Annotated in this window: 53 protein-coding genes and 2 riboswitches (1 of these 55 cut by a window edge); of the genes, 14 read left to right on the forward strand and 39 right to left on the reverse strand. The window is 49.0% G+C overall.

Annotated features, from left to right (window positions below; all coding sequences use genetic code 11):
* The first annotated feature begins 14 nt into the window (after window positions 1–14).
* Complete coding sequence (locus E8L90_RS21080; RefSeq protein ID WP_137031217.1) at window positions 15–770, forward strand: SDR family NAD(P)-dependent oxidoreductase; 756 nt, start codon at window positions 15–17, stop codon at window positions 768–770.
* A gap of 223 nt (window positions 771–993) precedes the next feature.
* On the opposite strand, the gene E8L90_RS21085 is transcribed toward E8L90_RS21080, so the two are convergent.
* From E8L90_RS21085 to ytaF, 9 genes are all read right to left on the reverse strand, one after another.
* The gene (locus E8L90_RS21085; protein ID WP_137031218.1) at window positions 994–2,667 is read right to left on the reverse strand and encodes a b(o/a)3-type cytochrome-c oxidase subunit 1; all 1,674 of its coding nucleotides are present in this window, start codon (window positions 2,665–2,667) and stop codon (window positions 994–996) included.
* Between the two features lie 15 nt (window positions 2,668–2,682).
* Window positions 2,683–3,150 carry a cytochrome c oxidase subunit II gene (locus E8L90_RS21090; RefSeq protein WP_137031220.1) on the reverse strand — a complete coding sequence of 156 codons (468 nt, stop codon included), beginning with the start codon at window positions 3,148–3,150 and terminating at the stop codon, window positions 2,683–2,685.
* A 23-nt stretch (window positions 3,151–3,173) separates the two neighbouring features.
* Window positions 3,174–3,341 (reverse strand): cytochrome c oxidase subunit 2A, encoded by a 168-nt coding sequence (locus E8L90_RS21095; RefSeq protein WP_087345710.1) that lies wholly within the window; start codon window positions 3,339–3,341, stop codon window positions 3,174–3,176.
* Window positions 3,342–3,549: 208 nt separating this feature from the next.
* Window positions 3,550–4,206: a response regulator transcription factor gene (locus E8L90_RS21100; protein WP_137031221.1), complete on the reverse strand. Its 657-nt coding sequence runs from the start codon at window positions 4,204–4,206 to the stop codon at window positions 3,550–3,552.
* Window positions 4,181–5,251, reverse strand: coding sequence for a PAS domain-containing sensor histidine kinase (locus E8L90_RS21105; protein ID WP_137031223.1), 1,071 nt, complete (start codon window positions 5,249–5,251; stop codon window positions 4,181–4,183). The genes E8L90_RS21100 and E8L90_RS21105 overlap by 26 nt, the downstream gene beginning before the upstream one ends.
* A 292-nt stretch (window positions 5,252–5,543) precedes the next feature.
* Complete coding sequence (locus E8L90_RS21115) at window positions 5,544–6,518, reverse strand: copper amine oxidase N-terminal domain-containing protein (RefSeq protein WP_137031225.1); 975 nt, start codon at window positions 6,516–6,518, stop codon at window positions 5,544–5,546.
* Between the two features lie 126 nt (window positions 6,519–6,644).
* Window positions 6,645–7,346, reverse strand: coding sequence for a sporulation protein YunB (gene yunB, locus E8L90_RS21120; protein WP_137031227.1), 702 nt, complete (start codon window positions 7,344–7,346; stop codon window positions 6,645–6,647).
* Window positions 7,347–7,376: 30 nt separating this feature from the next.
* Window positions 7,377–10,181 carry a calcium-translocating P-type ATPase, SERCA-type gene (locus tag E8L90_RS21125; RefSeq protein WP_137031229.1) on the reverse strand — a complete coding sequence of 935 codons (2,805 nt, stop codon included), beginning with the start codon at window positions 10,179–10,181 and terminating at the stop codon, window positions 7,377–7,379.
* A gap of 108 nt (window positions 10,182–10,289) precedes the next feature.
* Entirely contained in the window at window positions 10,290–10,982 is a 693-nt protein-coding gene (ytaF, locus tag E8L90_RS21130) for a sporulation membrane protein YtaF (RefSeq protein ID WP_137031230.1), read from the reverse strand.
* A gap of 166 nt (window positions 10,983–11,148) precedes the next feature.
* Here ytaF and E8L90_RS21135 point away from each other — a divergent pair, with 166 nt between their 5' ends.
* Together E8L90_RS21135 and E8L90_RS21140 are read left to right on the forward strand one after the other, a co-directional pair.
* Entirely contained in the window at window positions 11,149–11,739 is a 591-nt protein-coding gene (locus tag E8L90_RS21135) for a TetR/AcrR family transcriptional regulator (protein WP_137031232.1), read from the forward strand.
* Between the two features lie 19 nt (window positions 11,740–11,758).
* Window positions 11,759–12,388, forward strand: a complete 630-nt coding sequence (locus tag E8L90_RS21140) for an HXXEE domain-containing protein (protein WP_137031234.1) — start codon at window positions 11,759–11,761, stop codon at window positions 12,386–12,388.
* Between the two features lie 59 nt (window positions 12,389–12,447).
* On the opposite strand, the gene E8L90_RS21145 is transcribed toward E8L90_RS21140, so the two are convergent.
* The 10 genes from E8L90_RS21145 to kdpA form a co-directional block, all read right to left on the reverse strand.
* Window positions 12,448–13,323 (reverse strand): hypothetical protein, encoded by an 876-nt coding sequence (locus E8L90_RS21145; protein ID WP_244297337.1) that lies wholly within the window; start codon window positions 13,321–13,323, stop codon window positions 12,448–12,450.
* A complete protein-coding gene (locus E8L90_RS30915; protein ID WP_244297534.1) occupies window positions 13,320–13,478 on the reverse strand; it encodes a sigma factor in 159 nt (52 codons plus the stop codon). The genes E8L90_RS21145 and E8L90_RS30915 overlap by 4 nt, the downstream gene beginning before the upstream one ends.
* 296 nt (window positions 13,479–13,774) lie before the next feature.
* Complete coding sequence (locus tag E8L90_RS21155) at window positions 13,775–15,427, reverse strand: DUF4179 domain-containing protein (RefSeq protein WP_137031235.1); 1,653 nt, start codon at window positions 15,425–15,427, stop codon at window positions 13,775–13,777.
* Complete coding sequence (locus E8L90_RS21160; protein WP_137031237.1) at window positions 15,408–15,974, reverse strand: RNA polymerase sigma factor; 567 nt, start codon at window positions 15,972–15,974, stop codon at window positions 15,408–15,410. The genes E8L90_RS21155 and E8L90_RS21160 overlap by 20 nt, the downstream gene beginning before the upstream one ends.
* A gap of 517 nt (window positions 15,975–16,491) precedes the next feature.
* Window positions 16,492–17,334: an arginase family protein gene (locus tag E8L90_RS21170; RefSeq protein WP_137031239.1), complete on the reverse strand. Its 843-nt coding sequence runs from the start codon at window positions 17,332–17,334 to the stop codon at window positions 16,492–16,494.
* A gap of 63 nt (window positions 17,335–17,397) precedes the next feature.
* A complete protein-coding gene (locus tag E8L90_RS21175) occupies window positions 17,398–18,123 on the reverse strand; it encodes a hypothetical protein (RefSeq protein ID WP_137031241.1) in 726 nt (241 codons plus the stop codon).
* Between the two features lie 12 nt (window positions 18,124–18,135).
* Window positions 18,136–20,466, reverse strand: coding sequence for a universal stress protein (locus E8L90_RS21180; protein WP_137031243.1), 2,331 nt, complete (start codon window positions 20,464–20,466; stop codon window positions 18,136–18,138).
* A gap of 21 nt (window positions 20,467–20,487) precedes the next feature.
* Window positions 20,488–21,051 carry a potassium-transporting ATPase subunit KdpC gene (kdpC, locus tag E8L90_RS21185; RefSeq protein ID WP_137031245.1) on the reverse strand — a complete coding sequence of 188 codons (564 nt, stop codon included), beginning with the start codon at window positions 21,049–21,051 and terminating at the stop codon, window positions 20,488–20,490.
* A 35-nt stretch (window positions 21,052–21,086) separates the two neighbouring features.
* Window positions 21,087–23,126 (reverse strand): potassium-transporting ATPase subunit KdpB, encoded by a 2,040-nt coding sequence (gene kdpB, locus E8L90_RS21190; RefSeq protein WP_137031247.1) that lies wholly within the window; start codon window positions 23,124–23,126, stop codon window positions 21,087–21,089.
* Window positions 23,127–23,199: 73 nt separating this feature from the next.
* Window positions 23,200–24,873, reverse strand: a complete 1,674-nt coding sequence (gene kdpA / locus E8L90_RS21195) for a potassium-transporting ATPase subunit KdpA (protein WP_137031249.1) — start codon at window positions 24,871–24,873, stop codon at window positions 23,200–23,202.
* Between the two features lie 697 nt (window positions 24,874–25,570).
* Window positions 25,571–25,717: riboswitch (cyclic di-AMP (ydaO/yuaA leader) on the reverse strand.
* Between the two features lie 241 nt (window positions 25,718–25,958).
* Between kdpA and E8L90_RS21200 the strand changes: the two genes are divergently transcribed.
* Window positions 25,959–26,327, forward strand: coding sequence for a Na-translocating system protein MpsC family protein (locus tag E8L90_RS21200; RefSeq protein WP_007728893.1), 369 nt, complete (start codon window positions 25,959–25,961; stop codon window positions 26,325–26,327).
* 56 nt (window positions 26,328–26,383) lie between these two features.
* Here the strand turns inward: E8L90_RS21200 and E8L90_RS21205 are convergent, their stop codons facing one another.
* The 15 genes from E8L90_RS21205 to E8L90_RS21280 form a co-directional block, all read right to left on the reverse strand.
* Complete coding sequence (locus E8L90_RS21205) at window positions 26,384–26,794, reverse strand: hypothetical protein (RefSeq protein WP_137031251.1); 411 nt, start codon at window positions 26,792–26,794, stop codon at window positions 26,384–26,386.
* Between the two features lie 19 nt (window positions 26,795–26,813).
* Window positions 26,814–27,746, reverse strand: coding sequence for a glycine betaine ABC transporter substrate-binding protein (locus E8L90_RS21210; protein ID WP_425267118.1), 933 nt, complete (start codon window positions 27,744–27,746; stop codon window positions 26,814–26,816).
* Window positions 27,746–28,585, reverse strand: a complete 840-nt coding sequence (locus E8L90_RS21215) for an ABC transporter permease (protein ID WP_137031252.1) — start codon at window positions 28,583–28,585, stop codon at window positions 27,746–27,748. Before E8L90_RS21215 ends, E8L90_RS21210 begins: the two co-directional genes overlap by 1 nt.
* On the reverse strand, window positions 28,569–29,795 hold the full coding sequence (locus E8L90_RS21220; RefSeq protein WP_137031253.1) for a quaternary amine ABC transporter ATP-binding protein: 1,227 nt from the start codon (window positions 29,793–29,795) through the stop codon (window positions 28,569–28,571). The genes E8L90_RS21215 and E8L90_RS21220 overlap by 17 nt, the downstream gene beginning before the upstream one ends.
* 394 nt (window positions 29,796–30,189) lie before the next feature.
* A riboswitch (cyclic di-AMP (ydaO/yuaA leader) is annotated at window positions 30,190–30,336 on the reverse strand.
* A gap of 170 nt (window positions 30,337–30,506) precedes the next feature.
* The gene (locus E8L90_RS21230; protein ID WP_137033549.1) at window positions 30,507–31,562 is read right to left on the reverse strand and encodes an ABC transporter ATP-binding protein; all 1,056 of its coding nucleotides are present in this window, start codon (window positions 31,560–31,562) and stop codon (window positions 30,507–30,509) included.
* Window positions 31,559–33,301 (reverse strand): ABC transporter permease, encoded by a 1,743-nt coding sequence (locus E8L90_RS21235; protein ID WP_244297340.1) that lies wholly within the window; start codon window positions 33,299–33,301, stop codon window positions 31,559–31,561. Before E8L90_RS21235 ends, E8L90_RS21230 begins: the two co-directional genes overlap by 4 nt.
* On the reverse strand, window positions 33,291–34,367 hold the full coding sequence (locus tag E8L90_RS21240; RefSeq protein WP_137031255.1) for an ABC transporter substrate-binding protein: 1,077 nt from the start codon (window positions 34,365–34,367) through the stop codon (window positions 33,291–33,293). The genes E8L90_RS21235 and E8L90_RS21240 overlap by 11 nt, the downstream gene beginning before the upstream one ends.
* 37 nt (window positions 34,368–34,404) lie before the next feature.
* Window positions 34,405–35,184, reverse strand: a complete 780-nt coding sequence (gene surE, locus E8L90_RS21245) for a 5'/3'-nucleotidase SurE (RefSeq protein WP_137031257.1) — start codon at window positions 35,182–35,184, stop codon at window positions 34,405–34,407.
* 15 nt (window positions 35,185–35,199) lie between these two features.
* Complete coding sequence (locus E8L90_RS21250) at window positions 35,200–35,982, reverse strand: sugar phosphate isomerase/epimerase family protein (RefSeq protein ID WP_137031259.1); 783 nt, start codon at window positions 35,980–35,982, stop codon at window positions 35,200–35,202.
* Window positions 35,958–36,779: a PHP domain-containing protein gene (locus E8L90_RS21255; protein ID WP_137031260.1), complete on the reverse strand. Its 822-nt coding sequence runs from the start codon at window positions 36,777–36,779 to the stop codon at window positions 35,958–35,960. The genes E8L90_RS21250 and E8L90_RS21255 overlap by 25 nt, the downstream gene beginning before the upstream one ends.
* 247 nt (window positions 36,780–37,026) lie before the next feature.
* Window positions 37,027–37,227, reverse strand: a complete 201-nt coding sequence (locus tag E8L90_RS21260) for a cation transporter (RefSeq protein ID WP_012684125.1) — start codon at window positions 37,225–37,227, stop codon at window positions 37,027–37,029.
* A gap of 64 nt (window positions 37,228–37,291) precedes the next feature.
* Window positions 37,292–39,712, reverse strand: coding sequence for a heavy metal translocating P-type ATPase (locus E8L90_RS21265; RefSeq protein WP_137031261.1), 2,421 nt, complete (start codon window positions 39,710–39,712; stop codon window positions 37,292–37,294).
* 832 nt (window positions 39,713–40,544) lie between these two features.
* The gene (locus E8L90_RS21270) at window positions 40,545–40,787 is read right to left on the reverse strand and encodes a hypothetical protein (RefSeq protein WP_137031262.1); all 243 of its coding nucleotides are present in this window, start codon (window positions 40,785–40,787) and stop codon (window positions 40,545–40,547) included.
* 69 nt (window positions 40,788–40,856) lie between these two features.
* Window positions 40,857–41,228, reverse strand: a complete 372-nt coding sequence (locus E8L90_RS21275; protein WP_137031264.1) for a hypothetical protein — start codon at window positions 41,226–41,228, stop codon at window positions 40,857–40,859.
* 257 nt (window positions 41,229–41,485) lie between these two features.
* Window positions 41,486–41,794: a DUF3139 domain-containing protein gene (locus tag E8L90_RS21280; RefSeq protein WP_137031265.1), complete on the reverse strand. Its 309-nt coding sequence runs from the start codon at window positions 41,792–41,794 to the stop codon at window positions 41,486–41,488.
* A 215-nt stretch (window positions 41,795–42,009) separates the two neighbouring features.
* Here E8L90_RS21280 and E8L90_RS21285 point away from each other — a divergent pair, with 215 nt between their 5' ends.
* Window positions 42,010–42,918 carry a VanZ family protein gene (locus tag E8L90_RS21285; RefSeq protein WP_137031267.1) on the forward strand — a complete coding sequence of 303 codons (909 nt, stop codon included), beginning with the start codon at window positions 42,010–42,012 and terminating at the stop codon, window positions 42,916–42,918.
* Between the two features lie 78 nt (window positions 42,919–42,996).
* Here E8L90_RS21285 and E8L90_RS21290 read toward each other — a convergent pair whose 3' ends face one another.
* Together E8L90_RS21290 and E8L90_RS21295 are read right to left on the reverse strand one after the other, a co-directional pair.
* Window positions 42,997–43,923 carry a pseudouridine-5'-phosphate glycosidase gene (locus E8L90_RS21290; protein ID WP_137031269.1) on the reverse strand — a complete coding sequence of 309 codons (927 nt, stop codon included), beginning with the start codon at window positions 43,921–43,923 and terminating at the stop codon, window positions 42,997–42,999.
* A gap of 3 nt (window positions 43,924–43,926) precedes the next feature.
* On the reverse strand, window positions 43,927–45,027 hold the full coding sequence (locus E8L90_RS21295) for a carbohydrate kinase (RefSeq protein ID WP_137031271.1): 1,101 nt from the start codon (window positions 45,025–45,027) through the stop codon (window positions 43,927–43,929).
* A 184-nt stretch (window positions 45,028–45,211) separates the two neighbouring features.
* On the opposite strand from E8L90_RS21295, the gene E8L90_RS21300 reads away from it, so the two are divergent.
* From E8L90_RS21300 to E8L90_RS21325, 6 genes are all read left to right on the forward strand, one after another.
* A complete protein-coding gene (locus E8L90_RS21300) occupies window positions 45,212–45,658 on the forward strand; it encodes a MarR family winged helix-turn-helix transcriptional regulator (RefSeq protein ID WP_017247165.1) in 447 nt (148 codons plus the stop codon).
* A gap of 135 nt (window positions 45,659–45,793) precedes the next feature.
* The gene (locus tag E8L90_RS21305) at window positions 45,794–46,420 is read left to right on the forward strand and encodes an FMN-dependent NADH-azoreductase (protein WP_137031273.1); all 627 of its coding nucleotides are present in this window, start codon (window positions 45,794–45,796) and stop codon (window positions 46,418–46,420) included.
* A 75-nt stretch (window positions 46,421–46,495) separates the two neighbouring features.
* Window positions 46,496–46,882 (forward strand): DoxX family protein, encoded by a 387-nt coding sequence (locus E8L90_RS21310; RefSeq protein WP_137031275.1) that lies wholly within the window; start codon window positions 46,496–46,498, stop codon window positions 46,880–46,882.
* A 54-nt stretch (window positions 46,883–46,936) separates the two neighbouring features.
* Window positions 46,937–47,710, forward strand: coding sequence for a pirin family protein (locus E8L90_RS21315; RefSeq protein ID WP_137031277.1), 774 nt, complete (start codon window positions 46,937–46,939; stop codon window positions 47,708–47,710).
* A gap of 163 nt (window positions 47,711–47,873) precedes the next feature.
* On the forward strand, window positions 47,874–49,208 hold the full coding sequence (locus E8L90_RS21320) for a cytochrome ubiquinol oxidase subunit I (protein WP_137033553.1): 1,335 nt from the start codon (window positions 47,874–47,876) through the stop codon (window positions 49,206–49,208).
* Complete coding sequence (locus E8L90_RS21325; RefSeq protein ID WP_137031279.1) at window positions 49,205–50,236, forward strand: cytochrome d ubiquinol oxidase subunit II; 1,032 nt, start codon at window positions 49,205–49,207, stop codon at window positions 50,234–50,236. The genes E8L90_RS21320 and E8L90_RS21325 overlap by 4 nt, the downstream gene beginning before the upstream one ends.
* A gap of 75 nt (window positions 50,237–50,311) precedes the next feature.
* On the opposite strand, the gene E8L90_RS21330 is transcribed toward E8L90_RS21325, so the two are convergent.
* On the reverse strand, window positions 50,312–50,752 hold the full coding sequence (locus tag E8L90_RS21330; RefSeq protein WP_012684114.1) for an Lrp/AsnC family transcriptional regulator: 441 nt from the start codon (window positions 50,750–50,752) through the stop codon (window positions 50,312–50,314).
* Between the two features lie 157 nt (window positions 50,753–50,909).
* Between E8L90_RS21330 and E8L90_RS21335 the strand changes: the two genes are divergently transcribed.
* Window positions 50,910–52,076, forward strand: a complete 1,167-nt coding sequence (locus E8L90_RS21335) for an MFS transporter (protein ID WP_137031281.1) — start codon at window positions 50,910–50,912, stop codon at window positions 52,074–52,076.
* 85 nt (window positions 52,077–52,161) lie between these two features.
* Here the strand turns inward: E8L90_RS21335 and E8L90_RS21340 are convergent, their stop codons facing one another.
* Window positions 52,162–53,673 (reverse strand): acetyl-CoA hydrolase/transferase family protein, encoded by a 1,512-nt coding sequence (locus tag E8L90_RS21340; RefSeq protein ID WP_137031282.1) that lies wholly within the window; start codon window positions 53,671–53,673, stop codon window positions 52,162–52,164.
* A gap of 142 nt (window positions 53,674–53,815) precedes the next feature.
* A complete protein-coding gene (locus tag E8L90_RS21345; protein ID WP_137031283.1) occupies window positions 53,816–54,487 on the reverse strand; it encodes a LytTR family DNA-binding domain-containing protein in 672 nt (223 codons plus the stop codon).
* Between the two features lie 187 nt (window positions 54,488–54,674).
* Here E8L90_RS21345 and E8L90_RS21350 point away from each other — a divergent pair, with 187 nt between their 5' ends.
* A complete protein-coding gene (locus E8L90_RS21350; protein ID WP_167497614.1) occupies window positions 54,675–56,699 on the forward strand; it encodes a sigma-54 interaction domain-containing protein in 2,025 nt (674 codons plus the stop codon).
* A gap of 179 nt (window positions 56,700–56,878) precedes the next feature.
* Window positions 56,879–57,671, forward strand: partial view of a YfcC family protein gene (locus E8L90_RS21355; protein WP_137031285.1) — the 5' portion only. It continues 617 nt past the right edge of the window; 793 of the gene's 1,410 nt are visible here — the first part of the coding sequence; the start codon lies at window positions 56,879–56,881; its stop codon lies off the right edge, out of view.

A 57,671-nucleotide genomic window follows, 5' to 3' on the forward strand; every position in this document is an offset into this window, starting at 1 on the left:
TGGAGGCACTCTCAATGAAATACACGGATAACATTGTCATCGTCACTGGCGGTGGCCAAGGCATTGGACGAGCTGTCGCCACCATGTATGCTGCCGAAGGTGCACACGTCGTCATCGCTGAATACAATCGCGCAGCAGGAGAAGAAACGGCCTTGCTAATCAACAAGACAGAAGCAGTGAAAGGCACCGCCCACTTCGAGCACATCGACGTTAGTGTGCCAGCGCAGATCGAACAATTGATGCGAAGCGTCGATGAACGCTGGGGGCGGCTCGATGTTTTGATCAACAACGCGGGCTTGTCCGTCTGGGAATCCCCCTATGAACTGACCGTTGAAGCGTGGGACCACATCTTGAACACGAATTTGCGCAGTGTTTTTCTCGCATCGAGAGAAGCAGCCAAAATCATGCGTCGCCATGGTGGAGGCGCCATCCTTAATCTATGTTCGACGCGGGCGCACATGTCCGAGCCACACTCGGAGGCATATGCAGCTTCCAAAGGAGGCATTTTATCCTTAACACATGCGCTTGGTGTCTCACTCGGCCCCGATGGGATTCGTGTCAACGCGATCTCTCCCGGCTGGATTGAACATCGTGATTATGCCGCTCTTCGTCCCGGAGATCATGCTCAGCATCCGGCAGGTCGCGTAGGTACACCCGACGATATTGCCCGTGCTTGCCTATTTTTGACACAAAAGGACAACGATTTCATCACGGGTACTGAGCTGATTGTAGATGGCGGTATGACCCGCAAGATGATATACGAGCCATAAGCTAAACCAATGCCCTCCCTCTTGAATATGTTGATCTAACAAGAGAAAAAGGAGGAGTTGTATGCCATTTGAAGAGGAAGACCTCAGAATTCTCGCCCTATGGCTATTGGCAATCGGGTATCTGATACTGGCCTTTACCGAATTGGCAGCACTAGAGTTTTTTTAAAAAAACAAGAGCCGCTCGCTTCCAAACGGAAATGAGCGGCTTTTTCGTACGAATCTCTTACCAAGTCACAAAAGGCGGCGAGCCTGGTGCTTGGTGCTGGATTTGTTCCACAATCGGATAACCGTAGGCGAGAATAATCAGGAAGGCGACCAATCCGATCCAAACTGGCCAGCGTTCCAAAATTTTTGGAACTTCTTGCGTTGTTTCTGTCTCGGCAATCGGATATTCCGTATTTCCCTTTGGTGCGTAAAAAGTCAGATACACCAAGATCGCAATCAAGAGAACCGCGGATACGAACAGCAGTCCGCCACCAAACGCCATTACACGTTGATAATCCATCCAGCCCAAAGCTAACGGGTGATCCATATACGTCGTGTAATCGGTGCGGCGCGGAGCACCTTGCAAGCCCATTGTGTGCATGGCGACCGACATCAGGAACATTCCTACTGCCCAGAATACCGTTTGCACCATCCCCATGCGATTCGCAGTCTTGGTCAACTGACGTCCAGTCAATGCAGGTATCAGCCAAAAGCTGACACCAAAGAAAGTGAGCGCCACCGCAGCTCCTATGGTGATGTGGAAGTGACCCGTAACCCAAATCGTATTGTGTACGACCGCGTTAATCTGGTTACTTGCGTTAATAATTCCCCCAGCTCCGCCAGGAATAAAGAACAGCATCCCAACAAATGGGGCGAAGAAGCGTACATCTGTCCACGGCATTTTTTTCAACCATCCGAAAAGACCAACGCCACCTTTTTTACGTCCGGTCGTTTCAAAAACCGCAAACATCGAGAAGGCTGTCATCAACGACGGGATAACGACGATCAGCGTCAATGTCACGTGTATCATTTTCCATGCTGGCGAAATTCCTGGCTCCATCAATTGATGGTGGAACCCAACTGGGATGGAGAACAAGAGCAAGGAAATAAAGGCAAGACGACTGAGCGAATCACTGAAAACGTGACCGCCAATGATTCTTGGTAAGCATACATACCATGCCATGTAGGCAGGCAATAGCCAAAAATAAACAAGTGGATGCCCGAAAAACCAGAACAGCGTACGACTGAGCATGATGTTAATAGTCGGCACCAATCCGAGTGACCACGGAATGAGCTGGAACACTACCTCTACCGCTACAGGAATTGTCGCTGTAATCCACAAGACGTAGGTAGTCACGCCCATGAATACGAACAACGGGGACATTTTCCCTTTATTTTCGCGTTTCCATTTGCGATAGCTGGCAAAAACCCCGAATCCCGCTAGCCAGCTGCCTACTACGAGCAAGGCAGAACCAATGTAAAAGTACGGAGATGCTTTCAGTGGTGCGTAGAACGTATACAGGACAGAGGCTTCATTCAACAGAATGGTGACAACAGCCATCAATGTCCCTACTGTCATGAGAATCCAGCCAGCCCATCCAAATTTCAGAGCGGCTCCGTGCAAGGAACCACCTGTCGTGCGGGCGACTCCTGAGAAAATAAATCCGACGATGAAGTACGTGGTAAAAATAAGTGCCATCAACACGCCATGGGCGGTCAAAATTTGATAGTAATTTGTCCAGCTCGGCAGTTCCATGATTCCACCGCGAACCATGCCCTGTACCATCCCTGCCACAGCTGCCAATCCGAATGCAATATAAGCTACCCACACATAGGCCAAACTAAGCCTTGCCGCAGAACGCTGAACCGGAACATGGGGGACTGTATCGTCGGTCTTCCGTGCGATTACCATAGGATTCACCTACCTTTATTTCACAATAATCGTGGTCGCCATTACCTGATGACCTGCGCCACAGTATTCGTTACAAAGGATCAAATACTCACCTGGCTCGTCAAACGTGTGTGTCGCCGAGCTGATGTGTCCAGGCAGAACCATGAAGTTAACGTTGGTCTCTGGAATCTGGAATCCGTGAATAACGTCTGGACTCGTGACGTGGAAATTCACCGTTGCGCCCACTGGTATTTCCATCTTGGTCGGAGAGAAGCCGAACGCAAATGCTGTCATGTAAGCGTCGTATTCGTTGTCTCCTATCTGTTTCAAGCCTGGTTTATCAAAAGGAGGTGTCTCCGTTACCCTCTCCGGATCAATCATTTCCATATTACTTGGCGGAGCCATTCCCATGGCAAACGCATTGACGCACAACAATACAATAAATAAGGCCAAACCGCCTGCGCCGAGCATTAACCAGATTTTTTCATAGCGATGCAAATGCATAAGTACCCTCCTTTACCTCCGTATTACGCCCTATCCAGGAAAAGCCCGAATACACCCAACCAACCGACTAGAATGATACCTCCAACGATCAGAACCGCGACAAACGTTCCTTTCAAGTCTTCCTGGTCCGTTTGCAGCTTGCTGGATTTTGATTTCTTGCCTTTCTCCGCCTTGTCAACTTGCGTCTCCATCGCGCTCTTCTCCTTTCCTACGTGCCTCATGGGCGCGGTGTAGTTTTTACGACTTCATTCTACCCCTGGAACCCCTTGGAAGTAATTCGGGGAAATCCCCTAAAATGTTCCGGGAAACCCCTGATTTCGACCTTTTTATGTCCATTTTTGGTCACAGATTCGACACAAAAGAAAGACGACCCCGTATTGGGATCGTCCTTGGAATACTTTACTCAAAATCCAGCCAGCCCTTCTTAATCGCATACCGTACCAAATCAGGCCGCGTACGTAGGTGTAGCTTTTCCATAATGTGCGCTTTATGGGATTCCACCGTCTTGACGGAAACAGTGAGCTGCTCGGCAATTTCCTTGTTGCTAAAGCCCTTTGCAATCAAGACCAGTACTTCTTTTTCCCGATCTGTCAGGATGTCGTACTTAGCCTGCTCCTCACCGTTCTTGACCATTTGCAGAAATTCCTCGATCAGAGATTTCGTCGCAGATGGATACAAATAGGCCATGCCTCGATTGACCGAACGGATCGCCGTGATCAAATCGAGGTCAGGGGCGCTTTTTAAAATATAGCCGGCAGCACCAGCTTGGAGAACCCGAAACAAGTATTCCTCGTCATCATGCATCGTCAGCACAAGCACCTGAATGTCTGGTGCCGTTTCCTTCAGTCTGGCCGTTGCCGTCAAGCCGTTTTCCCCAGGCGGCATGCTCAAATCCATCAAGACGACGTTGGGCTTAACTTCCCATGCTTTTTCACATGCCTCTTTTCCGTCGGCTGCATAACCGACGACTTCCATATCCTCCTGGGCGTTGATCAGCATCCCCAGCCCAGAGCGTACAATCGCATGATCATCAGCGATCAAGACGCGAATGGTCATCCTCTACTCCCTCCTTCGGCACCGGAATTCGGACGATCACCGTCGTTCCTTCCTCGGGTGCGGAGCGAATATCAACGGTACCGCCAAGCAACTGGGCACGCTCCTTCATGCCAAACACACCGAGACCTTTGCCGATGTTCAATGTTTTCTCTACTTCAAAGCCTACGCCGTCATCCACAATCGTGACGACAATTTCCTTCTCCCTATTCTCGAACATGATTCCCAGATGGCTCGCCTTTGCGTATTTTGCCGTATTGGTCATGGCTTCCTGTACAATCCGGTATAACGCTGTTTCCATCGCAGCAGAGTATCTGCGTTTCTCCCCCTGAACATGCAGCTCCACCTGGATATGAAACGATTTTTCCACCCGTTTCATCAACGAACGTAATGCAGGCAGTAAACCGAGATCATCCAGTGCAGACGGACGCAGCTCCAGCGCCATGCGCTTCACTTCCTCCATCGCCTTGGAAGTCATATTCACCAATTCCGTGACATGCTGCATAACCAGCTCGCTCAATTCTCGTTGTCTGACTACGTTTAATCCCACTAAAATACTATAAAGCGCCTGCCCTACGCCATCATGCAGCTCCCGGGCGATGCGCTTTCGTTCTTCTTCTTGCGCTTGGATCGCAAAATTCGTCAGCTTGTGCTGGTAGCGCTCCTTTTCCACTCGCTGTTGCGCAGACATATCACGCAAAATCATAACCAGCTTCCCCTGCGATTCATCCTCTAATCTCGCTGAGCTGGCAGCGACAGGGTAATCCACACCTGATTTCGTTCGGAGCCTCATCTCGAATGAAGGCATTTGCACGCGCTTAAAAAAGCAATCCGTGCAGCTCTTTTCTTCCATACACGTTGCCATTCCGAGACACAGCTCACAAATATGTTTATCTCGAATCAGCTCTTCTTCTGTCCAGCCCGTCATCTGCTCCAACGCAGCATTGGCTTTTACGATTCGCCCCTCTTTATCAATCACCAGGATCGCATCGCTGACGTTGGCAAAGATGGACTGCATCAGGGAAAGCACTTCACTCGACGTACCCATGCGCTCCTCCTTTTGAGACAATCATCCTACATTTATTGTAAAGTTTCCACAAAAGAAAGTGTATCAGGGAATTCCCTTATCATAGTGCTCGATTGGTTTTTCAGCCCGTCACGGAACACGATCTGGCCGTTTTGGAGAGGAATAGCCGGGTCGTGCCTTTTTATGAGAGATACGGTTTTGTTGTCTATGAGGAAAGAGAGTCGGAAAAGCTCGGTCGCGTCATCTGTATGAAATACTCGATCTAGTCATGAACGCAAAAAACGGGACAGCAAATGCCATCCCGTTCTTTCTCTTACTCTACTACGATTTTCACAGCAGTGCCGATCGGCGGCAGGCTCTTCGTCATCATTGGGCCGTAGAAGGCCACTACTTGCATATCCTCTTTCAGATCTGCTGGCGAGAGTACTTTGTTGTCTCGCGCATTGATGATCACCGTTTTCTCGGTAATGTTCAGGTTGATTTTTTCTTGGGAGGTTTCGGTAATACCGCGACCCTCTACGAGCATTTTGTAGTTGCCATCTTTATCAGCAGAGATGCTCGCTACTTTTCCCGTTGTTCCCAGGATGTCCTGAGTCTCCAGGCCGCCTTTTACCGTGATGCTGAGCGCACTCGTTTGTGGCGGCAAGCTCATTGCCATGAATTTTTCGGTCGTAGCATCTACGGCCATACCCAGCTTCAAGTCTTCTGGCTTCAGCACTTTACCAGCTTCATCCGTAATTTTGGTGTCTGCTGTCAGGTGCAGGATGATGCCAGACTCATAGATGTTCAGTGTAACTGAGTAGCCTTTATCGGATTTGCTGATGTTCGTAATGGTCCCTGTACGCATAGGAGCGATTTCGTCCTCCACTACAGTTACCGTATCATCGGTTACATTCACTTCTGCTTGCAGAATTTCGTCTACGAATTTAACTGGCACATAGGTACTGCCATTCAGTACACGCGGCTCAGCTCCCAATGTTTTGTACATTTTTGCGAAAGGATAGCGATCCTCTCCTGCTTTTGCGTAGCTGGTAATCGCGCCTCTTTGGACTTCTGCTGCTTTTTCCTTGTCGTTCCAGCTTACTTTGAAGCCAAGGGCTTCAGCAACAGGACGAAGTGGAACCAGTACGGTTTGTTGACCTTTATCGAAGATCGCATCTTGTGCGATTGCTTGACCGTTAATGTTAACGGAGAGTTCTTTTACTGGTTCGGAGGTTGCAGATACCACGCTAGTTCCCAAAACGGCCAGTGCCGCGATTGTCATCATGCCTGTACGGATTGTTTTCATGTTGTTTACGCCTCCAATGTTCTTGCTTGTTTTTGTGTGTCTCTATACATTGGACGGCACCATTTCTGAAACGTTTCAATAAAATTTTCACAGATGTGAAAATCGTTCACGTATAAGCGAAAAACATCACGGCTGGCTTGGGATTTGGCTGTTTCGTGGCATCGGCACATCGGGCTTGCCTGACGGGTTGTCGTATAAATAAGTCGGTACCTTGCCGACGATCAGGGCTTCGGAGACCGGGATTTGTGTGGTGACCGTTTGTTGCTTGGTCGCAAATGGGATAATGACCCGCAAATCGACTTCGACATTAATGTAGACAGTCACCAGCACCATGTTGATTCCAGCTTGCTTCAAGCCTGTTTCGAGCTTCGTTTTGACGGCTCCAATCGGAACGAACGACACCGGAATATCAGGCCCAAAGTGCTCCAGAAAGACGTTTTTAGTAGCCAAGCCTAGTGGTATGGTTGTCTGGACATGCTCCTGCTCGAATTCCTTCAAGCGGTTTTGAATACGGGCTGTCGTTTCCCCCACAATCCGGGAGTACTCTTTGAAATTAAAATTCACCGCTTTGATGCTGCCATTCTCGTCTTTCTCCATGATGACGACTTCGTTGACATCGAGACCCTGCTGGGACATGCGCTTGGTGACTGCATCGGTAATGGCGAGCTTGGCGACCTGCTCTGCCTTGGCTTGGGCAATCAACATCAACGTCGGCTCTACCCTGCGTTCCACAACGATAAACAAAACGATCAATACCACCACAATCAGTAGGATTCCAGCGAAAATTCTCCTTCCACGTCTTTTCCATCCTCCCCTTCTCAAGCGCACAATGGCTCCCTCTCCCCCTTGGCGGCTCGGTTAGTCAGGACGAACCGTACGCATAGCCGAGCGTTTCTCTTTGCTTGTGCGCTGTTTGCCACCGGTTAGCACCCCACCGATTCCCGCGACAAACGTAGGAACTCCCGCCGCGACCAAAATTAATGCCCAATCGCGCAGATTCAGATCCGTTGTTTTGAAGATCGGCTGAAGTGCCTCCATGTATACCACACCGATTACGAGCACAATCGACGAAAGCACGGCCCAAACGAGGTATTTGTTTTCAAATACATTACGATGAAAAACGCTGTATTGACTCCGGCAATCGAAAACGTGAATCAGCTGGGCCATGACCAACGTGACGAAAGCGACAGTCTGGGCATGCACCAGGTCATTCGGATTCTCTTTGAGAGTCAGCCAGAATGCCAAGAGCGTCATAGCCCCGATGAGGAAACCACGGCTAATAATTTTCCAGCCCAACCCCCGGCTGAATATGTTCTCTGCTTTGTTGCGCGGCTTCTGATACATCGTATCTTTCTCCGCCTGATCGATGCCCAGCGCCATGGCTGGCAAACCGTCCGTCACGAGATTGACCCACAGGATCTGGATTGGCACCAAAGGCAAAGGAAGCCCGAGGAGCATTGCAAAAAACATGACCAGAATCTCACCTACGTTGGACGCGAGCAAATAACGGATGAACTTTCGAATGTTGTCATAGATGTTGCGCCCTTCCTCGACGGCAGCGACAATCGTGGCGAAGTTATCGTCGCGCAGCACGAGATCGGCCGCTTCCTTCGTCACATCCGTACCGGTAATCCCCATCGCGATCCCAATATCTGAGGTCTTGATCGCAGGAGCATCATTGACACCGTCTCCGGTCATGGCGACAACATGTCCTTGGCTTTGCAGGGCACGGACGATCCGCAGCTTGTGCTCAGGAGACACACGGGCATAGACAGTCACTCGTTCCGCGTACTCTGCGAGCTGCGCATCTGACATACCCTCCAGCTCCCGCCCCTCCAGCACCTCTCCGTAGCCACGCATCAAGCCAATCTGCCGAGCGATTGCTTCTGCTGTCACCTTGTGGTCACCTGTAATCATGACCGTCTTGATTCCTGCTTGATGGCACAGATTGATCGCTGGGCGCACCTCTTCACGCGGTGGATCGATCATCCCGGCCAATCCGACAAAGACGAGATTGTTTTCCAGGGTGCCGATCGGCTGTCCCGGGCGATAGCCTTGCAGTGTCTTATACGCGAAGCCCAGTACGCGCAACGCTTTGCCTGCCATCCGTTCCGTTTGCTCCAGTATCTGGTGACGAAGCGTCGCGGAGAGTGGTATGAGCTCTCCCTTCCACAAAATGTGTGTCGATCTCCCCAGCAATGCCTCCGCCGCGCCTTTGGTCAGCAGGGAATACACACCGTCCGTCCCCTTTTCGACAACGGACATCATTTTGCGGTCAGAATCAAAGGGGAGCTCCTCCACACGCTGTCCTTGATTTTTTTGGTTGCTGCGCTCTGTATTGCCACCCATTGCCTTCGCGGCAAGCACCTTGAGAGCACCTTCCGTCGGGTCGCCTACGACTTGCCAAAAGCGTGACGTCTTGCCCATCCCGAGCAGATTGCGCGTACTTTCTTCCTCGCATGTCAAACGGGCGTTGTTGCATCGGTCTGCGATTCGGATCATTTGCGAGAGCGCTCCGTCACGGGCGGGAGATACCATTTTCCCTAGATAGTGAAAGGCTCCCTCTGGCGCGTAGCCGCTGCCGCTCACTTCATACGTGGAATCGCTGTGCCACACTTCGGTAACAGTCATTTTATTTTGAGTCAGAGTCCCTGTTTTATCGGAGCAAATGACAGAGGCGCAGCCTAATGTCTCGACCGATGGGAGTTTGCGTACGATCGCATTGCGGCGGATCATCCGCTGGACGCCAAGCGCTAGCGCGACAGTCACAATCGCCGGCAAGCCTTCCGGAATCGCCGCCACTGCGAGACTCACCCCGGCGAGGAACATCGTAAACAGCTCGTGACCATGCCAGACACCAGCAGCAATGACCACAATCGTCAACAGCAGAGCGACGACCACGAGAATCTTACCCATTTGCTCCAATCGCAGCTGCAAAGGGGTTTCTGCTTCTTCCGCTGTATTCATCAAGTGCGCGATTTTCCCGATTTCCGTGCTCATCCCTGTCGCTACGACAATGCCGCTCCCTGTTCCTCCGGTCACCATCGTGCCCATGAACGCGAGATTTTTTTGGTCGCCAAGCGGTACAGTAGATGCCTGGGCTATTTCCAGTCTTTTCACGTTTTTTCCGACGGGAACAGACTCCCCTGTCAACGCAGACTCCTCTACCTCTAGACGATTGGCCGAAAGCAAACGTAAATCTGCGGGAATACGGTCCCCGGCCTCCAATTCCACCAAATCACCAGGTACCAGCCGCGAAGCCGGTATCATGGAAATGTGCCCGCCCCGGATGACGCGGGCCATCGGGGATGCCAGCTCCTTTAGCGCTTGCAAGGATCGCTCAGCCTTGGCTTCCTGAATAAAACCGAGGATGCCGTTAATGAGGATGATCGCGATAATCGCAATCGCATCCAGGTACTCACCGAGGAAGTACGAGATCAGTGTTGCAATGAACAGGATGAGTACCATAAAATCCTTGAACTGATCAACAAAGACCGAGTAGAGAGGCTTTCGCTTTTGTTCAGCCAACTGGTTGGCACCTTGTTTAGCCAGTCGCCGCTCCGCCTCCTGCTGAGTCAACCCTTGCGCAGCATCACTATGAAGGGCTTCGGTCACGTCGGCCGCCGCCAGCGTGTACCATTTTCGAATTGGCTGTGTATCCACCTACATCTCCTCCATCCACATCTCACTCCTTTTCATGTGTATGCAGATGAGCTAGAAAATAAAACAACCCGTCCATTTATCTGGACGGGTCTGTGATTGGTCTTTCGGTTATTTGAAGCTTTTCACCACACCAATACAAATCAATAAAATCGGCGGCAGCCAGGTGAGTCGCGTCAACCAGCTGGCTTTTCCTGCGCGCCTGCCGAGGGCAATTCCTACCACAAGAAGCAAGGCACTCATCACCGCGATACAAAGAGCGACGAGCAGTGGCGAGTATCCCAAAAACGTAAGGCTGATGCCTGCACCGAAAGCATCCAAAGACAGAGCAAGCCCCAGCATGACGGCCTCCCAACCCATAATATGCCCAGAACGGTCAGCATCGGCTTTTGACGGATCTTTTAAAATCTGGATCATGACACCAAAAATGCGGAACTGCGACAATAATACGATGGGTTCCTGCTCTTCCTGTTTTTCTGCGGCTACAAAGGCGTTGCAGCTCGCAGCAGTAGACTCCTCTGCCTCTGTCCCCGACCGTGTCGCAATGAGCCGCCACAGAGTAAACAAACCCATGAGGATCAAGACCGCGGCACCAATATACTTGCCAATATCCGGTGTTAACCATTCGGTGAGGGATGAGCCTACGAGCATGACACCATATACAACAACAAACGAACAACCGGAAACGACGACGAGCGACAAAAAGGGAATTCTCATGTTCCGTAAACCATACGTCAATCCTACACTGACACTGTCCATGCTGATGGCCAGGGAAACGAGCAGGAGTGCGAGCCATCCGCTCATATGTGGTCACCTCTTTCCCATTGCCTATTAGGTATACGCGAAAAGCTCCGCTGATGTGCCAACAAATCATTGTCATCCCGGTTGGGAAGTGCTACCATAAAATTAAACAATGTTTAAAGCGTTGTTTAACAAATCTTTTTTGCTTCCAATAAAAAGGAGGTTGGTCATGTCACAGGTAGATAAAAACAGCGAAACGAAAGCGAAAATTTTGCAATCGACACTGGATTTGATCAAGATGGAGGGTTTCGAAAGTGTGACGGTGCGGAAAATCGCAGCCGATTCCGGTACTAACGTAGCTTTGGTGAACTACTATTTCGGTTCCAAGGATAAGCTCATCAATGAAGCCCTCAGTGCATTTCTAGGAAGCTTTACAGCTACATTTGATATCTTGGATAACACATCTCTGCTTCCCCAAGAACGACTCAAGCAGTTTTTAATCAGCTATGTGCAGATCATTCAGCAATATCCTGAGCTGGTTTTGCGAATCTTCTCACTTGGTGGCGCTGTATTTACCTCGCAATATGAGTACGGTCAATTTCTCAAAAGCATTGGGTTTGTGAAGATTGAGGGTGTTTTGAAAGAAATCACCCACGAAGAAAGCCATGAGGTTCTCCTGATGATGATCATGCAGCTGTTTGGAGCGATTTTTCTGCCAGCCTTGCTCAAGTCGATATTGTCTACAGGCGCTGGCATCGAGGTTGCTTCGGTAGAACAACAGATTGATTTGTTATTCGCACGCTATTTTCATGAACAATAGGAAATAGGGGGAGAGACAGATGGACTTTTTGCGAAAATATTGGTCTGATTTCGGTCTGCTAGTGGCAGTTGGCGTTGGTCTGTATTTGATGATTCAATGGAGTACTATTCCTGTTATCGAGCGGCTGTTGTGGCTAAGCTTCGTCGCCATCCTTGTTCATCAGTATGAAGAGTATCGTTGGCCCGGATATTTTGCCGGACTGTTTAACGGATTGATTTTCAAAAGCAGCCATCCAGAGCGATACCCGCTGAATCCACATTCTGCGATGATCATCAATCTCGTCATTGCCTATGTCTTTTATCTGGTTCCCCTCTTGTTCCCGACGGTCGTCTGGCTCGGTTTGGCACCGATTCTCATGGGCTTCTTCCAGTTTATCTGGCATGGAATTTTTGCGAATCTAAAAGCGAAAATGCTCTACAATCCGGGCTTGTTCGCCGTTATCGTCTTCCACATCCCGATCGGGGTATGGTATATCCGGCACATTATCTCCACTGGCATGGTAACGACGTCAGACTGGATCATTGGGACGGGCTACTTCATCGTTGCGGTGTACATTCTCATTGTGAAGGGGAATATGTGGCTAAAGAACGAAAATTCGCGTTATACCTTTACTCGTCAACAGTTGGGGCCTTACGTACACAAATCATAAAAACCAGCTCCTGTGATGAAAAAGAAGAGGCCACTGTCGGCCTCTTCCTTTTCTTTGAACTATTTGATTTCAAAAGGTACTTCCCACTTCACGTCATGTTCCACCATATAGGTAGCGTAGGATACCGTGAGTTTTTTCAGTTCTTGCTTCAAGATCGGAATCGAGATCTCACCTTTAATCTGTACCTGTCCGTCCTTGTCTCTGGTACTTTCAGTAATCACTGTCGCAGAGTAAGCCTTCCCATTTTCATCCTTTACAAACCAATCCTGGTTCTCGACTATGCCTTTTCCTAATGTACCCTCTATAGTCATTACGGCCTCACCTAGATCTTCGCCGTTACCTGGCTTCCATGCATAAGAAGAGAATGTAAAGGTACTGCCTGTTGACTCATCCTTGAAAGTCGCACCTTTCTTGTCTAGTTCTGTTGGAACCAGATCAAATTTAGGCGAAGCCAGTTTTTTCTCATAAATCTTCTGAAGCTCAAGCTTTAATTTTTGTTCGCCCTTTATCGGGCTAAATGTATGCCACCAATTCAAAACATCGCCCTCTGGTCCTTCTTCCGCTTCTTCTTCTGTTCTCGGTGTCCGAAGAATATTCTGCTTTTTATTAATCCCATCATCCAATGATTTCAAATCCCAAGCTGCTACCACTTCCCCTTTTTCATTGGTGATTTCGTACATCATATTCTCTCCCGAAAAAGCAGGATCACGCTCTTTTTCTGTGATATGACCGCCTCGCGGATTTTTCTTATCGTATAGGATCGACGTTCGTTCAACGTCCAAATAAGCTGATTTTGGAGAAATAGTATCCAGCATGATCCGTGTCGCACTTGGGGAAAATTCGATATTTTTCAATTCAATCCCTAGACCTTGTGGCGATTGAAAAGCCGCATTCTGGAAGACAACCGTTTTCGTCGCTTCCTTGGCTTTCTTCATATACGTTTTCGCAATTCATCGAAACAATGATTGCTCGCAATTCGATACAGCCATGAAGAAAACCTGTACTCAGGCCGATAGTCGTTTAAACGATAAAAGGTTTTGATAAACACGTCTTGAGCCAAATCCTGTGCGTCTGGCATGTTGCCGATCATCCTGTACAAATAGCCAACGATCTTGCCCTTGTATCTGTCGACAATTTGTCTGTACTGCTCATGATCGCCAGCCAGATTGGCTCGATTAGTTCCTGATCGTCCGGCATTTTGCTACTCCTCCATCTATTACAGATCAAGCCAGCGGGGAATGCTGCGCAGCTTCCGTTTTGGTTGATTCATAAGCTAATACGGATTGGCTGGAAAAACCTTTCTCCACTTTTAAAAAATTCTAGCATCAGTTATCGAAATAAAAAAGAAGAGGCCTCTTTCAGCCTCTTCCCCTGTCTGTCTTTCATCTATTTGATTTCAAATGGCACTTCCCAATTCACGTGGTGCTCCACCGTATATTCGGGATAGCAAATAGTAAGTTTTTTCGGTACTTGCTCCAATTTCGGAATGACCAGCTCTCCTTTGACAAGTACGCGTCCATCTTTATCTCTAGTGCTTTCTGGTCTCAATGTCGCATAGTAAATCTTTCCGTTTTCATCCTTTACATACCAATATTTGATGGAGACCACATCTTTTCCTAGTGTACCCTCTACAGTTATCACAGCCTTGCCTTTTTCCTCCCTGCTAGCAGGTGTCCACGAAAAAGAGGAGAATGTAAACGAACTGCCTGTCTCATCCTTGAAAGTCGCTGCCTTCTTGTTTAATTCTTCTGGAATGAGGTCGAATTTGGGAGAAGCCAGTTTGTTCTCATAAACTTTTTGGAGCTGAAACTTTAACTTTTGTTCACCCTGTAGCGGGCCAAATGTATGCCACCACTTCATGATATCGCCTTCTTGTTTACTGGACAGTCCAGAGACGTAAAGAACATTCTTCTTTTTCGCGATTCCTTCATCTAATACAAACATATCCCGAGCTGCCACAACCTCACCTTTCTCGTTGGTAATTTCGTATGCGATATCACCTCCTGATAAAGTAGGTTCGACTTTTTTGTTTGTGATGTGGACTCCTCCCGGATGATCCTTATCATACATGAGCACTGCCCGTTCAAACTCTACGTAAGCTGTTTTTGGAACCGTTGAATCCAGCATAACCCGTGTCGCACTTGGGGAGACTTCGATTTGTTTCAGTTTAAGCTCAAGCCCTTGTGGTGATTGATACACGGCGTCTTTGAACGCAACCGTTTTGGTCGCTTCTTTCGCTTTCTTCATATCGACCGGAATTTCCAAGTCCCACTTCCCTTTCTTGCCTTCTATGTCTGTTGGTACGATTTTCAAGGTTAGTTGTTCAGGAGTAGCCTCCGCCGATTCGAAAATATCGTTCAAGCTCACCTCAGTGATAAAAAACTGTCCATGATTACTCCCAGACTCCTCTCTTCCATCCTCCGCCAACCAATCTTTTCCGTTCGAATCAATTAACTGAAGCTTCATAGAGTGGTCTTCTATCTGCTTGCCATTCTGGTCGTACATATCAAAGATAAATACAATCCTCATCGAGTCAGCCATCAACTCTTTGGCTTCGAAAGTAATCCCTTGATCAGTTACCTTCTGCTCCAGCTTTTGGACAAGGCCTTTATTAACAGCATTTTTCATGCCGCTATCCGCATCCTTTTCAATCTGGAACAAGCTATTCACATAATTCGCAAACGTAGGTGATACAACCGTTCCTGTCACGACCAACGCCGTAAGTCCTGCTACTACCAATCCTGTCTTCTTCACAATATCCCAGCCCCTTTGTCTTCTGGTTCGGGAGGAGTGCTTCCGTGCAGTGCGTGCGGGAGCTGTTTCGAACAGTTTACTCATGACCTCGTCCGTAAACGTATCGGGTACAGGAACTTCCGGATAAGTGGAAAATTCCTCTTCCAGCATGTGATCTACCCACTCTTGCAGCTTGATTTGACATTGTGGGCATTCTACTGCATGCTGCTCCAGTCCTTTGCTTGCGGCAGGGGAGAGCTCGCCATTGGCATATAGCTTCAATCGATTAAACATGAAGCATTTCATGAACATCTCCCCCTCCCATTGTTTTCATCAGGCTTTTTTTCAACTCTTTACGAGCACGGAACAAACGCATTTGAACAGCGCTCTCCGTAAGAGACAGTCGCTCGCTGATTTCTCGATACGACAGTCGCTTTAAGTAGTGCAGGACGAACACCTCGCGGTACTCCTCATCCAGCAGCATGATACTTCGTTCCAGCTGGGCGTCCCGTTCCTTTTTTAACAGGGCGGTTTCTGGTGTCTCTGGATCAACGATCTGTTCCTCCACGATTGCCGTCCGCTCCGTTCTTTTGCGTCTTCGTATTTCATCGAGACAATGATTGCTCGCTATGCGATACAGCCATGAAGAAAACTTGTGCTCAGGCCGATAGTCTTTCAATAGGTAAAAGGTTTTGGTAAACACGTCTTGAGCCAATTCCTGTGCGTCCGCCATGTTGCCAATCATTTTGTACAAGTAAGTCACGATCTTGCCCTTGTACCTGTCGATAATCTGACTGTACAGCTGATGATTGCCAGCCAGGATTTGCTCGATCAATTCCCGATCGTCCGGCATTTTTACTACTCCTCCATCTATAACCGATCAGCCAGTGGGGAATGCTGCGCAGCTTCCAATTTGGTTGATTCAACACTAGTACGAATTTGCTGGAAAATCCTTTCTCCTTATTTTTAAAAAATCTTATTTTCCTGTCAAAAATGGTGCTTTAAAGCTTATTGCTTGGGGTTTGAGTCAACATAGTGGAGGAGAAGAAAAAGCACAGTTCTCTTCGACTCTGACACGCCAGCGTGGGGGATTGACTGTCCGTCTCCACTTTAAAAAGAGGACCGTCGATCCAAAGCCACCCTACGGGCGGTGTTTCTCAGGGAAGAAGTGTTCGACAAGCGTGGTCCTCTTTTTAAAGTTCCAACTGGGTAGGCGTTGTCAAGGTCTGCGAGCCCTGTGCTTTTTCTTCTCACCAGCTTTTCTGCCTCCTAAAACTAAGAAAGATCCAAAAAAAGAGCTCGACAGCCTGAACGAAATCAGGTCTGCCGAGCTCACTCGTTATCGAATTTATTTCATAGATGGGAGGGCTTTACACACGTGCAGATAGGGACCGAGCGAGCAACTCTACCAGCCTCTGTGCATACTCGCCTGTGGTATCCCTTACCCCTGAGAATTCTGTCACTTCCATACTGGTCACGCGCGAATCTCGCAAAACAGTCGCCAGTAATGCCTCCGCTTCGGACAGCGACAATCCTGTCTCACTTGGAGAATAGGCCGCTGGCATCGCGTCTTTGTGCATGATATCTACGTCGAAATGAACGAGGATTTTGGCATCAGGCGGGATCGATTGGAGCGTATGAGAAACTCGTTCCACAATGCTTCCTTCTGTGAGCTGAGCCAAGGTCATGACCTCTACGCCAAACGTCTCCGCTGGCATCTGCTGACAGCCGACAAGGCGGATTCGCTCTGCATCCCAGCCACTTGGTTCGATCCATTGTCCACGATCCTGAAGCAAAAACCACAATCCCATCCCTGCTGCCCCTATACAGCGAGAAGCCGATGGCACTAATGCATCCAGATGACCGTCTAACACCAGCAGATACGCTTTCTCTTGATGAATAGCCTGATGAGCCTGCGCCGTTGCAACGACCAAACTGCAATCGCCGCCGAGCATCAAGACAAAATCGTCTGTATTGAGCCACTCTTGCGCGTCCTTTTGCAGCAAATCCCAAAGCATACGCGGAGCCGGCCAATTACGAACTGGTGGAATATTATGGCGCGGCAACTCATCGGGAAGATGCAGATTTCCTACATCCTGCACCTCCAAGCCATTCTGCTGCAACTGCTCGATCAATCCTGCTGTACGAAGCGCGTCCGGAGCTAATTCTGTACCAGAGACATATGCTCCTGTAAAATGCGGGATACTAGCCACTTTTACGTTTATAAACAGTCCCTCCCAAGGAAATTCATTTGTATGAACATCCCTAAAAGTATATCACAGCCTGCCTTGCAAAAATTGGATGAGATCACCGACGGACGGCCGCAACCAACGATCTGGCAAAGACGCTTTTTCCCCGCGCAGCAATTGGCAAGCAAGTGCATTCGGATGGACATCCGCGCTTAAAAAATACACTTGGTTCACAGGCTGCGGGAGCGCGTCCATGACTTCCACATATTTGTTTACGTACACCTGCAACGCATCCCGATAGGCTGGAGTCGTTAGCGCTGCGCCACACCACACATCAATTCCGGTCAACTCCTTGGCATGGGCTGCATCCAAGCTTTTGGCGAGCGAGCAGATAACGAATAGCAGCTTCTCTGGCGCCAGGTTGAACCGCTTCTGATACTGCTTGGCAAAACGGGCGAGCGTCGCATTCCAGGACGGCGTATCGTAGCTGCCGAGATCAGGGATGCATTTGAGCGCTCCTACCAGTTGTTCGTCTTTTTTCATAAACAACAGACCGTCGATCACTTGAAACGAAAGCCCGGCCAACTGCCCGGACAAAAACTCACCCACCCGCTCATGCATGACGCGAGAGATTCGCTGTGAGGATTTGCGCTTTAGCTTTTGCCGTATACGCACCTCTTCTTCCTCCAGGTAGACCCGTATCAGCCTGGAAAACAACTCTGCCTCCGTAGTTGGCTCTCGTATCAGGCACTCCAAACGGCTATAGGCGTCTGCCACGCTTTGGTCCCATTGCCCTTCTTTTTCTGTGCCCATCATTACCCTCCCTCACATCATATCGGGTGCGTGATCCGCCACGACCAGCACATCCATGTGTCGGACCTCCCGCAATAATCGCTGAATGACCGACCCCTCGAGAATTTCCTTCCAGCGGGTCCGCGCCGACTGCCCGATGACGACCTGCGTCGTTCCTTTTTCGTTCATATGCAAAACCAGCTTGGTGAAAACCTTGCGTCTGGAAGGGGCTTCGTATCGTTCAAAACGACCTCCGAGACGCTCTGTTAGTGCCTTCAGCTTCGCCAGCTGCGTCTCTTCCTCTTCTGTCAGCGACGGATGATCCTGCACGTAAGCTACATGCCAGGACGCCTTCAGCCGATAAGCAATTCGAAACCCTCTGCGAATCAATCGTTCACTGTCTGCCCGCAAATTCACACAGACAAAAATGACTTCCTGCTGCCGCCAAGGCCCACGCAGCGTTCGTCGCTCCCATGCCTCCAGGCGTTCGTCTACGTCGTCCGCCACTTCACGCAAGGCCAGCTCTCGAAGCGCGATCAAATTCCCTGTTTTGAAAAAGTTGGTCAGCGACTGCTCCACCTTTTCCATCGCGTAAATATTGCCCTCCCGCATCCGCTGACGCAATGCTTTGGGGGAAATATCAATCAGCTCTACCTCATCTGCCTGATGCAGAATATGGTCCGGCACCGTCTCTCGCACGCGGATTCCCGTGATTTGCTCGACGCTGTCGTTCAAGCTCTCGAGGTGCTGAATATTCATCGTAGATATGACGGAAATACCCGCAGCCAAAATCTTCTCTACATCGTGGTATCGCTTCTCATAGGCACTTCCCGGCACATTCGTATGTGCCAGCTCATCCACTAGTACGACCTCCGGATTTCGCCGGATAATTTCGTTCGTGTCCATTTCTTCTAACGTCACGTTTTTGTATGGAATGCGCTTGCGCGAGATGAGAGGAAGTCCCCCTACCTGCTCAATCGTTTCTTTTCGTCCATGCGTTTCCAAAAGCCCAATCACCACATCGATGCCATTTTCGGCGAGCTCGTTGCCTTCGCGGAGCATCGTGTATGTCTTGCCGACGCCAGGTGCGGCTCCCACATATACTTTTAGCGTCCCACGCTTGATTTTCCCGATTTCCTGCTGCATCTCCTCATCGGAGAGTCGTCGGTACGGATTGGTCGTTACCGCTTGTTCTCGCTTGGTCGGCATGACGCGCTCACCGTCTCGCTCAGAACGATCCGCCACGATCAAGATATCGATATTTTTCGTTTGCCGAAGAATCTTATGAACGATGGAGCCGTACCATATCTCTTCCCAGCGCGTACGCTTGGACTGCCCCATGACGATTCGGGTCACATTATTCTCCATCGCATAAGCGACGAGCTCATTTGCTACGTCCTTTTCACGTGCAAGCACCTGTTCTTCAAAAGTACCACCGACTTTGTCCACGAGCTTTCCGATGGATCTCTTAAAAGTCGCTTCTTCCTTCGTCAGCTTCTTGGATAAAGGGAGAAAACAGACGACCAAGAGCTCTCCGCCGAGCCGCTTGGCAACCTGTTGTCCGCGCCGAACCAATATCGAGCCGTTCCAATGATACTGGGCAGAAACCAGCACCTTCTCTGTGGCTCCTGAAGCCCCCACCATGCCGTGTTTCTCCCGATAATCCTCTAAATCCTCGTTTACACCCGTAGCTACGAACCGAAGAGCGAGTTCCCGCAGCATATGCAGATTGTCTCTACGAAACAACGGATGCTTGGTTCGAGTCGGGTTGCGATCGTCTTCTTGTAGCCGTTTCAGAATGGCTTCTGGCGTAACATCGAGCAGTTTCACCTCGTCTGCCATGGCAAGCGTATCTTCCGGGACACACTGGTCAATCCGCACCTCTGCCTTCGTCAGTCGCTCTGCCATCTCTTTCATCCCGGCCAATTCGTAAATGTTGACCGTAGCAATCACACTAATATTGTTATTCAGCAAAAACTGAACATCGTCGAGCCTGGTTGGACGCGGAGCATCTGGACGATTGCGATGAGCCAAACCGTCTACGAGCACGACTTCCGGGTCTCGTTCGATAATGGCTGCAACGTCCAGATCATGTCTCGCTTCCCCGAGGGTATACCAGACGATCGGCTTGATTTGCTCCAAGCCCTCCCGCTTTTGTGCCAGCTTGGGATGAGTGGCCTCACCTGAGCCAGCTACGACCACATCAATCCCTTTTTTCTTAAGTGTCTGCCCTTCCATTAACAGGTGATAGGTTTTCCCTGAACCACTGACTGCCCCCAGAATGATTTTTAGCCTGCCCCGGTGCATTCTGGAGATGGACTGCAAGATTTCATCCGGCGACTTTCGCCGAAACTGCTCTACCATCTCGCAGCCCTCCTTCATTCTTTACTTTTTCACTGCGTCCAAAGCCAAATTCAGCTTCACTACATTGACACGTGGCTCCCCGAAAACACCCAAGCTTCTTCCATCTGTATTGGCTTCAATCAGTGCCTGTAGTTGTACCGGTTCGAGATTGCGCGCCTTGGCTACACGCTCCACCTGGATCTGGGCAGCTTTTGGCGAGATATGTGGGTCCAGACCAGAAGCGGAGTTGGTCAACAAATCAGCAGGGATGTCTTCCTGCTTTACGCCAGGATTCGCTGCCAGAAATGCGGCGATATCCTTTTGCGTACGTTCGATCAGGGCCGGGTTGGATGGCGCGTAGTTGTTCGAGCCAGAGCCTGACGCATTGTTATCAATAGAAGAAATGCGTCCCCAGAAGTACTTCGGATCGGTGAAGGTCTGCCCAATCAGTTCGGAGCCGACCACCTTGCCGCTCCCATCGGTGATGAGACTACCGCTCGCCTGTGCAGGCATGACAACCTGTGCAATCCCTGTCATCGCCAGCGGGTAGGCAATGCCGCAAATCAGCAGCAAAACGAGGCTGAGACGCAAATTTTTCAAGATCATATCGGTTCACCTGAGCTTTCTTTTTTCAATATGAGTTACACCAGATTCAATCCGGTCAAAATCAAGTCAATCAGCTTGATGCCCACGAACGGAACGATAATTCCTCCCAAGCCATAGATCACCAGGTTGCGGCTAAGCAGCTTTGTCGCGCTCATTGGCGTGTATTTCACACCTTTCATCGCCAGCGGAATCAGGATCGGGATGATGATCGCATTGAAGATCAACGCGGACAAAATCGCACTTTGCGGTGTCGCCAGACCCATGATGTTGAGCGCACTCATTTGTGGGATCGCCAGCATGAACATCGCAGGAATGATCGCGAAGTATTTCGCTACGTCATTGGCGATACTGAACGTCGTCAATGCACCGCGTGTCATCAAAAGCTGCTTGCCAATCGCTACGACCTCGATGATTTTAGTCGGGTCAGAATCCAGATCGACCATATTCGCTGCTTCCTTCGCCGCTACCGTACCCGTGTTCATCGCTAAACCAACATCGGCTTGTGCGAGAGCTGGCGCGTCATTCGTACCGTCACCCGTCATGGCGACGAGCTTGCCTGCCGCTTGTTCTTTGCGGATCAGCGCTATCTTATCTTCTGGCTTGGCTTCGGCTACGAAATCGTCCACACCTGCTTCGCGGGCAATCGTCGCTGCTGTCAGCGGGTTATCCCCTGTGCACATTACTGTACGAATTCCCATGCGGCGCAGCTCTTCAAAGCGTTCGCGCATCCCTGGCTTTACGGTATCCTTCAAGTAAATCAAACCGAGAATCGTATTACCTTCTGCTACAGCCAATGGCGTGCCGCCCGCCGTTGCAATCCGGTTTGCTTTTTCATCCAAGTCAGCAGGGATGCTGCCCCCTTGCTCTGTCACGTATTTCTTGATGGCATCGACGGCTCCTTTGCGAATGAGGACGCCGCTTACCAGATTCGTCCCGCTCATTCTTGTTTCAGCGCGGAACTCCACGCCTTCGGAACCGGGCAATTTCAGTTCAGCAAGTGCCAGACCTTGTTTTTTCGCCAGCTCTACAACAGAGCGTCCTTCCGGTGTTTCGTCATAGACCGAGCTTTGTGCAGCTACTCGGTTTAATTCCGTGCTTTTGACGGTGCCTACGGTGACAAACTCGGCAGCCATCCGGTTACCATGCGTGATCGTTCCTGTTTTATCCAAAATAATAGTGTTGATGTCTCCGGATGCTTCAACGGCTTTACCGGACATGGCGATAACGTTAAATTGTGTGACCCGGTCCATACCCGCAATCCCAATCGCTGACAAGAGTCCACCAATCGTGGTCGGAATCAAGCAAACGAGCAGAGCAATCAGAGTCGCAACCGGAATGGCTGCATTCACATAGTTGGCTATCGGCAGCAAAGTCGTGCAGACGATCAGGAAAATCAACGTTAAGCTGACCAACAGTGTATTCAACGCGATTTCATTCGGAGTCTTCTGTCTCTTCGCACCTTCCACCAGCGAAATCATGCGATCCAAAAACGATTCGCCGGGATCAGTCGTCACACGGACACGGATGCGGTCACTGACGACACGTGTGCCTCCCGTGACAGAGCTGAAGTCACCACCTGCTTCTTTAATGACCGGAGCGGATTCACCTGTAATCGCTGATTCGTCCACAGAGGCGACACCCTCGACGATTTCCCCGTCAGATGGAATCAGCTCACCTGCTTCCACTATCACCAGATCGCCCTTTCGCAGTTCTGTGGAACTGACGACTTGCATGCGACCATCTTTCCCCACTTTTTTTGCTTGCGTGTCCTGCTTCGTTTTTTTCAAGCTCTCTGCCTGTGCTTTGCCGCGACCTTCTGCCAAGGCTTCTGCGAAGTTGGCGAACAAAATCGTCACGAACAGGATCAAGCTGACGATGCCGTTGTAAAACGGGTCCGAAGCTCCCCCAAACAAATTGGGCACAAACGTCAGGAGAAGCGTGATGAAGAATCCGATCTCTACCACGAACATGACTGGATTTTTCATCATCACACGCGGGTCCAGTTTTTTGAAAGACTCGACAAAGGCCCGTTGATACAAATCTTTAGGAAGCGCAACCGTGCGCGTTCTACTCATGGAAAATTACTCCTTTGCCTCTAGTATTCATTTTCAAATCGATGTTCAAAGTGAGCTATTAAACTTCCTCTTATCATCGGATCGTAAGCCACTCGGCGATTGGTCCAAGAGCAAGCACAGGCAGGAATGTCAGTGCGCCTACGATCAACACAGTTGCAACCAAAATCACTGTGAATACACTATTGTCTGTGCGCAATGTACCCATCGTTTCCGGTACCGGCGTTTTTGCGAGCAAGGAGCCTGCTACCGCCAGCATCGTAATGATCGAGACGTATCGACCAAACAGCATGACGAGTCCGGTAGAAATGTTCCAGAATGGCGTATTGTCGCCCAATCCTTCAAAACCGGAACCGTTGTTGGCTGCCGAGGATGTGTACTCGTACAGCACTTGCGAAATGCCGTGGAAGCCTGGGTTCGACACTGCGGACGATCCCATTTCTGTTGCCAATGCAATAGCGGTAGGCGCCAAAATAATCAGGGGATGAACGAGAATCGCGATGGCGATCAGCTTCATCTCTTTTCCTTCGATCTTGCGGCCGAGGAATTCAGGCGTACGCCCTACCATCAAGCCCGCCAAAAATACAGCCAAAATCGCATACATCAAAATGTTAACCGTTCCGACGCCATCTCCGCCGAATACGCAGTTGAGCATCATTTCACCGAGCGGAACCAAGCCGCCAAGTGGTGTCAATGTATCGTGCATGTTGTTCACAGTTCCTGTTGTTGCCGCTGTTGTCACGGCGGTGAACAAGGTGCTTTGTGCGATACCAAAGCGGACTTCTTTTCCTTCCATGCTGCCCATTTCTTGTGACAGACCAGCCCGTGCCAGCGCCGGGTTGCCGTTTCCTTCATTGGCATACGCCGTAATCAGGAACGCCAGGAACATCACGAACATCGCTCCAAAAATAACCCAGCCTTGCTTGCGGCTCTTCGCCATGAAGCCGAATGCGAATGGCAGTGCCGCCGGGATCAAGAACATCGACAAAATTTCGATCACATTTGTCAGCGGAGTCGGGTTTTCAAATGGATGCGAGGAGTTTACCCCGAAGAATCCGCCTCCGTTTGTTCCCAAATGCTTAATCGATACGAGTGAAGCAACTGGACCGCGAGCGATTTGTTGCTCCGTTCCACCAATGGTTGTCGCTGTTGCGGTCGGCTCCATCGTCTGCGGCACGCCTTGGGACACCAAGAGCAGTGTCACGACAATGGCCAGTGGAATCAACACACGTATATGAGCACGTACTAGGTCTACGTAGTAGTTACCGATGCTACGCTGCCCTGTCAGCCCACGCATGAAGGCCATCACGACCGCGATCCCTGTCGCTGGTGTGGTAAACATCAGGTAAATAATGACCAGCATTTGCGATAGATACGACAATCCGCTCTCCCCGCTGTAATGCTGAAGATTCGTATTCGTCAAAAAGCTGACAGCCGTATTAAAGGAAAGCAACGGCTCCATCGCCGCAATACCACTTGGGTTTCCAGGCAGCATCCCTTGCAAACGAAGCAAGAGATAGGCAATGGCTACCATCGACATGTTGCTGACCAAAACAGCCATTGCGTACTGCTTCCAGGTCATATCTGTTACGCGAATACCAGACAGCTTGTATATCGCTTTTTCCAACCCACCAAAAACACGGTCCAACCGAGTCGTCTCCAGCGAAAAGGAGCGTGCCAAATATTTTCCCATTGGTATGGCGAGCACGAAAAGCACCACCAAAACCAACGCTATTTGTATAAAGTCCACGACAGTTCCTCCTACTCCCTCTAAAAAATGGTTCCAAATAAACGAATGATTCAGGTAACCCCTAGTATTTTTCCGGGTAAATCAATGCGTGGCACAGGTACATCGCAAGCCCTGCCATAATCAAAAGCAACCAGATCATTTCTCTTTCCCTCCCTGTTCTCTTACCACGGCGTCACAAAACTTGATGAGTGCAAAAAATACACCGAATGAAAGCGCCAAGAGCAGTATGGAAACCACGTCCATGCAATGTCCCTCCTTTTTTCTGGTACTGACTATCCCGTAAAGTCTTGCTGACTCGTCTCTCTCGCTTCCCCCTGCACAGGCTTCCTTTTTTGAAAAAAACCTGCCATTTGAGAAAAAAATAGACCAATGCTTACGATTTCCCCGAAAGATCGCCACATTTGACCGAGCTGAAGATGAACAGACGAACGAAGTCGCCCGCTTCCACGGCAAATAAAACGATTCTTTGTATCGGAGAAAAAGTACTCATTGGTCTACCTAACGCCCAGCCGACTTGAAGTTGCCTTCTTTGCGTTTTGTCTCCCGTTTCCTTTTTCAAAAAAACAGTTATTTACTTGTGAGTAAAACGGTCATTAGCCGTTTTTGAGCAAAACGAAAAGACCTGCATTACGTTTCGAGTAAACCCTTGTCGTCCTAAATGGATAACAAAAAGGCCTCCTCAAACAGGCGGTCTTTAGACCTCCCTCGCTTTAGCCGACGAAGTTAGCTGACGGGTAGGATGGCGAAAGAGTTTCTCATCCCTCCCACGATTCATACGTGGGATTAACCCCTACTGATTGGGTCCTCCGTTCCCGAGTGCCTCGGGATTTGGCCATATTTGCAATTGTTGGTTACGAGTCTCATTATACGTCCGGCATAAACGGATGTTAATGTCCTATTTCAGTCTTTTTCAGACGATTTTTGCATTCTTTATCCATGTAAGCGATTTAAACCTATCAGCCCTCATCCGATCATGATATTTCATCGTTTCTCTTGCGTTTTCACATTATTAACCTATTTGTTTGACAGCCTCAAGACGGCTGAGTAATATTAGGCACAATGATAAATTATGGGAGGTATGGCGTTTGGCCATCTCTAACAAAAAAAAGCTGGAAGCAGAAATCAGCGAAGCATTCATAAAATTTCAGCGCGATCTGATTGGACGAGGTCCACAGGAAGCGAAGACCTACATTGTCGGTGATATGGTTATCGTCAGATTCAAAGGTGTTCTCACCGTCGAAGAAAAGCATCTGTCCAGTCATGATAAAGGCCGCCGCATCGTCAAAGAAATGCGCGAGGTTCTCCGTGAAATGTACAGCGAAGAATCGGAAGAAATCGTAGAAAAGCTGACAAGCTGCAAGGTACTATCCAGTCATAGCGACATCAGCACGAAAATGGGTGAACGGATCGAGGTTTATGTATTGGACAAGGACTTCGAAAAAATGTTGGGCTAATGTCACGAAAACAAGGCTCCGCCTCATCTGCAGGCGAAGCCTTTTCTATTCCACTCTTACCCACTCATCTGTTCAGCCAGCCAGCCGTAGCCTTTATACCCGGGCTGGCTCACGATGACGTGATTTGCCCCGAGCGCCTTGTATAACATCGCGTTCCGATGCTCCTGCGTCATCACAAAAATCCGGCAGGTGCCCAGCTGCTTGAACAGTGTAACGAAGTCGCTCCCCTCCGCCCACTCATCGGGGAAGATGTAGACGGAATGGTAGAGCAGCAAAGATTCCTGATCGCGGTAGCACTCGTCAAATGAGATGGGCAAAAAACGCTGAATCGTCTGGTCTCCAGGCCCCGCTGTCAATGAAAAGGCGCCGGGATTCCTTCCCCAAAAAGCAGGCAAACGATCGCAGCATAGTGTCTGGATAAAAGAAGTGAAAGCTTCCCCCTTGCCCATTACGAGATAGTGCTTCATAGCAGCGCCTCCCCTTTCCTTATTGAAGATCCTCGATGGACGAGATGTTCATGTACGAAGGAACTACGAGTCCGATTTTGGTTCCGTCGAGATTCGGACCCAAATCCTCGATTTGCCCACCAAATTTCTTCAAATAGCTCGTATCTGTAGACGGCAGCCACGCCGCAACTATTCCATCTACATCCCCAATGGCCACTCCTGCCCACATCGGTCCAGTCTGCACCTGACTCAGTTCGACTTCATACCCCAGCTTCTGCTCCAGCACATGCTCTACGACGTGCGAGCTGGCAATCTCGGAATCCCATGCTACATAAGCGAGCGTCAGCTTCTCTTTTTGGACAGGCTGGATGCCCTCCACCCATTTCGCTACTTTGGCTTCGTTGTTTTTTACCCATTCCGCAGCGGCCACTTCCGGATCTTTTCCGTCAATCATTTGAACCATGACTGACTCCATATCGGCTGGCTCCCAGCAGAACTTATCCAGAAAGTGATAGGCAGCAGGCTGTTCCTCTCTCAGCCCTTTGCGCACGATGGTATGGATTTGTTCCGCACCGCCAAAGCCGTTCTTCGGGTCTGCCAAGTATTTCAAATCCATCTTTTTAAACATCCAATGTGGCGTCCAGCCCGTAATGATAATCGGTTCCTTCGCTTCGTAGGCTTTGATCAAAGCTGCTGTCATTGCTGCATCTGAGCCTTCGACAAGCTGCCATTTATCCAAGCCATACAGGTTCATGACTTCCTCTGTCTTCACCATCGAGCCTGCTCCTGCGTCGATTCCGATGATTTTGTAGTCGAGCTTTTCTCCTAGCGCGTTGTCCAACTTCTCAGAAGCAATCGGACCGACCACCGTTGCTGTCGGTAATTGTGTGTTTGTGTTTTGACTGGAGCAGCCTGCAAGCCAAGCTGTCGCTCCCATCATCACTGCCAGTAAAGCTGGAACCGTTTTGTTCATTATGTGTTTCTCTCCTTTTTTCCTGCATGTTGAGTAAGCCGATCCAAGACGATAGCGATAATCACGATAGATAGTCCCGCCTCGAATCCTCTTCCTATATCCACTTGCGAAACAGCACGATATACGTCCGCCCCCAAGCCTTTCGCCCCGATCATAGCCGCTATGACCACCATCGACAGGGCGAGCATGATGCACTGATTGACGCCCGCCAAGATCGTCGATTTCGCATAAGGCAGTTGTACTTTCACGAGCTTTTGCCACCCAGTTGCGCCAAAGGCGTCCGCCGCTTCCTCCATTTCCGCTGGGACCTGGCGTATGCCTAAGTTCGTAAGACGCACGATTGGCGGCAAAGCAAAAATAACGGAGGCAATGACTCCCGGCACCTCGCCCAAGCCGAAGAAAAAGATCGCGGGAATCAAATAAACGAACGCTGGCATCGTCTGCATCAAATCCAGTACTGGCGTGACGAGATTACGAAACGTATCGTGTCTCGCGCAAAGAATGCCCACCGGAATCCCGATAGCGATCGAAATAATCGCGGAAGTGAGGACGAGTCCCAATGTCTCCATCGTTTCATCCCAGTACCCCAAATTGTGAATGAGAGAAAGTCCGATAACCGTAAAGACCATGGACGCTCTCCCTGCAAAAACCCACGTAGCGGCCCCCAGCAGCAAGATGAGAATCAGCGAAGGTATCTCTGCCAAAACCGTGGAACAGTAAGTCACCATCGTGGAAATGACGATCGACACCGGATCAAACAATACCCCTTTGTAATGGCCCAGTACCTCCACGAACCCTTCCATCCATTCGCCAATCGGCAGCTTAGGCAAGGCGTCCATCACTCATCACCTCTGTTCTCTGATGCTCTTGGACATTTACTTTTCCTACCAGCCCACCTAGCACCGCTCCTTTTACGACGACACCCAACAAACGCTGCTGCTCGCCCACTACCGCAATCGGGACGTGCAGGTCTGCCATCATCGGGAACAAACTGTGCAGACGTGCGTCAGGTGAAACGGTAGGGAGGTCGGTTTTCATGATCGTCTCCAGCGAATCTCCCGTACTGATCGCGAGTGATACGTCATACGCCGTAATCAAGCCAAGCAGTGTGCGCTTTTTGTCCACGACGTACAAGCTGGACACGCCGTTATCCATCATGAGTTGTAGCGCCACTCGCGCCCCTTTGTCAGGTGTGATTGCTTCTGCCCGTTTCATCACATTTTCAGCAACGAGCACCCTGGACAGGTCGGCATCCTCCACGAATTTCCGCACGAATTCATCCGCTGGGTCTGCCATGATTTCTTCTGGGCGGCCGATTTGAATGATCTGCCCGTCTTTCATAAAGGCAATCCGGTCGCCCAGCCGCAACGCTTCGTGCAAGTCATGTGTAATAAACAGGATCGTCTTTTTCATCGTCATCTGAAGCTCCAGCAGCTCATCCTGCATATCTTTTCGAATGAGCGGGTCCAGTGCACTGAACGCTTCGTCCATCAAGAGAATATCTGGATTATTAGCCAACGCCCGCGCCAATCCGACTCGCTGGCGCATGCCTCCGCTCAATTGATCCGGGTACGCATTTTCCCACTCGGTTAGTCCAACGAGCGCGAGCGCTTCCCGTGCTTTTTCTTGCCGGAGCCCTGGTGGTACTTGTTGAATCTCCAAACCAAACTCCACGTTTTCCCGAACCGTCCGCTGCGGAAACAGGGCGAAATTTTGGAATACCATCCCGAGCTTCTTCCTCCGCACCTCGCGCAAAGCCGATGCCTTCATGTCCACAATTTCTTCCCCATCGATCTCGATGCTTCCGCTCGTTGGGTCAATCAATCGATTGCACAGTCTGATTAAGGTTGATTTGCCGCTGCCGGACAGGCCCATGATGACGAAGATTTCACCTTCCTCGACTTCAAAGCTGACCTGATTGACCCCGATAGACTGGCCCGTTTGCTTGTAAATTTGTTCTTTCGTACGTCCTTCCGCCAGCAGCTTCAAGGCCAGCTCAGGCTGCTTACCGAACACTTTTGTCAGTTGATGGACTTTCATTTTGGGCATGGTATCCCTCATCCTTCGTTTTTTCGTAAATGCAAAAAGCCTGCGAAGTTTCCACACGCAAGCAAAGTCAAGCATGCACGCTTGATTTTTACTTGCGTTGAAAATCCGCAGGCTTACGTAATACCTGGCGCCCATTTTCAGGACTCCCTGTACTCTGTCTTCCTGATTTCGATTGTCAGCGGTTTATGTCGTACCGTTTTCCTCCCAGCGATCCACACCATTTCATTCACGACTGTATCGCGTAAGCTACTCGTCGGTATTTCCATAAAAAATAGGCCGATCCATCCTTTTTCTCCAGAACAAAGGTCCCAAAGAAAAAGCCTGCATCGACCTATCACACGCCCGCCAAGGAATCCCCTGGTTGCGCATTATATGCCTAGACTTTATCCATCCATGACCTTCCCTGCTTTGACCGACGAGGTTAGCTGACGGGTAGGATGGCAGAGAAGACTTTTCCTCATCCCTCCTGATCACTCAGGATTAACCCCAAAAGATTGGTTCCCCCGCTTCCGAGAATCTCGGAACTAGGCCGTATTGTGTTTTGTTGCTTATTTGATCGTGATTGTGACTTTGATTATACGCTCGCTTCCAGTTATTGTGAACGTTCATTTTCGTTGAATCAAACTGAATAGCGCCTTTCTTAATGAGTCGCATTGATTTAGATGGTTCATGCTCATCCAATTGAAGAATCCCTTAGCTATCTTTCCCTTTCTATACACAAACCTCTACGCATACACGCTCCTCATAGGAAAAGCGCTGACTGATGTCCGTGACAACCTCCCAGTCATCCTCCCCGACCCGGATGGAATAAAGCAGTTCTCTCCCCTGAAATTGCACATGAGATACCTTTCCGATAACGCCTTCCATTCCTTGCTGCCACGCTGCGAGCTTCAACTGATCGGGACGAACCGGCAATATTTGCTGAGCGTGAAAGGAAGAAAAGTCGCGGGAAACAGCAATTGGTACCGCTGGCTCTCCTTGTCTCTCCAACAGAAAGGTATTGGGGCAAGACCAGTTTCCTTTTAAGAAGTTAGCCCGTCCCACAAACTTGGCGACAAAAGGCGATTGGGGCGAATAGTATATATCCTGCGGGCTACCTGCTTGTTCCACCCTGCCGCCTTTCATTACGACGATCTGATCCGCCATAGCCAGTGCCTCTGACTGATCGTGTGTGACGTAGACGATGGAAGTCCCCAGCTCGCGGTGAATAAATTGGATTTCCTTGCGCATTTGCATACGCAGCTCTGCATCGAGACTGCTCAATGGCTCGTCCATCAGAAGCAGCGTAGGGTTAAACACGATGGCCCGCGCCAGAGCAACGCGCTGCTTTTGTCCACCAGAGAGCTGATTGGGAAATCTCTCTTCCATTCCTCCAAGACCGACCATCTCCAGCATTTGGGCCACCCGTACCTTTGGATTATCTTTGTAAGCGGCAGGCACGTGCTTTTGATGTTGCAACGGAAACACGACATTCTCATAGACAGTCAAATGCGGCCAAAGTGCGAATGACTGAAACACCATACCAATCCGCCGCTCCTCTGGCGGCTTTCTTCTTGCCTGGTCCGCTACGCACTCTTGATTGATCCAGATTTCTCCGCTGGTAGGCGATTCAAAACCCGCCAATAGCCTAAGCAGTGTCGTTTTTCCGCAACCGCTCGGCCCGAGCAAAGCAACGAATTCCCCTTGTCCAATTTGTAGATCCAGATGGTGGAGCGCCGTCACATCTCCGAATTTTTTGGAAACGCCCTTCACTCTTGCACTGTTCATCCCTGTATCCTCCGTTGCCAATATCGTTTCCATAAACCGCCCATTGTCAAAGCCAGCAGGATGGCCACTACGATCAACGAAGAAAGGGCCGTGCTATGAGTCGTTGATCCCGCCTGCTCAAAGCTAAAAATAACGACACCGATTGTTTCCGAACCGGATGACCACAGAAGCGATGATATTGTCAATTCAGTAAAAGCTGTCAGGAACACCAGAAACAAGCCTGTTGCCATTCCCGGTGCATAGAGCGGAAGCAATATCCGGGACCACCTCGTCCAAAATCGACCACCGTTGATCCGTGCTGCTTCTTCTACTTCCTTGCCCACCTGCATAATGGAGACCGTACTGCTTTTTACTTGCAAGATCAAAAAGCGAGTCACATACGCAATCAAAATGAGCCAAACCGTTCCATATATTCCTGGCTGCCAGCTAGGAATCGGCTCGATCCACGTTAAAATCATCGCCAGACCAAGCACCATACCGGGCAAAGCATACGGCAAAGCGACAGCTCCTTCCATTACTTTTCCCATAAAGGAAGGCCGATGGATGCGCCAGTAAGCGAACCATGTTCCAGCCACCACGCACAAGACGCCAGTCAAGCAGGCCAGCATCAGGCTATTGCCGATGGCCGCTCTCGTTCCAACATGGTCAAACAAAACAAACGCAAAATGCTTCCATGTCAGATTTTGCGGAACAAAAGGCAACCCATACGCCTTGATGAAAGCGTTCGCTGCCATGGACAAGAGAGGAAGCACACTCGTCACCAACAAAAAGAGTCCAACAAGAACCTCCACACCCCGTCGATACCTTTCCAAGTGACGGCGAATCGATTTGTCCTCGGCACTGGTCTGGTCTACCCGGCTTTTACGCAAAAAGAGCCACTGTACTCCTGTTCCCGCCAATGCTATCACGCCAAGCAAAATAGACAAGACAGAAGCCCTCGCAAAAGCGCTCGGTCCAAATCCGATGACCTCCTCATAAATCAACGTACTCAATAAAGGGATATTTTCCGGGATCCCGAGAAACGCAGGGACACCAAAATTATCGAGTCCAGAAATAAAAGCAAGCAGTCCGCCTCCTGCAATTCCCGGTAAGGCGAGTGGGAGTGTCACCTTGCGAAATACGGTCGTAGCCGTAGCCCCTGAAGAATGAGCCGCCCATTCCAGTTCTTTGGGAATCCGATACAGAACGGACAGCGTGAGCATGTAGACCAACGGATAATGCGTTAGACCCATTACAACAATGATCCCGTCCAAGCCATAGACGTCCCACAGCTCCAAAGGCCCACCATAAAGCCAGCTCGCTGCCCGGTTCAATACCCCTTGCGGACCTGCCAGTTGTGTCCAGGCCAAGGTCATCACGTACGAGGGAATCAGCAATGGCAACAGGGCAAGTACGTGAATGGCAGACTTCCAGCGTATGTCTGTATAGGCGCATAACCAAGCCAACGACACACCAATGACTAACGCGATGAGCGTAGAAGCTCCTGCCGCCGTAACGCTGTGACCGATAGCGTTCCAGGTGCGTACATGTGTGATCACATCCGCAAAGTATCGAAGACCGATTCCAGCTTCTGTTTGCACACTAAGAGCGATCAACTTCCACAACGGATACATAAAAAAGAAGGCGACCGGCACCAGCACGGTCCATGTGGCCGCCTTTTCCAACGACAGGGGCACGGTCATTTTTCGCCGTTCCCCCATCTTTCGCTCGGACACTGCTGCCTGCCAGTTACTTTGCACCCATCATCTCTCCAAATTTCTTTTTGTCCGCCTCTCTGTTCGCTTCAAGTTCATCTGTATTCGCAGAAAGCACCTTGATCTGGTCTTGAGCGCGTAGCCCTTCCGGAGCAGCGATGCCTTTTCTGATCGGAGTGTACCCAAGACTGCTTGCAAGCTGCTGTCCTTCCTCCGAGAGCACATAATCGACAAACGCTTTTGCTGCCTCTGCATTTTTCGTTGCTTTCATGATCCCGATTGGTTCGGTTATGACAGGAACACCCTCGTTTGGATAGATAAGCTCGACTGGAGAGCCGTCTTTTTTCGCCCGAGCTACGAGGTAATCCACAACCATCCCATATTCCTTCTCGCCGCCTGCGACGCTTTTCAATACGGCACCATTGCCTTTAGTGACTGTCATCTGGTTTGCTTTGAGTCCAGCTATGTAGTCCCAACCAAAATCAGCCTGCCGAGTAAGTACGCCTATGTTATAGGCTGCTGCTCCAGAGTAGAGTGGACTTGGCATAATCGTTTTGTTCGAGGCTTCCGGACTGGTCAGAACCTTCCAACTGTCCGGAAGAGCGGCAACCTTGCTGCTGTTGACTGCAAGAACGGTTGCCATCACTTTGGTTCCCGTATAGGCGCCCTCTGCATCCTTCCACTCCGCCGGAATGTCCTTAGCCTCGGGCGAAGCATACGGCATGAGCAAATCCTGTTTTTTCAGGCTAGCAAAGGTCGGTGCATCCGCAACCAAAAGCACATCTACTTTTACCTGCCCAGCTTGTGCCTCCGCCTGCAAGCGACTCATCACTTCCTCTGTACCGGATCGGAACAGCTCTACTTTTACCTCCGGATTATTTTTCGAAAAACCCTCGATCAATGCTTGCGCGTCTGCATCTGGCTGGGAGGTATAAAAGCTCAGCGACCCTGCGATTTTGGCTGGGGCTGGGGCAGACTCAGATGTCGCTGCAGTGTTCGCCGCCGGGGTTGGTGATGTGGAAGAAGGCTGGGAACCGCAGGCTGCCAGTCCAAAGACAGCAACGGCTGCGAATAAAGAAAGGGTCCATTTTGGGCTAAGAACACGTTTCACTTGTTCATTCCTCCTAAAAATCATGAGTGGTTAACAGCTAAGTGCTTTGCTTCGCGCCTTGAAACCATTTGCCGATTTTTGCCTTCATGGCAGTATTCGTCATGTTTAATTGCAAAGGAGTAATAGTGATATAACCGTCGCGAAGCTTGTAATAATCGGACTCCTCGTCCTCAAAGTGAAGCTCACTCAAGTGGTCGGAGAGCCAGTAGCACATATACCCTTGCGGATCGTTCAAGCCCACATATTGATAGCGCAGAACATCCATTGCCAGCGGCGTGACTGCTACTCCTTTTACCATTTCCCTGGACAAATACGGGAGATTGATGTTCAGAACCGTTTCGGGACTGAGCTTGTGTCTGAGCAGGGTTTCAAATATTTCGTAGGCAAGCGGCTCGACGATTGAAAAATTCGGGTTTGGCTTCAGCGTAGCGAGAGATATAGCGATGGAAGGAATCTGGTACATCGCCCCCTCAATCGCTGCTGAGATCGTACCTGAATAAAAGACATCCCGTCCCAGATTCGGTCCACGGTTGATTCCAGATACAATTACATCTGGCTTTTCCTTGAGAATGACCTCAATCGCCATCTTGACGCAGTCAGCCGGTGTGCCATTGACGGCCCATGCTTCCAGCGAGGTTTCAAAAAAGTTTACTTTGTTTGCTTTGACTGGCGATTTCAACGTAATGGCATGGCTGATCGCACTACGTTCTTGATCCGGACAGACAATGGATACATTACCAAAGGGCTGAAGTGCCTGCGCCAGACAAAGCACTCCACTTGAAAAAATTCCATCGTCATTGGTTACGAGAATATTCAAAATAATACGGACCTCCTATCCAAATGAAACACAATCCTCTTGCCGTAAATAAACCATGTTTTGCTTGAGCTGAGACAAGCTCCTCGCATCATCGAAGCCTTCTACAACAACAGGTCTCTTTTCTTCAAACAACAACGGCCAAATGCCTGGCAAATCAATCTCTCCTGTTCCTAATGGCACATGCAGCTTGGTTGCCGTAGCGTCGCTCACATGAATTTTATCGATCCCCTCCAGCTCGCGGTAAAATTGCGACAAGGAACAGGAAAGAGGAACATGAGCAATATCAAACGTGGTTGTCGTCGGGTATTCCAATGCCGTTCTCAGTTGATTCATATCTTGTGGTGTCACGATCATTTCCTTCGACAGAGGCTCAATGTGCTCGATAGACAACATACAGTCTTTTTTCCTTGCTTCGTACGCCAGCTCATTCACGCTCTCAATCAGAATCGGCTCATGCCAGCTTCGGTTTCTGGGCGACAGCGTCACTCTTCCCGGATGGATGGTCACACTTTTGGCCCCGATTTCACTTGCTAGCGTCAAGGAACGCTTCACTTCTTCAATGGATTGCTTGCGAATGCCATGATTCAGCGAACACAAATTTAAATCCCAGCTAGCTGCATGCAAGGTCAGCTTCATTCCAGCTCGTTTTGCCGCCTGTTGGATTTCTTTCGGGTCACTTTGGTAAAACCAGACGTGCTCCGCCCATACCTCCATACCCGCAAATCCGTATTGACGCGCAATCAAGACAGCCGCCTCTACCGGGTAAGCCCACATCAGTGTTGATGAAACATACAGCATTTCCACCACTCCTTTACCTCTACCGGGATTGGCACGCTACCGAGCGGATATGGGTTACGTGAGCGATGACCGTGAAAGTCGCTCCCTCCCGAACGGATGAGATGATGGGCTTTGGCTTGTCTCTCCCAAAAAGCCATCTTTGCTGCAGAATGTCTCGGATAATATACCTCAATGCCGTCGATTCCGTATTCAAGCAACGCATCAAGCTGAACCTCAAAAGGGTAGATGCCAGGATGAGCCAGTACAGCAATTCCGCCCGCTTCATGGGTAATTTCAATTGCTTCCCGTGCAGAAAAGATAGGACGGGGCACGTAAGCGGCACACCCTTTGCGCAAATACGTCTCAAAGGCAGACTGGGGAGTTGAGCAGTAGCCCCGGTCGGCAATGACCTCGGCAACATGCGTGCGAACCATCACTCCGCCGTTCGCCCGTGCCATGCACTCTTCCATAGAAATGGACAGCCCCAGTCGATTGCAGCCCACAACTATCTCATTGATCCACTCGATACGCTCCCGTTGCCGTCTTTCCATGACATGAAGCAAACGAGCATCGGATATATCCAAGCCGTACCCCAAAATATGTAGTTCGTCCTCCGATCCGTCTGTATTCCACTCAATTCCCGGTATAAGCTGTATGCCGAGCTGTTTGGCATCCTCACGGGCAAGCAGATAACCATCCACGGTATCATGGTCGGTAATGGCTAAATAATTCACACCACGCTCTTTGGCATCCATAAGCAATTCCCGAGGTGACAGTTTTCCGTCAGAAGCAGTCGTGTGCATATGCAAATCCAGCATAACCATTCCTCCAGTTTCACTATCCGACATTGCTGTGTTTTCTGTTTGATTTCATTCTAAATCCCGTTTTTTAAGGCCATATAAAGCACCTAACAAGGTTTGATAAAAGTAAAATCAGGTGTTCATGCGATTTTGTTTCGTTCATCCGCTGAAATATGTACGTTTGATTAACGATTTACGAATTCTTTACAAAAAAGAAAAAAGCTCTCGCCTCAATCAGGCAAGAGCTTTTGGATAGGTACGATGATTAAACGACGTCGTAGCCTTGGTCTTCGATTGCTTCTTTCACTGCATCGAGAGTCAAGTTGCTCTCGTTGTAGGAAACCTCAACCTTTTTTTCAGCCAGGTTTACTTTGCCTTCCGCACCCAGATCTTTCAATGTGTTCTCGATGCGCGCTACGCATTTGTTGCAAGACATACCTTCTACGTTCAATGTGATATTTGTCATGATCAATCTCTCCTTACATTTTATGTTGTATAGGTAAGGCGGACAAAGCCGCTTGTTACTGTTGTTACAGCTTCACTCGTTGCAGTCTCAGTGCGTTGAGTACAACGGATACGGAGCTGAAGGCCATTGCGGCACCGGCAAGCCATGGAGCGAGTAAGCCGATTGCGGCAATGGGGATGCCCAAGGTGTTGTAGGCCAATGCCCAGAACAGGTTTTGCTTGATGTTGCGGATTGTGAGTTTGCTCATCTCGATGGCGTCTGCGACACTGGTCAGTTCGCCGCGCATCAGGGTAATATCGGCTGCTTCCATCGCCACATCTGTACCTGTACCGATTGCCATACCGACGTCAGCGGTAGCAAGTGCAGGAGCATCGTTGATACCATCGCCGACCATCGCGACTTTTTTGCCTTGTTCTTGCAGTTTTTTCACTTCTGCGGCCTTGCCTTCAGGCAGGACTTCTGCGATGACGTGATCGATTCCTGCTTCACGGGCAACGGCCTCAGCAGTTTGACGGTTGTCACCGGTCATCATGATCACAGTCAATCCCATTGCTTTCATGCGCTGAACAGCTTGCTTGGAGGTTGGTTTGATCGTATCCGCTACCGCAATCAAGCCAGCGAGCTTGCCTTCGACGACTGCGAGCATCGCCGTTTTACCGGAGCGCTCCAGTGCCAGCATGGTATCAGACACTGCTTGGTACGAAATTTGATGTTTTTCCAGCAAGCGGCGGGTACCGACGAGTACTTCTTTGCCAGCGACGGTGGCCCGGATACCGAAACCAGGAATAGCTTCAAACGAACCCGTATCAGCCACAGTGATTCCTTTATCTGCAATTCCGCGAACGATAGCTTGAGCCAATGGGTGCTCGGAGTTTTTCTCAGCGGCACCGACCAAAGAGAGCAGATCTTGCTCTTCGATATCAATGGCGATGACGTCTGTCAGTTCTGGCTCTCCTTTGGTTACAGTCCCTGTTTTATCCAGGACGATCGTATCCAGGTGGTGAGCCGTTTCCAGATGCTCCCCGCCTTTGAACAGGATGCCCAGCTCAGCTGCGCGTCCAGAGCCCGCCATGATCGAGGTCGGCGTTGCCAAACCGAGGGCGCATGGGCAAGCGATTACGAGCACGGCAATTGCTTTTTCCAAAGCCTCACCGAAGTTGCCAGGGATAACGAAGAAGTACCAGATCAAGAAGGTAAGAATCGCAATCCCTACTACGATAGGGACAAAAATCCCGGAGATGCTGTCAGCTACACGCTGAATCGGTGCTTTTGTTCCTTGTGCTTCTTCTACTACTTTAATGATTTGCGCCAGAGCCGTTTCTTTTCCGACTTTGGTTGCCTGGACCTTCAAAAAGCCGTTTTTGTTCAAAGTGGCGCCGATGACGGTATCGCCTGCGGCTTTATCCACCGGAATACTTTCACCAGTCAGCATGGACTCATCTACTGCGGACTGTCCTTCCATGACGATGCCATCGACAGGTACTTTATCGCCCGGCTTCACGTGAACGACGTCGCCCAATCTCACTTCTTCTACAGGAATGGTCATTTCGACGCCATCCCGTACGACTACTGCTGTTTTTGCTTGCAAGCCCATCAGCTTGCGGATCGCTTCCGAAGAGCGTCCCTTTGCTTTCATCTCAAACAGTTTACCCAAGACGATCAACGTGATCAGTACCGCACTGGTCTCAAAGTAAAGCTCAAGCATGTGGCCGCCATGAGCACCGATTGAGTTGAGCGCAACCCATAAACTGTAGAAATAAGCAGCTGAGGTACCAAGAGCAACTAGCACATCCATGTTGGCACTCTTGTTGCGAAGGGCTTTGAAAGCTCCCACGTAAAATTGCGCTCCGATGATGAATTGTACCGGTGTTGCCAATGCGAGCTGTACCCACGGATTCATCAAGCTTTCAGGCAGCCAGATAAACGAGGTGAAGGAAAAGTGGCTCACCATCGACCAGAGCAGCGGGAGCGACAGAATCGCGGAGATCCAGAACTTGCGGGTCTGACGTTTGATTTCTTCCTGGCGACGATCTACTTTTTCTTCTTCTTTTCCTTCTTCCTTGCGAGTCGCCTGATACCCGAGCTTTTCTACCTTTTGAATAATGTCCGTCACACTTACCTGAGATGAATCGTATTCGACGGTGGCTGTTTCCATCGCCAGGTTCACGTTTGCCTTCAAAACCCCAGCTGTTCTGTTCAAGCCTTTTTCGATCCGTGTGGAGCAAGCCGCACATGTCATTCCCGAGATGTTTAGCTCCACCTTGTCAGTGACGACGCCATAGCCGAGCGATTCAATTTTGGAGCGAATGTCGTCGATGTTCGTTTTCGTTGGATCGAACACGACTGTGGATTTTTCCAAAGCCAGATTGACATTGGCGGTCTCCACTCCCTCCATTTTTCCCAAGCCCTTTTCGATGCGCAGTGCACAAGCTGCGCAAGTCATCCCTGAGATTGCGACTGTTGCCTCTGCTGTTTTGGCACTCATTATAATTCCTCCAAATACCCTTGAGGGGTATATTTTATTGTAACGTTTCCCTTACGTTGTTTCCTGATCACACCTTTACTATACAATACCCCCTAAGGGTATATCAAGTGCCTTTTTCAATTTTTTCCTAAATGGGCTTCAACTGTTGAAAACACAAGGAAAATGCTTAGTTGTCATCCAGCTATTCTGCCGGACAAGCCCTGCCACATGTTTTCCAGTCGCCTTTTTCCTCACTTTGTTCGGGCGGTCTCCTTCCAAACATATGGCAGTACTTCTTAACAGCAAACTGGTTGCCATGCTTTTACACCGTTTTGCGGGTTTGTATCGAGAAGTGTGAGTAATCATTTGAGGGAGCCTTCTAAGTAACCCTCTTGGTATAGCTTTCAAGATGTTAACAACAGCTGCACAGGAAGTATCCTTCTGGGCGAGCTATGCCGCGGTGCTTTTCATGCAAAGGCCCGACTGCTGCTAGATGCAGACAACACAGGGTATCGGTGTATGGTCCGCAGCCTGTAGTAATCCCATACGAAGTTCTTTACCGAATGCCGGCCACGGATTTCATCAATGAAAAGTATGTACGGGAAAGAGTGCAAATATGGATAGACCCAAATACGATTTTATCGATCGTTCTCTCAATTATGAAAACGCGAGTAAATGGAAGCTAGCGAGAGAATGTGCTTTAGCGTATAAAAAGCCGTTTTGTCTACGCTGAATGGACAATTTGGGGTGGAGGAAAAACCTAATCGCTGAAAACAGCGAAAAGCGCCCGAATTTGGGGATTCGGACGCTTGTTTACATAATACCTATTTTCGGACACAAACTTTGAAGATTACTAATACAAACGGACTAGCTGAAATTTATGTTCACTAAATATTTCTTCGAGATTTTTCCCATCAATTTGAACTTTCTCTAAGAGTTCGTTTGGACTGTCGAAACAAACGTCATCCTCATAAAATTTGCAAAAACAAAAGCCATTTGGTGTATTTGTTATTGAATACAAACTGTTCTCGTATTTAAACTCTACTTCTCTACCTTGTAATATGTCTTGCTTAAATATAGGGAAAGTATAATCCATGGTAATCTCCTCCAATCATAATTAAGAATAGTTTACAAAAAACCACCCGATAATGGGTGGTTTTTTATATTAATACCATTTACCTCTGGATGGAGGACCGACAGGAGGCCAATACCAGTCATGTCTATGTGGTACCTTAGGATGCTGTTTTGGATTTCCATGATCGTTATAGTCAATATCCAGTTCAACTTTACCGTTTTGGTCGTAATATCTACGTTGCACTAGTTCCCCATCATCAACACGGTCTTTAGAAGACCAAGGAGGAGCATCTTTTACTGGTAAGGGTGCGTCTTCAACTACTTCATGAACAGGAGCTGGGGTCCCTTCATCTTTTGCTTTTTCATAAGCCAAAATTATCGGCAAAATCGAAGCATGGGTTTGCGGAATCATTGTTACTAGCATTACCAGTGTGAAAAACAAAGCAGCAAACATTTTTTTCATTTAATGAAACTCTCCTTTCTCTAGTAAATAAGGTATATATTACCATTTATATTTATGTAAATTAATAGGTCAAAATTACTATTTTACATATTATTACAAAATAGAAAAAATATCAAAAATCTTACGAATTCAGGGATTCGGACGCTTGTTTATATAAAACTTATCAGGACCCGAGTAGACCGGCTTTATTATTGCTTTAAGGGAAAAGTTACCTAAAACAATTGACAGGAGATGGGGTAGTACCAGCATCCGGGGACTCATTTATGTTTGTATTTGTATTCTTTGGGTTTAATCGTTGAATGTAAAGTTACTATTTTTCCGTTTTTTTCAGTATAAAAGTATTTTACATCGGGTTCGTCAGCAAAAATAACTTCTACACTAAAGAGCGGAAGCTTCCCAAAAACGCTATTTACACTAACTATTGTTTTCTCATCAATATCTTTCTCGGTAATGAGATGTTGGCGTACCTGATTCTCTAAGCTTAACAAAGTTCCTTGAACATATATAACTGGAACAGAGATAAGGATTAAGCCTAGGAAAACTATAATCATTATTTTTTTGTTCATTTTCGTTATCCCCCCAAAAAGTGGTTGTAAAACGATGCTTTTTTTCCGTAAAGAGCGAAAGCGATAGCATGGTATAATAAGGTGAATTTTCCTATTGTTCATAGCCTCCGAAATCGCCTGGTAGGTATGGAAAATCAATCGTTACATAAGAATGTTAACCGCGCATAAACAGACGGTTATAAATTCCAAGGATAAATATAATCAAAGGAGACCTTATGGAAGCGAGATTACGGAAACTCATCTTTATAGGAACCATTCTATATACTATTTTAATATTATTTTTTATGTTCTTTGCGTTTAACAGACTTGACGGTGCAACTAGTGTAGATAGTTACACCTTTATCCTTGTCCCAGAAGGAGTACCACTTACATTTCCAGAACTAAATTATTCATGGATTGTTGATTTCGGAAACGTTGCTGCTTTTATCCCTTTTGGACTACTATTTCCCCTGTTGTATCGTGTAAGATTTGGGAAGTTCATATCCTTGTTTGTCTTAGCGATTTTCGTTCTAGAAACAGTTCAGGCCCTAACCTATCTAGGTAGCTTTGATGTAAATGATGTGATATCCAATACAATAGGTGCAGCGATTGGTTATGTTGCCTATCGAGTTGGATTTTCTTCAAACCTTTCTTATAAAAAGCTCATGGCTTCGGCTCTAACCATTGTTGTACTTGTATTTGGAGTCATGGTTGTCTCTGAAATCCTCAAAAAAAGAGAAGGCCCCGTTCAATCATTAACGGTTATGAAAGAAATGACAGGAACTACACCTATGACTGAGAATCTCCCAAGCTTTTCGATAGCAGGTGAGCGAATAGAGCCGAAAATGAACGTGTATAGCAGTGAAGCGGAATCAACCAAAACATACCACTATATTCTGGGGAACCAAAAAAATGTCTGGCTTTCTTTCTATTTCGGCATTCCCGACAATGGAGACTCAAAGGGTGAAGCCAAGATCATCGTAGATGGACAAGAACTACCTCAGTTAAACGAACAATCCTATCAAGGGGCAGAGGCTTTAAGGGAGATGCCTTTTAACGAGGTAAACGAAATTACCATTATCGTTTCCGGAAACGCTAAGCTGTGGGATGTTGGAATCCGTGGAATGCAACATTGGTGGGAGTGAGTAAAATAAACGAAACGAGCCCTAGAAAGCGATTCTAGCGGCTCGTTTTTCTTTACCTATTGTGTTGTCTAAACTCTCTTATTTACCTTGATTCGCTTCTTTCTGATAAGCTACCGCGATTTTCGCAGCTACTTCAGCATTGTGTTTCACCAGCGCGATGTTTGTTGCCAAGCTCTTGCCTTCTGTCAGCTTTTTCACTTTATCGAGCATGAATGGCGTTACCTGTTTACCTGCAATGTTGTTTTCTTTAGCTTCTGCGAGTGCTTTTTGGATCACAGTCTCGATTTCCTCGTGGTTGAGTGCATCAGATTCTGGTACTGGATTCGCGATAATCATACCGCCTTTGAGTCCCAGATCCCATTTGGTGTTCATCATCTTACCGACTTCTTCTGGTGTATCGATACGCATGTCTACGCCAAATCCGCTTTCGCGAGCGAAGAAGGATGGGAATTCATCCGTGCGGTAGCCCACAACTGGTACACCTTGTGTTTCCAAATATTCGAGAGTGCGGCCGATATCAAGGATCGATTTTGCGCCTGCGCATACTACAGCTACATCTGTTTGCGCCAACTCAGTCAGGTCAGCAGATACGTCCCAAGTGATTTCGCCTTCACGGTGTACCCCGCCGATTCCGCCAGTTGCAAACATGTGGATGCCAGCCATCTCAGCTGCGATCATGGTAGCGGCTACTGTAGTCGCACCAATTTTACCGCTAGCCAAAATGTAAGCGAAGTCGCGGCGGCTTACTTTTGCTACATTTTTGTTCGTCGCAAACTCTTCCAGCTCGCTGTCCGTCAACCCGATTTTGATCTTGCCGTCCATGATCCCGATCGTAGCTGGTACGGCACCGTTGTCGCGAATGATTTGTTCTACTTCTTTTGCCATTTCAATATTTTGCGGATATGGCATACCATGCGAAATAATCGTCGTCTCCAGCGCAACTACCGGCAGATTGTTCTCCAATGCGTGGCGTACTTCCTCAGTAAAGGTCAAATATTGTTTCATCTCTTATCGCTCCTTTTCGAATTGTTCTACGGCCAGTTCCAATTGTTCTGCTTTTAATAGAGGAGATACGGACTGATCTGTTTGCAATGTCAGAGCGGATGCTGCCAATCCAAGGCGGCACGCGCTCTGGAAAGACTCTCCGTTTACAATGCCATACAAGAGTCCCGACGCGAACGCATCTCCCGCACCCGTTACATCTACTACTTCCGTTGGGTATGGAAGCATATGCTCCTCCACGTCCTCGGATTGATAGTAAATGCCTTCTTCGCCCAAGGTCACAATGACGTGCTTGACGCCTCGTTCCCTGATCTTGCGGCAAGCCTCGGCGCATTCTTCGATCGTCGTGATCTTCATGCCAGCCATCAGCTCGGCTTCTTCGCGATTCGGCAAAATCGCTTCTACTCCGTCCAATTGCTGTGGGAGCTTCTTAGCTTTAATGGAAGAGACCGGGTCAACGAAGAGCAGGATATTTTCCTCCCGGCAACGTTCGATGATGTAGGCCAAGCAGTCCGCCGGAATGTTTGTATCAATGAAAACCACGTGGGCTGCTGCAATGTGCGACCATTTTTCCGCGAACATCTCTGGTGTAAGAGCATCGTAAATATCCATGTTCGCCAAGGAAACAACCATCTCGCCATCAATATCGAGTAGCGCGGTATACGTTCCTGTCCGCTGTGTAGGCAGTCGCCACACTTGGCTGATGTGCACCCCGTGCTTTTTCGTCTCCTGCAAGAGCCATTCGCCTTCTTTGTCCTCACCAATGCTGGTGATGAGGGACGTATTGCAGCCAAGACGACCGAGGTTCTCCGCGATATTCCGCGCCACCCCTCCACACGATTCCATAATCGTAACGGGATTGGATGAGTGTAGACGCACCTGTTGCTTGCCGCGTGCTTTGCGGTCCAGGTTGGCCCCACCGATACAGGCAATCATTCCTTCATCACGAAGTACATAAGCCCGTCCTTTAATTTCCCCGCGTTTGGTCAACTGTGCGATGTAGCCAGCTACCGCTGAACGTGAGATGCCTATTAGATCAGCCAGCTCTTGTTGCGTGATAAAAGGATTTTGCCGGATATGATGAAGGATCTGCATGTCTTTTTCCACGGTCATCCTCCTTTCTTCTATTACGCTTTCACAGCTCTTTTACAAACAAAAGTTTATCACCAAGACAATTGTTTGTACAGGCGTATTTTTCATTTTTTTATCTCAATTTGACAAACATGAATACGATCATGTAGGATTATCTTAAATTAGAGATATCTAAATTTCGATGAATAGGAGGGTCCATATGTCTGACAAACCACTGCGAAATGATCCCCTCGATCTTTTTGTCGTTTTATCAAGGTCATACAACTGGGTTACCGCTCACTCCAATCGTCACATTCGCGAGCATGGACTAAATCCAACTGAATTCGGCGTACTAGAGGTATTATTTCATAAAGGTCCTCAACCATTGCAGCAAATTGGCGAAAAAATATTGATCTCCAGCGGAAACATTACCTACGTTGTAGATAAGCTAGAAAAGAAGCAACTGCTTATTCGCAAGCCCTGTTCGGCAGACCGCCGCGTCATTTATGCGGAGCTCACGGAAAAAGGGCACCAATTTTTGTCCGAAATCTTCCCTCCTCATCAACTCGCAATTGAGAAAGCGATGGAAGGTCTCACACCAGAAGAACAGCGACAAGCAATCGAACTGCTAAAAAAGTTGGGACGCACTGCTCAAGCTACTTATTAGATGAGCAGTTCCCTCTCTTCACCACAATCGTTTTAAAAAAGTGTTGACAAAAGATCTTAAACGTAATAATCTTAAAATCAAGATTTACACATTAAAAGTTAGTCACTTACCAAACGGAAGGGGAATGAAATTTCCATGAGTAAAGTACTTTTTATTAAAGCAAACGATCGCCCAGTTGAGCAGGCTACAAGTGTAAAGCTGTACGAAGCTTTCACGAAAGCATACAAAGAAACACATCCAAATGACGAAATCGTTGAGTTGGATCTGTTTGCTGAAAACCTCCCTTATTACGGTAACGATATGCTGACCGCTATGTGGAAAGCAGGAAACGGCATCGAGCTGTCTGCTGATGAGCAAAAACGCGCTGACTTGGTTAACAAATACCTGAACCAGTTTACAGCAGCAGACAAAGTCGTATTTGCTTTCCCAATGTGGAACTTCACCGTTCCTGCTGTTCTGCACTCGTACATGGATTACCTCTCCCAAGCAGGTAAAACATTCAAGTACACAGCTGAAGGTCCAGTTGGTCTGATGGGCGACAAGAAAGTAGCTCTGTTGAGCGCACGCGGTGGCGTTTATTCCGAAGGACCTATGGCACAGATGGAAATGGCAAACAAATACGTTCGCACGCTCCTCGGCTTCTGGGGCGTTAGCAATGTAACCGAAGTAATCGTAGAAGGTCACAACCAATTCCAAGACAAAGCAGCTGAGCTCGTTGCAGCTGGTGTAGAAAAAGCAGTAAAACTGGCGGAATCCTTCTAAGGCCCGCCAGCCTTTTTGGACAAATATCTCAAAATAAAGATATACTAATTAAAAACAATTAAGGAGAGATGAAAAGTGTTGGATACTGGATTGTTGTTGATTCGTTTGGTCATCGGTTTGACGTTTGCAGGTCATGGTACGCAGAAGTTGTTTGGTTGGTTTGGCGGTTATGGGTTGAAAGGAACAGGCGGCTGGCTGGAGTCCATCGGAGTGAAACCTGGCGTAGCGATGGCCTTTGTCGCTGGATTATCTGAGCTCGTTGGTGGTCTGATGTTTGCGGCAGGCGTAGGTATCTGGCCAAGTGCTATTTTGCTCGCTTTCACCATGCTGGTTGCCATTCTAAAGGTACACGGTCAAAATGGATATTGGGTCACACAAAACGGATTCGAATACAACCTGACGTTAATGGCAGTTGTTATTGGTGTAGCGTTGATCGGTCCAGGGGCATACATTTTGTTTTAATGGTAGCTCCTCACAACCCGTAAGCCAGCAATCGTACTAAGGGAGGAACATCAGATGGAAATCCGCGTCTTCACACAAAACGAGCAAGCAAAAGGACATTTTGGCGATGGTGAAATCGTAGAGAACAAACCAATTGGCTTCCCTCATGAAGGCTCCGTTGTCAAACGGGTAGGACCACTTTTTTACTGGGCATGGGCAAAATCACTGAAGACATTTGAAATTCCGCTGCACCCTCACTCCGGCTTCGAAATTTTGTCGTATGTCCTCACAGGGACAGTCGGGCATCGGGACACGCTCGGAAACCTTCAAGAAGTGTCGACAGGCGGCGCGCAGATCATGCAAACCGGTTCAGGCGCGTACCATGCAGAAGAGCTTGGCAAGGATACGGAAATGTTTCAAATCTGGTTTGAACCGCATCTCGCTCAAACGACGAAGCAACCGCCGACCTACCATCAGTATGATCATGAGGAGTTTCCGTCTGAGGATGTAGATGGTGTGCAAGTGAAACACATCATCGGATCGTCTGCTCCCATTCAGTTGGTCACGGATTCCTTGATGAGCGATATCACGATTCCCGCTGGAAAATCGTATGCACAAGAACTCCCGGCTGGTTATGCTCACGCAGTCGTCATAGTGGAAGGAAACGGAAGCGTTGCAGAGAAAGCAACTGTCAGCGAGAATCACACCCCAGCAACCAAAGGTGACTTTGTCGTTCTCTCCTCCGAGGACAGCAGCACAGCCATCTACACAGCATCAACGGATGCTCCGCTCCGCCTGGTGTTGATTCAAGTACCAACTGAGGTTGATTATCCACTCTATCGTAAATAATCTACTCTTCCAAAGGCCCTTATCCTATCATCAAGCACGGCCGTCACATTTTTGTGACGGTCTTTTTCGTATAAACTCCGCCTCCTCATGGGACATTAACGAGGGAATCGTTAACAATTTTTGGTGCCGATCAGAAAGGAAGTTGAACGTGGAAGATATCGTGATGACCAGAGCCATATTCGGGACGACTATGGCCTTTCACATTATTTTTGCGACCATGGGTGTTGGCCTCCCGCTCATGATCTTGCTGGTGGAGCTTCTCTTTTGGCGGACGCGTGACCGCGATTACGAGATAATGGCCAAACGCTGGACAAAAGCCCAGGCGATCTTGTTAGGTGTCGCGATCCCCTCCGGAACGATTGCTGGTGTCCAGCTTTCCCTGCTATGGCCTGGGTTCATGGAGATTGTCGGCAAGGTGATTTCGCTGCCTTTTCAGATCGAAATATTCGCTTTCTTCGTGGAAGCCTTATTTATGTCGATCTACGTCTACGCGGCTCACCGCCTATCCCGCAACATGCGTTTGTTGAGCTTATTCATGGTTTTGCTTGGTGCGACAGCCTCCGCGATCCTGATTACGAATATCCACGCCTTTGAAGGCACGCCAACCGGCTTTCGGATGGTCGATGGGCAGGTCGTCGACGTGGACCCGTGGAAAGCTTTTTTCAATCCCAGCTTTTTCGTGACGGCAGGTCATGTAACTGTCTCTGCTTATATGACAGGGGCATTCATCGTCGCTGGAGTAGCAGCGTGGAAAATGCTGCGCGCCCAAAAAGGCAGTCGGGTTTATTTGTATCATCAAAAAGCACTCTTGGCCGGCTTGATTGTGGGTGGCACCTTTTCCCTTTTAACCGCCTTGAACGGTCATGAATCCGCACAGCTTTTGCATAAATACCAGCCGGAAAAGCTGGCGGCCGCAGAAGGACTGTTTGAAACACAAGCATATGCCCCACTGGCGATTGGCGGCTTTACTGATCCTGAGACGAAAGAAGTCAAATACGCCATCGAGATTCCATGGGCGCTCAGCTTCCTTGCAGCCAACCGCTTTGACGAGGTCGTGGTTGGTCTGGACGATTTTCCACAGGAGCTATGGCCTCCCCTCTACATCCATACGCTGTTTAACGGGATGGTCATCATCGGTAGCTTGTTGATCTTTGTAGGTTTCATCGGCTTCGCTTGGAAGAAGCTCCTAAAGCGCTCTCAGTTTCCCCGTTGGGTTCTCTGGGTCTTTGTCGCGAGTGGACCGCTCGCCTTGTTCGGCATCGAATTCGGCTGGATTTTTGCCTGCACAGGCCGCCAGCCATGGGTAGTTTATCGTGTGATGAAAACAGTAGACGCCGCTACCCAAGCAGCAGGCATCTCTACCCTTTTTTGGATTTTCCTCTCGGTGTACGTATTTTTCGCGATTGTCACCCTGCTCGTATTCCGTAGCTATTTTGGCCGCCATCCCTTGGAGCTCGATCCGCCAGAACAGCCGAAAGTGGACGGAGGAACGGCATGACCGACACGATTATTGCTATTACGCTGCTCTGGATTTTCGTCGTCATCTATTCCGTCGCAGCCTCCTTCGACTTCGGTGCTGGTTTTTGGTCGATGATCTATTTGAATCGGGAAAAAAACAAAGCCACCCAAATCGCCAATCGCTACCTCTCGCCCTCCTGGGAGGTCGTGAATGTCTTTATCGTGTTAATTGTGGTCGCACTCGTTACCTTTTTCCCTGGTGCGACCTACACATTGGGGAGTCTGCTGCTGGTTCCCGGATGTCTCGTGGTGTTATTGATGCTGATTCGCAGTACGTTCATGGTGTTTTCTCATCTGATTTTCAAGTATGACAAGATGCTCAGCATCGTCTCAGGCATTACCGGGATATTGGTGCCAGCTCTGTTAATCAGCGTGCTCCCTGTGACACAAGGCGGGTTGTCTCGAACGATCAATGGTGTGGAGTATCTCGATTGGGGACTCTTTTTGACCAGCCCGCACGTCTATTCTTATATTGGTCTTGCCGTCAGCAGCACACTCTACCTCTCTTCGCTGCTTCTCGCAGACTACTCCTTCGTCGCAGGTGAAATGCAAGCCTTCACCGTCTACCGTCGGGATGCAGTGCTTCTGGGGCCGCTTACGTTGCTTGCGGCATTGGTTACCGTGCTCACGATGCAACTGGAGGCAAAATGGCTATATGACCGCATTCTCGACTATTTGCCGTGGCTCATTGCATCGGCGGTCTGTTTTTTCATTAGTTATATCACTCTCTTGCTACCCCAAGATCGTCGATACTTGGGCATCCATCTTCCGCGGATTGCGGTTATTGTTGCCACGACGCAATACCTGCTCGCCAGCTATGCGTACGGTGCGGCGCGCCTCCCCTATATCGTCTATCCCACTGTGACGATTGAGTCCAGCTTTACACATCCGGATACGTTCCACGCTCTGTTCATTTGTTATTTGGTCGGCTTTGCGATTCTCGTACCCGGTTTTATTTATTTCTGGCGTCTGTTCATGAGGGACGAGCAGTATGTACGGCAAAAATAGCATTTTCGCGTTACGCAAAAGGAAAGAGGCTTCGCCCTGATACGGCGGAGCCTCTTTTTTCGGTCAAAAACACGATCAGAAGATTTTCTCTTCCTCCAGCATCATTTTTTGCTCAAACGGCGCCGTTAGCACAATCAATGTATAGGAGAAGCCGAAATCTCCGGTGCGTTCCGAAAAGGCAACCAATTCCTCCGTCGACCTTGTTACCACTTTCAGCATGTAGTTATACTCCCCACTAATCCGGTACATGTCCGTCACTTCCGGTGATTGCTTGCAGAAATCGATGAACGCCGCACATTGCTTGGTGCGGAACATGACAAAAGCAGTCGTGTGCTTACCGAGTTTTTCCTGAGAGATCGATGCGTGGTAGCCCGTAATGATTCCCTGCTCCTCCAGACGACGAACCCGCTCCTTCACGGCAGGCTGCGTCATCCCGATGATTCTCCCAAGCTCCGCGAATGGTATCCGGGAATTTTCGTGCAACAAGCTCATGATTTTGTAATCAATTTGGTCCACGCAGATCATCCTTTCAAATCCATAAGTGTTTCCTACAAAATAACTTGTATATAGAAATCCATCCATTGAAAACACCTTTGTTCATGTATGTAAATTATAGAAATCGTTTTGTAAAATGTCACTACATCAATTTTGTTAGCCCGAGGAGTGAACCACCTTGCCTAAAAAATTTTTAATCCTATTGCTGGCATTGGGAGAATTCATGATTGGCACTGCCGAGTCAATCGTGACCGGAATCATCGGCATGATCGCCGATGACACTCATGTCTCCCTCTCCCTCGCTGGTCAGTTAGTGACTGCCTTTTCCCTTGCCTTTGCCTTTGGGGCTCCGGTCTTGATCGCGCTCACCGCGGGAGTAGAGCGCAAAAAACTCATCCTTTGGACACTGTTTTCTTTCATAGTGGCAAACCTGCTCGCATCCATAAGCCCAAGCTTCTCCCTATTGATGGTATCCCGCATTCTGCTGGGGCTTTGCGGAGGTATCTACACCGTGGTAGCTCTCGCGCAAGCTGCTAACATGGCCTCCCCAGAGAAAAAAGGCAGCTCCATCGCGATCATCCTCATGGGCTTCAGCCTATCGCTCGTGCTTGGTGTTCCAATTGGCACCATGCTGGGAGACATCTGGGGATGGCGTCCTGTTTTCGCGCTCATTGCCGTCCTGACACTCGTTCCCTTCTTCGCCATCTTGGCCTATTTGCCGAAGCAGCAGGGGGAAGAAGCCGTCCCGCTACGCAAGCAGTTGGCCGCACTCGGCAACAAACGGGTGATTCATGCGCTCTTTATCTCTTTGTTCTTTGTCACAGGGTATTCTACCGTCTATACCTACATCACTCCGCTTCTACAGAGCACTTCCGCCATGACGACTGCTTGGGTAAGCACCACGCTTTTCTTGGCAGGCCTCGCTAGTGTGGCCGGCTCGCGGATCGGAGGCGTCTCCACCGACAAATGGGGGATTCGCCCTACGCTGTATGTCAGCTTGCTTTTCCATGCGGCTATCCTGCTGATCCTGCCGCTGTCTTCGCAACTGTTCACGTGGGCAATCATCACCGTTATGTTCTGGATCGCTGCCGTGCAAACCACCGTTCCAGCCCAGCAGTATTATTTGATCACGCTGTCCCCTCACTCTTCGCAGGTGGCCCTCAGCATGAATACCTCGGTTTTTCAGCTTGGACTGGCGCTGGGTGCAGGACTTGGTGGAGTGATCGTAGACCATGTAGGTATTGTTCACATCAGCTGGGTCGGCGGTCTGCTCGTCCTCGTCGGCTTTGGCTTTGCATGGGCTTCGTTTGCTACGGAAAAAAGGCAGGCAAGCTTGCAAGCGTAAAACGTAAACTTTGCACTGGAGACGAGAAAAACCCGCCAAGGCTTTAACGCCCGAGCGGGTTTGCTTTTTTTCATTATTCCATCGACTAAACCAACGCTAGTTTTTTCTCCAACATGGTGCCTTCCTGCGCGTAACGTACGTGCCAGGAGAATGCCTTTTCCAGTACATGGGGGGTGTGTCCGCCGCGTGTGAGTGCTTCCTCGTAGTACGCCATCAATTGATCGCGGTACATCGGATGCGCACAGTTCTCGATAATTTTGATGGCTCTCTGACGCGGAGCCAAGCCCCTCAGGTCAGCCAAGCCTTGCTCAGTGACGATAATATCTACATCGTGCTCGGTATGATCCACATGGGAGGCAAACGGAACGATGCTCGAAATGTTTCCACCTTTGGCAATTGACTTGGTTACGAAGATGCCCAGACGTGCGTTGCGAGCAAAATCACCAGAACCGCCAATACCGTTCATCATTCTCGTACCCGATACATTGGTCGAGTTGACGTTGCCGTAGATGTCCGCTTCAATCGCGGTATTGATCGCAATCAAACCGAGGCGGCGAATCAGCTCCGGATGGTTCGTGATTTCTTGCGGACGCAACAGCAGCTTGTCACGGTACTGGGCGAAATTTTCGGTGACATGCTTCATCTTTTCGGCCGTCAGCGTGATCGAACAGCCTGAGGCAAACGAAATTTTCCCTGCATCAAGCAAATCAAACACCGCATCCTGCAACACTTCCGAGAAGACCGTCAGATCCGTGAATTCCGAATCCAAAAATCCGTTGAAAACCGCATTCGCTACCGATCCGATTCCCGATTGCAATGGCGCGAGATTGTTCGGCAAGCGTCCCGCTTTTACCTCCTGACGCAAAAACTCGATCAGATGTGCCGCAATCTGCGCCGTTTCTTCGTCCGGCTCCACAATCGTCGAAGGAGAATCCAACTGATTCGTCAGGACAATCCCTTTTACTTTATCCGGATCGACGGGAATCCCTGCTGTGCCCATCCGTTGATCCACAGACGTGAGCGGAATCGGTTCACGCTCTCCTTGTTTCGCTGGTGTATAAATATCATGGATGCCTTCCAACTCCACCGATTGAGCCATATTCAACTCAATGATGACATGCTTGGCATTTTCCACGAAAATATTGGAGTTCCCCACGGACGTAGCCGGAATGATCATACCCTCTTCTGTAATTGCAACCGCTTCCACAATTGCGAAATCGATAGCGTCTATCGCTCCCTGGCGAATCGCTTCCGCTGTATGCGATAGATGCTGGTCAACGAACATCATGCTGCCATCGTTGATTTTTTTGCGCATGACCGGATCTGCTTGAAAAGGCAATCGCTTGTTGATGATCCCCGCTTCCGCCATCACGGCATCCACATCAGAGCCAAGTGAAGCTCCTGTATATACGTTTACGCCAAAAGGCTTGTTCTCTTTTTTCGCCAACTCAGCCAATGCGAGCGGCACGACCTTGGCATCACCAGCACGCGTGAAACCACTTAACCCGATCGTCATGCCATCCTCAATCCATCCTGCTGCTACCTCAGCCGTCACGATTTTATCTGCCAGTCGTTTATCGCGTAAGCGTTCCCACATCATTGTGACCTCCCATGCCATCTTTGTTGCCTTTTACACTAGCACATGACTTCTGAGCGGGCACTCGATTTTCAACAAAACAGAATAATTATGCGGCTATCAAGAAAAAACGCCAGCGAACCATTCTCATTTGTCAGACATTTCAGAAGCCTAGCATTTGCCGAAACGAGCTGGCGTACGACTGGCTCACGGGAACTCTCGTCTTTTGCTTATCCTTCATCTCCAATAAAAACGTCGAATGGAAATGAGGGTGAATAAAGCCGATCGATTCCATATTCACGAAATACGACCGATGACAGCGCACAAATCGATCTTGCGGGAGCAAGTACTCGAGTTCAGCCATGTTGTATTTGTTCATATATGATCCACTAGCCGTATGCAAAAGCGTTTTTCCTTCATGAGAGCTGATATAGACGATCTCTGTTAACGGAATGGGCAGCCATCCATCCTCCCCTTTTCCGACCAAAAACGATAGACGCGACCCCGGATTTGTGAGCGGAACGTTTTGAGGCGGATAGATGGCGGTAATACAGCCCATGACCTGACCATTTCTCACTAATGGAAGCGAGAGTCCGTAGTATGGCACGCCAAAAATACGACTCTCCACCTGATGCCCCACTTTTCCCATTTCCATGAGCGCTTGATGTGTAGCCGAGCCTATGGGAACGAGATCCCCTGGCGTAATTTTCAAATCAATATTGGAACTCGGTTGATAGTACAAGTATTGTGAGCCGTCCGAGATCGCAATCGATACCCCGTCTGGCACGACTTCTCCAATCATTTGCAGCACCTCTGGAACCAATCTGTCCTCCATGCTGATTCCTCCTGCTCCTTTTCTAGCTTGTCTAGCTTTTCTACTTCTATTAAACCACATTTCCACGCCCGCAAATCAATCCTTGTCTTTCCTCTCTATACAAGCGAATCCATCCGATGACACCCAGGCATTGTGCTATCATGAGATTACAAAACATTCACGATTGTTTGAGCAAAGGCGGTGCAGCATGGACCACACCATTGTCTTGATTGCAAAAGGAACGGACACTCTCGGATTTTTGTTGAAAGAACTGCGGGCTTATTTCGAGCCGTATTGCAAAGTTATCGGTTATGCCAGCCATGAGCACATTCCCGATTTGAGAGGAGTCGATCATGTCTTTATCACAACCAAATCCCCGGAGCTGTACACAATTGCCCGTCAAGCTGTCGCTGACTCCGTACCCATCACGGTTTTAAACCGTTTTTTCGAGCTACGCAAAATGAAAGCGCTCATGCAGATCCCCCCGGGGACGACCGTCCCAGTCATGAACAATTCGCCAGTTTCCGCACAAGAGGTCATCCAAAATCTATTAGAGGCGAACGTCGATCATTTGAAGTACGTTCCCTTTCACCCTGGCTGTACATTTGATGATCTCGAATTTCAATACGCCATCATTATGAGCGTTCCTGACGTACCTCTTCCTCCTCACGTGGAGGTAATCGATCTTGGTTTTCGCAAAATCAGCATTCATGACCTGATTGATACTGGTCGCAAAGTAGGCGTGCCCAGTGAATGGGAGCGCGAGTACTTGTCTGCCTTCATTGTAGAAATGTCTGAGCTCGCGAAAATGCTCGGCACCTCCTACGCAGAAGTACAGAAACTCAACAGCCAGCTACAATCTACCTTTCAGGCAGTCAAAGACCCCGTGATCGCTTGCAACGAACAAGGTTTCATCACGTTTATAAACGACGTCGCCGTTGAACTATTTTGTCCACAGGTATCCTCTATTGTTGGACAACCGTACACGGTGTTGAAGGAGCACAGCTTGCTGCGGCCCTTTTTTGAGCAAGAAGATCAGGAGGACGCCCTCGTATCCATTGATCACAAACAATTTATCGTCAGCAGTCAAAGCATCCGCCGCAGTCATGAGCATTTAGGCTTCGTTTGTACGCTAAAAGACGTAACCGAAATCCAACGCTTGCGAACCACGCTTACGTTGCGCGGTCATACAGCCACCTACTCCTTTTCCGATATAAAAGGACAAAGCCAACCGCTGCTCCAAGTCATCGAGCTAGGGAAAAAGATGGCAAAAAATAATCAAACGATCCTGCTTACAGGCGAAAACGGAACGGGAAAAGAGCTGTTCGCCCATGCCATTCATCAGCACTCGCTACGCAAAAACGGACCCTTTGTCGCCATCAACTGTGCCTCCTTGCCGGAAAACCTACTAGAGAGCGAGCTGTTCGGCTACGAAGACGGTGCCTTTACAGGAGCACGAAAAGGCGGAAAGCCCGGCCTATTTGAGCAAGCGGACGGTGGAACGATTTTCCTCGATGAGGTGGGCGACATCTCTGGAGCCATTCAGGTCAAGCTGCTTCGCGTGCTGCAAGAAAAGCAGGTCATCCGCGTAGGCGGTACGGGCATTCTTTCTGTGGATTGTCGCATCATCGCTGCTACCAATCGAGATTTAGAAGACGCTGTTTCCCAAGGAAGCTTTCGCGAGGACCTGTTCTATCGTTTGGCTGTCCTGCCGATCCAGATTCCCGCCTTGCGCGAGCGAATCAGCGATATTCCCCTTCTCATCGATGAGCATCTGGAACAGCAAAGCATTCGTAAAGCATGGTCGCCAGAAGTAATGGAGCTATTCTATCGCCATGACTGGCGGGGCAACATTCGCGAACTGAAAAATATCGTCGACTATGCCATTACGGTAAGCGAGCATCCTGTCATCGGTATTCAGGATCTCCCCAAACGATTGACGGATAGCCTGTTTCAAAAGCAACAGACAGCTACTATCCCCCATTTGGACGACAACCGCGACCTAGATATCTTGTATTGCTTGCATCAATATTACGTATCCAACAAATCAGTCGGGCGTTATCAATTGGCGCACTCCCCTGAGCTACAATCCGTAGGCTGGACAGAGAGCGCACTGCGTCATAGGCTGAAACTATTAGAGCAGCAAGGTTTGGTTCGCTCAGGAACAACCCGACAAGGAACCTCCATCACCCCCGCGGGTATCGAATTGTTGCGAAAACACGGGCGGATTTAGATTCCGCCCAGTGAATAATAGGATGTATTAGGCTGCATAAAACCTAATAAACATTCCTAAAGTTCGTTTTCTTCCCTTACCTTTCCTTTGAAAATCCACTAAAAACGCTTATATTCGGTAAATTTCGACACTTGGCACGACCCTTGCTTGTCATAAACAAAAAAAAGCGAGGTGACCTCATGTCTACACATCCATTGAAACCTGCAAAGAAACGTTTTTCTGTGCCGCATACCTATGCCATCCTCTTTATCATCATCATTTTGGCAGCTCTGGCTTCCTACGTGCTCCCGGCTGGTGAGTTCGATCGCGTCAAGGACGCTGCCTCAGGCAAAACCATCGTCGTCAACGGCAGCTACCATCCTGTAGAAAGTAATCCGGTCTCGTTCTTTGACATGTTCAAAGCGATTCCAGAAGGGATGCAAAAAGGCGCGCAAATCATTTTCTACATCTTTATTGTAAGCGGTGTATTCGGAATCATCCGCCAGACCGGAGCGATTGAAGCCGGGATCAATAAAGGCGTCCGACACTTAGAAGGTCGGGAAAAGCTGCTCATTCCTGCTTCCATGTTCCTCTTCTCCATCGGTGGCTTCACCATGGGAATGGCAGAAGAAAGTATCATCTTCGTTCCAATCGGTATCGCGCTGGCTCGTGCAATGGGCTTCGATGCCGTAACAGGTACGGCCATGATCACCATGGGAGCAGCAGCAGGCTTCATGGGCGGGATGATCAATCCATTTACGGTTGGGGTGGCGCAGTCGCTCGCGCAATTGCCGCTCTTCTCTGGTCTTACCTTCCGTGCTGTTGTGTATGTCTTCGTTCTCGCTTTTGCCATCTGGTACGTCATGCGCTATGCGTATCGTGTCAAAGCAGATCCGACCAAGAGTGTGCTTTATGGCGTAGAGAATCACGCTAGTCAAGAACAGGCAACAGTAGACATCCCAGATTTGAATGCACGCCACAAGCTCGTGTTCT

It is taken from the genome of Brevibacillus antibioticus, assembly GCF_005217615.1.
GTDB lineage: Bacteria > Bacillota > Bacilli > Brevibacillales > Brevibacillaceae > Brevibacillus > Brevibacillus antibioticus.

Excerpts from the sequence above, each read along its gene's own strand:
- kdpC (WP_137031245.1), bottom strand. The coding sequence starts at position 21,051 with ATGATCTTGAAAAATTTGCGTCTCAGCCTCGTTTTGCTGCTGATTTGC.
- E8L90_RS21345 (WP_137031283.1), bottom strand. The coding sequence starts at position 54,487 with ATGGAGGACAGATTGGTTCCAGAGGTGCTGCAAATGATTGGAGAAGTC.
- E8L90_RS21320 (WP_137033553.1), top strand. The coding sequence starts at position 47,874 with ATGACCAGAGCCATATTCGGGACGACTATGGCCTTTCACATTATTTTT.
- E8L90_RS21210 (WP_425267118.1), bottom strand. The coding sequence starts at position 27,746 with ATGAACAAAACGGTTCCAGCTTTACTGGCAGTGATGATGGGAGCGACA.
- E8L90_RS21255 (WP_137031260.1), bottom strand. The coding sequence starts at position 36,779 with ATGCTGGATTTGCATATGCACACGACTGCTTCTGACGGAAAACTGTCA.
- ytaF (WP_137031230.1), bottom strand. The coding sequence starts at position 10,982 with ATGAGCGGATGGCTCGCACTCCTGCTCGTTTCCCTGGCCATCAGCATG.
- E8L90_RS21280 (WP_137031265.1), bottom strand. The coding sequence starts at position 41,794 with ATGAACAAAAAAATAATGATTATAGTTTTCCTAGGCTTAATCCTTATC.
- E8L90_RS21260 (WP_012684125.1), bottom strand. The coding sequence starts at position 37,227 with ATGACAAATATCACATTGAACGTAGAAGGTATGTCTTGCAACAAATGC.
- E8L90_RS21220 (WP_137031253.1), bottom strand. The coding sequence starts at position 29,795 with ATGCCCAAAATGAAAGTCCATCAACTGACAAAAGTGTTCGGTAAGCAG.
- E8L90_RS21095 (WP_087345710.1), bottom strand. The coding sequence starts at position 3,341 with ATGGAGACGCAAGTTGACAAGGCGGAGAAAGGCAAGAAATCAAAATCC.
- E8L90_RS21305 (WP_137031273.1), top strand. The coding sequence starts at position 45,794 with ATGAGTAAAGTACTTTTTATTAAAGCAAACGATCGCCCAGTTGAGCAG.
- E8L90_RS21205 (WP_137031251.1), bottom strand. The coding sequence starts at position 26,794 with ATGAAGCACTATCTCGTAATGGGCAAGGGGGAAGCTTTCACTTCTTTT.
- E8L90_RS21080 (WP_137031217.1), top strand. The coding sequence starts at position 15 with ATGAAATACACGGATAACATTGTCATCGTCACTGGCGGTGGCCAAGGC.
- E8L90_RS21275 (WP_137031264.1), bottom strand. The coding sequence starts at position 41,228 with ATGAAAAAAATGTTTGCTGCTTTGTTTTTCACACTGGTAATGCTAGTA.
- E8L90_RS21145 (WP_244297337.1), bottom strand. The coding sequence starts at position 13,323 with ATGAAGAAAGCCAAGGAAGCGACGAAAACGGTTGTCTTCCAGAATGCG.
- E8L90_RS21155 (WP_137031235.1), bottom strand. The coding sequence starts at position 15,427 with ATGAAATGCTTCATGTTTAATCGATTGAAGCTATATGCCAATGGCGAG.
- E8L90_RS21160 (WP_137031237.1), bottom strand. The coding sequence starts at position 15,974 with ATGCCGGACGATCGGGAATTGATCGAGCAAATCCTGGCTGGCAATCAT.
- E8L90_RS21115 (WP_137031225.1), bottom strand. The coding sequence starts at position 6,518 with ATGAAAACAATCCGTACAGGCATGATGACAATCGCGGCACTGGCCGTT.
- E8L90_RS21340 (WP_137031282.1), bottom strand. The coding sequence starts at position 53,673 with ATGTGGGAACGCTTACGCGATAAACGACTGGCAGATAAAATCGTGACG.
- E8L90_RS21090 (WP_137031220.1), bottom strand. The coding sequence starts at position 3,150 with ATGCATTTGCATCGCTATGAAAAAATCTGGTTAATGCTCGGCGCAGGC.
- E8L90_RS21230 (WP_137033549.1), bottom strand. The coding sequence starts at position 31,562 with ATGAACAGTGCAAGAGTGAAGGGCGTTTCCAAAAAATTCGGAGATGTG.
- E8L90_RS21265 (WP_137031261.1), bottom strand. The coding sequence starts at position 39,712 with ATGAGTGCCAAAACAGCAGAGGCAACAGTCGCAATCTCAGGGATGACT.
- kdpB (WP_137031247.1), bottom strand. The coding sequence starts at position 23,126 with ATGAGTAGAACGCGCACGGTTGCGCTTCCTAAAGATTTGTATCAACGG.
- E8L90_RS21300 (WP_017247165.1), top strand. The coding sequence starts at position 45,212 with ATGTCTGACAAACCACTGCGAAATGATCCCCTCGATCTTTTTGTCGTT.
- E8L90_RS21270 (WP_137031262.1), bottom strand. The coding sequence starts at position 40,787 with ATGGATTATACTTTCCCTATATTTAAGCAAGACATATTACAAGGTAGA.
- E8L90_RS21350 (WP_167497614.1), top strand. The coding sequence starts at position 54,675 with ATGGACCACACCATTGTCTTGATTGCAAAAGGAACGGACACTCTCGGA.
- E8L90_RS21315 (WP_137031277.1), top strand. The coding sequence starts at position 46,937 with ATGGAAATCCGCGTCTTCACACAAAACGAGCAAGCAAAAGGACATTTT.
- E8L90_RS21100 (WP_137031221.1), bottom strand. The coding sequence starts at position 4,206 with ATGACCATTCGCGTCTTGATCGCTGATGATCATGCGATTGTACGCTCT.
- E8L90_RS21285 (WP_137031267.1), top strand. The coding sequence starts at position 42,010 with ATGGAAGCGAGATTACGGAAACTCATCTTTATAGGAACCATTCTATAT.
- E8L90_RS21105 (WP_137031223.1), bottom strand. The coding sequence starts at position 5,251 with ATGGGTACGTCGAGTGAAGTGCTTTCCCTGATGCAGTCCATCTTTGCC.
- E8L90_RS21140 (WP_137031234.1), top strand. The coding sequence starts at position 11,759 with ATGGACTTTTTGCGAAAATATTGGTCTGATTTCGGTCTGCTAGTGGCA.
- E8L90_RS30915 (WP_244297534.1), bottom strand. The coding sequence starts at position 13,478 with ATGATCGGCAACATGCCAGACGCACAGGATTTGGCTCAAGACGTGTTT.
- E8L90_RS21290 (WP_137031269.1), bottom strand. The coding sequence starts at position 43,923 with ATGAAACAATATTTGACCTTTACTGAGGAAGTACGCCACGCATTGGAG.
- E8L90_RS21325 (WP_137031279.1), top strand. The coding sequence starts at position 49,205 with ATGACCGACACGATTATTGCTATTACGCTGCTCTGGATTTTCGTCGTC.
- E8L90_RS21180 (WP_137031243.1), bottom strand. The coding sequence starts at position 20,466 with ATGGTAGAGCAGTTTCGGCGAAAGTCGCCGGATGAAATCTTGCAGTCC.
- E8L90_RS21175 (WP_137031241.1), bottom strand. The coding sequence starts at position 18,123 with ATGGGCACAGAAAAAGAAGGGCAATGGGACCAAAGCGTGGCAGACGCC.
- E8L90_RS21085 (WP_137031218.1), bottom strand. The coding sequence starts at position 2,667 with ATGGTAATCGCACGGAAGACCGACGATACAGTCCCCCATGTTCCGGTT.
- E8L90_RS21135 (WP_137031232.1), top strand. The coding sequence starts at position 11,149 with ATGTCACAGGTAGATAAAAACAGCGAAACGAAAGCGAAAATTTTGCAA.
- E8L90_RS21215 (WP_137031252.1), bottom strand. The coding sequence starts at position 28,585 with ATGGACGCCTTGCCTAAGCTGCCGATTGGCGAATGGATGGAAGGGTTC.
- E8L90_RS21250 (WP_137031259.1), bottom strand. The coding sequence starts at position 35,982 with ATGCTGTATGTTTCATCAACACTGATGTGGGCTTACCCGGTAGAGGCG.